This window comes from Roseibium sp. RP-7 (assembly GCF_053005225.1).
Map to the genome: position 1 here is coordinate 1,715,357 of NZ_JBRKQA010000002.1, position 57,671 is coordinate 1,773,027.

At 59.4% G+C, this 57,671-nt stretch carries 49 protein-coding genes (2 of these 49 running past the window's edge); 12 read left to right on the forward strand and 37 right to left on the reverse strand.

The annotated features are described in order from the left end of the window. From ACVDG9_RS22450 to ACVDG9_RS22470, 5 genes are all read right to left on the reverse strand, one after another. Window positions 1–789 carry the start of a trypsin-like serine peptidase gene (locus tag ACVDG9_RS22450; protein WP_447239001.1) on the reverse strand. It extends 945 nt beyond the left edge of the window, so only the first 789 of its 1,734 coding nucleotides appear in the window; the start codon lies at window positions 787–789; its stop codon lies beyond the left edge, outside the window. Window positions 790–1,087: 298 nt separating this feature from the next. Then, on the reverse strand, window positions 1,088–1,426 hold the full coding sequence (locus ACVDG9_RS22455; protein ID WP_447239002.1) for a cupin domain-containing protein: 339 nt from the start codon (window positions 1,424–1,426) through the stop codon (window positions 1,088–1,090). Continuing rightward, window positions 1,423–2,514, reverse strand: coding sequence for an alkene reductase (locus tag ACVDG9_RS22460; RefSeq protein ID WP_447239003.1), 1,092 nt, complete (start codon window positions 2,512–2,514; stop codon window positions 1,423–1,425). The genes ACVDG9_RS22455 and ACVDG9_RS22460 overlap by 4 nt, the downstream gene beginning before the upstream one ends. A gap of 20 nt (window positions 2,515–2,534) precedes the next feature. Next, window positions 2,535–3,206 carry an SDR family oxidoreductase gene (locus tag ACVDG9_RS22465; protein ID WP_447239004.1) on the reverse strand — a complete coding sequence of 224 codons (672 nt, stop codon included), beginning with the start codon at window positions 3,204–3,206 and terminating at the stop codon, window positions 2,535–2,537. A 1-nt stretch (window position 3,207) separates the two neighbouring features. Continuing rightward, a complete protein-coding gene (locus ACVDG9_RS22470; RefSeq protein WP_209171397.1) occupies window positions 3,208–3,597 on the reverse strand; it encodes a VOC family protein in 390 nt (129 codons plus the stop codon). Window positions 3,598–3,714: 117 nt separating this feature from the next. Here ACVDG9_RS22470 and ACVDG9_RS22475 point away from each other — a divergent pair, with 117 nt between their 5' ends. After that, a complete protein-coding gene (locus ACVDG9_RS22475; RefSeq protein WP_208992410.1) occupies window positions 3,715–4,593 on the forward strand; it encodes a LysR family transcriptional regulator in 879 nt (292 codons plus the stop codon). Window positions 4,594–4,618: 25 nt separating this feature from the next. Here ACVDG9_RS22475 and ACVDG9_RS22480 read toward each other — a convergent pair whose 3' ends face one another. The 6 genes from ACVDG9_RS22480 to ACVDG9_RS22505 form a co-directional block, all read right to left on the reverse strand. Beyond that, the gene (locus tag ACVDG9_RS22480; protein ID WP_447239005.1) at window positions 4,619–5,599 is read right to left on the reverse strand and encodes a hypothetical protein; all 981 of its coding nucleotides are present in this window, start codon (window positions 5,597–5,599) and stop codon (window positions 4,619–4,621) included. A 256-nt stretch (window positions 5,600–5,855) separates the two neighbouring features. Beyond that, window positions 5,856–6,095 carry a hypothetical protein gene (locus ACVDG9_RS22485; RefSeq protein WP_447239006.1) on the reverse strand — a complete coding sequence of 80 codons (240 nt, stop codon included), beginning with the start codon at window positions 6,093–6,095 and terminating at the stop codon, window positions 5,856–5,858. 149 nt (window positions 6,096–6,244) lie between these two features. Further along, window positions 6,245–6,787 (reverse strand): MarR family winged helix-turn-helix transcriptional regulator, encoded by a 543-nt coding sequence (locus ACVDG9_RS22490; RefSeq protein WP_062486938.1) that lies wholly within the window; start codon window positions 6,785–6,787, stop codon window positions 6,245–6,247. A 227-nt stretch (window positions 6,788–7,014) separates the two neighbouring features. Continuing rightward, window positions 7,015–7,803: an ABC transporter ATP-binding protein gene (locus ACVDG9_RS22495; RefSeq protein WP_447239007.1), complete on the reverse strand. Its 789-nt coding sequence runs from the start codon at window positions 7,801–7,803 to the stop codon at window positions 7,015–7,017. 49 nt (window positions 7,804–7,852) lie between these two features. After that, entirely contained in the window at window positions 7,853–9,013 is a 1,161-nt protein-coding gene (locus ACVDG9_RS22500; protein ID WP_077291705.1) for an MFS transporter, read from the reverse strand. A 178-nt stretch (window positions 9,014–9,191) separates the two neighbouring features. Then, entirely contained in the window at window positions 9,192–10,187 is a 996-nt protein-coding gene (locus ACVDG9_RS22505) for a putative metalloprotease CJM1_0395 family protein (RefSeq protein WP_447239008.1), read from the reverse strand. A 172-nt stretch (window positions 10,188–10,359) separates the two neighbouring features. Between ACVDG9_RS22505 and ACVDG9_RS22510 the strand changes: the two genes are divergently transcribed. Both ACVDG9_RS22510 and ACVDG9_RS22515 read left to right on the forward strand, forming a co-directional pair. Next, a complete protein-coding gene (locus tag ACVDG9_RS22510; protein ID WP_447239009.1) occupies window positions 10,360–11,163 on the forward strand; it encodes a creatininase family protein in 804 nt (267 codons plus the stop codon). A 228-nt stretch (window positions 11,164–11,391) separates the two neighbouring features. Further along, window positions 11,392–12,330, forward strand: coding sequence for a LysR substrate-binding domain-containing protein (locus ACVDG9_RS22515; protein WP_031270575.1), 939 nt, complete (start codon window positions 11,392–11,394; stop codon window positions 12,328–12,330). Between the two features lie 276 nt (window positions 12,331–12,606). Here the strand turns inward: ACVDG9_RS22515 and ACVDG9_RS22520 are convergent, their stop codons facing one another. Beyond that, on the reverse strand, window positions 12,607–12,909 hold the full coding sequence (locus ACVDG9_RS22520; protein ID WP_447239010.1) for a helix-turn-helix domain-containing protein: 303 nt from the start codon (window positions 12,907–12,909) through the stop codon (window positions 12,607–12,609). 122 nt (window positions 12,910–13,031) lie between these two features. Here ACVDG9_RS22520 and ACVDG9_RS22525 point away from each other — a divergent pair, with 122 nt between their 5' ends. Next, a complete protein-coding gene (locus ACVDG9_RS22525) occupies window positions 13,032–14,480 on the forward strand; it encodes a helix-turn-helix domain-containing protein (RefSeq protein WP_447239011.1) in 1,449 nt (482 codons plus the stop codon). A gap of 274 nt (window positions 14,481–14,754) precedes the next feature. Here the strand turns inward: ACVDG9_RS22525 and ACVDG9_RS22530 are convergent, their stop codons facing one another. The 15 genes from ACVDG9_RS22530 to ACVDG9_RS22600 form a co-directional block, all read right to left on the reverse strand. Further along, window positions 14,755–16,374 carry a GMC family oxidoreductase gene (locus ACVDG9_RS22530; RefSeq protein WP_447239012.1) on the reverse strand — a complete coding sequence of 540 codons (1,620 nt, stop codon included), beginning with the start codon at window positions 16,372–16,374 and terminating at the stop codon, window positions 14,755–14,757. A 258-nt stretch (window positions 16,375–16,632) separates the two neighbouring features. After that, window positions 16,633–18,144, reverse strand: coding sequence for an FGGY-family carbohydrate kinase (locus tag ACVDG9_RS22535; RefSeq protein ID WP_447239013.1), 1,512 nt, complete (start codon window positions 18,142–18,144; stop codon window positions 16,633–16,635). After that, a complete protein-coding gene (locus ACVDG9_RS22540) occupies window positions 18,137–18,979 on the reverse strand; it encodes a class I fructose-bisphosphate aldolase (RefSeq protein ID WP_031270580.1) in 843 nt (280 codons plus the stop codon). Before ACVDG9_RS22540 ends, ACVDG9_RS22535 begins: the two co-directional genes overlap by 8 nt. Further along, entirely contained in the window at window positions 18,970–20,697 is a 1,728-nt protein-coding gene (locus ACVDG9_RS22545) for a glycerol-3-phosphate dehydrogenase/oxidase (protein WP_447239051.1), read from the reverse strand. The genes ACVDG9_RS22540 and ACVDG9_RS22545 overlap by 10 nt, the downstream gene beginning before the upstream one ends. A gap of 60 nt (window positions 20,698–20,757) precedes the next feature. Continuing rightward, window positions 20,758–21,753 (reverse strand): aldo/keto reductase, encoded by a 996-nt coding sequence (locus ACVDG9_RS22550; RefSeq protein ID WP_055661136.1) that lies wholly within the window; start codon window positions 21,751–21,753, stop codon window positions 20,758–20,760. Continuing rightward, the gene (locus ACVDG9_RS22555; RefSeq protein WP_055661135.1) at window positions 21,743–22,723 is read right to left on the reverse strand and encodes a sugar-binding transcriptional regulator; all 981 of its coding nucleotides are present in this window, start codon (window positions 22,721–22,723) and stop codon (window positions 21,743–21,745) included. Before ACVDG9_RS22555 ends, ACVDG9_RS22550 begins: the two co-directional genes overlap by 11 nt. A 26-nt stretch (window positions 22,724–22,749) precedes the next feature. After that, window positions 22,750–23,694 carry an ABC transporter permease gene (locus ACVDG9_RS22560; RefSeq protein ID WP_051990117.1) on the reverse strand — a complete coding sequence of 315 codons (945 nt, stop codon included), beginning with the start codon at window positions 23,692–23,694 and terminating at the stop codon, window positions 22,750–22,752. A gap of 71 nt (window positions 23,695–23,765) precedes the next feature. After that, window positions 23,766–25,283 carry a sugar ABC transporter ATP-binding protein gene (locus tag ACVDG9_RS22565; RefSeq protein ID WP_447239014.1) on the reverse strand — a complete coding sequence of 506 codons (1,518 nt, stop codon included), beginning with the start codon at window positions 25,281–25,283 and terminating at the stop codon, window positions 23,766–23,768. 115 nt (window positions 25,284–25,398) lie between these two features. After that, complete coding sequence (locus tag ACVDG9_RS22570) at window positions 25,399–26,415, reverse strand: substrate-binding domain-containing protein (RefSeq protein ID WP_023003716.1); 1,017 nt, start codon at window positions 26,413–26,415, stop codon at window positions 25,399–25,401. Window positions 26,416–26,954: 539 nt separating this feature from the next. Continuing rightward, window positions 26,955–28,694 (reverse strand): OFA family MFS transporter, encoded by a 1,740-nt coding sequence (locus ACVDG9_RS22575; protein WP_055661252.1) that lies wholly within the window; start codon window positions 28,692–28,694, stop codon window positions 26,955–26,957. A 403-nt stretch (window positions 28,695–29,097) separates the two neighbouring features. Then, window positions 29,098–31,119, reverse strand: a complete 2,022-nt coding sequence (locus ACVDG9_RS22580) for a sensor histidine kinase (protein ID WP_447239015.1) — start codon at window positions 31,117–31,119, stop codon at window positions 29,098–29,100. Further along, on the reverse strand, window positions 31,112–32,500 hold the full coding sequence (locus tag ACVDG9_RS22585; RefSeq protein ID WP_023003722.1) for a sigma-54-dependent transcriptional regulator: 1,389 nt from the start codon (window positions 32,498–32,500) through the stop codon (window positions 31,112–31,114). Before ACVDG9_RS22585 ends, ACVDG9_RS22580 begins: the two co-directional genes overlap by 8 nt. Before the next feature lie 290 nt (window positions 32,501–32,790). Then, a complete protein-coding gene (locus ACVDG9_RS22590) occupies window positions 32,791–34,353 on the reverse strand; it encodes a serine hydrolase domain-containing protein (protein WP_447239016.1) in 1,563 nt (520 codons plus the stop codon). Window positions 34,354–34,446: 93 nt separating this feature from the next. Further along, complete coding sequence (locus tag ACVDG9_RS22595) at window positions 34,447–36,168, reverse strand: ShlB/FhaC/HecB family hemolysin secretion/activation protein (protein WP_447239017.1); 1,722 nt, start codon at window positions 36,166–36,168, stop codon at window positions 34,447–34,449. Window positions 36,169–36,182: 14 nt separating this feature from the next. Beyond that, the gene (locus ACVDG9_RS22600; protein ID WP_447239018.1) at window positions 36,183–37,325 is read right to left on the reverse strand and encodes a serine hydrolase domain-containing protein; all 1,143 of its coding nucleotides are present in this window, start codon (window positions 37,323–37,325) and stop codon (window positions 36,183–36,185) included. A gap of 350 nt (window positions 37,326–37,675) precedes the next feature. Between ACVDG9_RS22600 and ACVDG9_RS22605 the strand changes: the two genes are divergently transcribed. Both ACVDG9_RS22605 and ACVDG9_RS22610 read left to right on the forward strand, forming a co-directional pair. Then, window positions 37,676–40,435: an AAA family ATPase gene (locus ACVDG9_RS22605; RefSeq protein ID WP_447239019.1), complete on the forward strand. Its 2,760-nt coding sequence runs from the start codon at window positions 37,676–37,678 to the stop codon at window positions 40,433–40,435. A 257-nt stretch (window positions 40,436–40,692) separates the two neighbouring features. Then, window positions 40,693–41,463, forward strand: a complete 771-nt coding sequence (locus ACVDG9_RS22610; RefSeq protein ID WP_447239020.1) for an IclR family transcriptional regulator — start codon at window positions 40,693–40,695, stop codon at window positions 41,461–41,463. Between the two features lie 31 nt (window positions 41,464–41,494). Here the strand turns inward: ACVDG9_RS22610 and ACVDG9_RS22615 are convergent, their stop codons facing one another. The 10 genes from ACVDG9_RS22615 to ACVDG9_RS22660 form a co-directional block, all read right to left on the reverse strand. Next, entirely contained in the window at window positions 41,495–43,000 is a 1,506-nt protein-coding gene (locus ACVDG9_RS22615) for a tripartite tricarboxylate transporter permease (protein WP_145903903.1), read from the reverse strand. Between the two features lie 2 nt (window positions 43,001–43,002). Then, window positions 43,003–43,443: a tripartite tricarboxylate transporter TctB family protein gene (locus ACVDG9_RS22620; protein WP_075284051.1), complete on the reverse strand. Its 441-nt coding sequence runs from the start codon at window positions 43,441–43,443 to the stop codon at window positions 43,003–43,005. Window positions 43,444–43,462: 19 nt separating this feature from the next. Further along, window positions 43,463–43,849: a 5-carboxymethyl-2-hydroxymuconate isomerase gene (locus ACVDG9_RS22625; protein WP_447239021.1), complete on the reverse strand. Its 387-nt coding sequence runs from the start codon at window positions 43,847–43,849 to the stop codon at window positions 43,463–43,465. 76 nt (window positions 43,850–43,925) lie between these two features. Next, complete coding sequence (locus ACVDG9_RS22630; RefSeq protein WP_023003742.1) at window positions 43,926–44,897, reverse strand: Bug family tripartite tricarboxylate transporter substrate binding protein; 972 nt, start codon at window positions 44,895–44,897, stop codon at window positions 43,926–43,928. A 20-nt stretch (window positions 44,898–44,917) separates the two neighbouring features. Further along, window positions 44,918–45,805 carry a methylisocitrate lyase gene (gene prpB, locus ACVDG9_RS22635; RefSeq protein WP_023003744.1) on the reverse strand — a complete coding sequence of 296 codons (888 nt, stop codon included), beginning with the start codon at window positions 45,803–45,805 and terminating at the stop codon, window positions 44,918–44,920. A gap of 223 nt (window positions 45,806–46,028) precedes the next feature. Next, window positions 46,029–46,790, reverse strand: coding sequence for an aldolase/citrate lyase family protein (locus ACVDG9_RS22640; protein ID WP_447239022.1), 762 nt, complete (start codon window positions 46,788–46,790; stop codon window positions 46,029–46,031). 5 nt (window positions 46,791–46,795) lie between these two features. Beyond that, entirely contained in the window at window positions 46,796–47,596 is an 801-nt protein-coding gene (hpaH, locus tag ACVDG9_RS22645; protein WP_296598398.1) for a 2-oxo-hept-4-ene-1,7-dioate hydratase, read from the reverse strand. Further along, window positions 47,590–48,468 carry a fumarylacetoacetate hydrolase family protein gene (locus ACVDG9_RS22650; RefSeq protein WP_077293353.1) on the reverse strand — a complete coding sequence of 293 codons (879 nt, stop codon included), beginning with the start codon at window positions 48,466–48,468 and terminating at the stop codon, window positions 47,590–47,592. The genes hpaH and ACVDG9_RS22650 overlap by 7 nt, the downstream gene beginning before the upstream one ends. A 1-nt stretch (window position 48,469) precedes the next feature. Then, window positions 48,470–49,927 (reverse strand): NAD-dependent succinate-semialdehyde dehydrogenase, encoded by a 1,458-nt coding sequence (locus tag ACVDG9_RS22655; protein WP_447239023.1) that lies wholly within the window; start codon window positions 49,925–49,927, stop codon window positions 48,470–48,472. A 629-nt stretch (window positions 49,928–50,556) separates the two neighbouring features. Then, window positions 50,557–51,588, reverse strand: a complete 1,032-nt coding sequence (locus tag ACVDG9_RS22660; RefSeq protein ID WP_447239024.1) for a LacI family DNA-binding transcriptional regulator — start codon at window positions 51,586–51,588, stop codon at window positions 50,557–50,559. Between the two features lie 579 nt (window positions 51,589–52,167). Between ACVDG9_RS22660 and ACVDG9_RS22665 the strand changes: the two genes are divergently transcribed. From ACVDG9_RS22665 to ACVDG9_RS22690, 6 genes are all read left to right on the forward strand, one after another. Next, window positions 52,168–53,460: an amino acid ABC transporter substrate-binding protein gene (locus ACVDG9_RS22665; protein WP_023003759.1), complete on the forward strand. Its 1,293-nt coding sequence runs from the start codon at window positions 52,168–52,170 to the stop codon at window positions 53,458–53,460. 72 nt (window positions 53,461–53,532) lie between these two features. Beyond that, on the forward strand, window positions 53,533–54,276 hold the full coding sequence (locus tag ACVDG9_RS22670) for an ABC transporter ATP-binding protein (RefSeq protein ID WP_023003760.1): 744 nt from the start codon (window positions 53,533–53,535) through the stop codon (window positions 54,274–54,276). Beyond that, window positions 54,276–55,004 (forward strand): ABC transporter ATP-binding protein, encoded by a 729-nt coding sequence (locus ACVDG9_RS22675; protein WP_055661121.1) that lies wholly within the window; start codon window positions 54,276–54,278, stop codon window positions 55,002–55,004. The genes ACVDG9_RS22670 and ACVDG9_RS22675 overlap by 1 nt, the downstream gene beginning before the upstream one ends. A gap of 11 nt (window positions 55,005–55,015) precedes the next feature. Then, the gene (locus ACVDG9_RS22680; protein ID WP_023003762.1) at window positions 55,016–55,894 is read left to right on the forward strand and encodes a branched-chain amino acid ABC transporter permease; all 879 of its coding nucleotides are present in this window, start codon (window positions 55,016–55,018) and stop codon (window positions 55,892–55,894) included. Then, window positions 55,894–56,931 (forward strand): branched-chain amino acid ABC transporter permease, encoded by a 1,038-nt coding sequence (locus tag ACVDG9_RS22685; protein ID WP_447239026.1) that lies wholly within the window; start codon window positions 55,894–55,896, stop codon window positions 56,929–56,931. Before ACVDG9_RS22680 ends, ACVDG9_RS22685 begins: the two co-directional genes overlap by 1 nt. A 17-nt stretch (window positions 56,932–56,948) precedes the next feature. Further along, on the forward strand, window positions 56,949–57,671 hold the 5' portion of the coding sequence (locus ACVDG9_RS22690) for a glutathione S-transferase family protein (protein ID WP_447239027.1). 72 nt of this gene lie beyond the right edge of the window; 723 of the gene's 795 nt are visible here — the first part of the coding sequence; it begins with the start codon at window positions 56,949–56,951; its stop codon lies off the right edge, out of view.

A 57,671-nucleotide genomic window follows, 5' to 3' on the forward strand; every position in this document is an offset into this window, starting at 1 on the left:
TGCAAGATCCGTGTCGAAAACCGACCCGCCTGACGACCCGGGTCTGGTGACACCGTCCTCCCATTCCAGTTGGATACGAGGCGGATCATCGATCGTCGCACGACCGGTAACGAAGGTGACGCCCCTGCCGTTGTCGTCCTGTCTGTGGCTCAGGCAAAGCTTTCTCCGCCCGGTGATCCACGCCGGAGGTTTCGCCGGCAATTCGTAATACGTTGTCATCGGTTGCTCGATGGCGAGCAAGGCGACATCCGGGTTGGCACGCAGGATATCCCCGTCCTGCAGACCGGCATCCCATTGGTCGTCATGACAAGGCATCTCGAAACGCACACCAAGCACGCGCAGCGACTTGTTCCCTTCTTGCGTGCGAACTGTGAGGCCGGACCGGCGCTCTTTCCGCTTGTCCTTGACTGTCACATGCCAGGCGGTCAGAGCGAGCCGGTGAGACACGAGTGTCGCGATACCGCAAAACCCTATTTCGTCGAAAACATACAGCTTGAAGCCCAGCATCTTGTGCGCGAAATCACCGAGATCCTCGAGGTCGAAATTGGCGGCGTTGATCGGCTCGATTGGTTGGGTGAGGTGGAACATGAACTCCCAGCCAAGATTTTCCTCGTTCAGATAATCAGCCAGCAGTTCTTCAAGAGGCTGCCCGGTGATGCCCGCCGTACTGCGCAAGGCATCCAGCGTCATCAGGGAATCCGTGAACCCCTGAACCCGGCGCAACACCCTGTCGACAGCCGCTTCGTTCTGCTCCAGATGCTGCTTCAGCTCTGCACTGGTTACCGGCATGACCAACACCGTATCGAGAATCGTTAAATCAATCGAGCCTGTCTCTTCGAGCCGACACGTCAGTCAACCGCCGACGGTCGGATGAGAATATGCGTCTTGTCGGTCAAAATACGGCCAACCGCACGTTCTCCCAGGCTTCGGAACCCAAGGACACAATTATAGCGTCATTCAAGCTGAAAATAAACGCACAAGTATACGCCGCCTGATGCTGCCGCAGACGCTGAAAAGGACGATCCTGTGCTCGCAGCAAAGCAACAGGTATCGTCCTCATTCCACTCGTCCTGACGCCGAAACCCGTTTACCGAACGAATTCGACGGTCACGAAAACAAGTTCCGCTTCGCCCGTGTTGGTGAGATCGTGCACGAAGGTCGTATCCGGCGACAGATCTGACATATGCCGGGTATCACCCGCCCTGTAGGTCACGTCCAGAATGCGGCCATCCGCCTGACGAGAAGTCGCCTTGCCATCGGTCAGGACGCTCCAGAAATAAGGCCGCTCGTGCCGGTGGGCGGGCAGCGTCTCTCCCGGCGCCAGTCGAAGATGCCAGACTTTCACGCCGTTTTCTTCCGACACCAGATGCGTCCCGACCCTGTCGGTAGCCATTGCGATCTCTGCCTTGCTCATTGGGTTGGTCATGCTGCCACCGGATAGCTTGTGTAACCTGCGGCATCTCCACCGAAGAGCGTCGACCCATCGAAATCGGCAAGCGGCAATCCGTCCGCCAGGCGGCGCGGAAAGTCCGGGTTCGCGATGAAAGGACGACCGAAGGCAACGAGGTCCGCATATCCATCTGCAAGGATCCGGTCTGCCTTCACCTTGGTATAGCCGCCGGCAACAATGACGGTACCGGAGTAGGCCTCTCGCAAAGCAGCCCGGAAGCTTTCGGGCGTTTCAGGCGCGTCGTCCCAATCGGCTTCGGCAAGATGAACATAGGCAAGACCAATCTTGTCCAGTTCCCCGGCGAGCTTCAGGATCGTCTGCGGTGCGGCCGGATCGTCCATGCCACGCTGGGTGATGAAGGGTGAAAAGCGAATGCCGGTCCGCTCCGCCCCGATGACTTTTGAAACGGCTTCGGCCACTTCCCGCGCAAACCGGATGCGGTTTTCCTGACTGCCGCCATAAGCATCCGTCCGCCGATTGGAGGTCGATCGCAGGAATTCGTCGATCAGATACCCATTGGCGGCATGGATCTCGACACCGTCAAACCCGGCTGCCCTGGCATTGGCTGCAGCTGTCCGGTAGTCCTCGACGATGGCAGAAACCTCTTCAGCAGTGAGTGCTCGCGGAACGGGACATTCGATCATGCCACCCTGCCCCGTCTCCGGATCAACCGCCCAGATGGACGCACCCGGGGCAATGGCCGAGGGAGCAACCGGCTGACCTCCACCCTGGAACCGGGCATGGCTCATGCGGCCGACATGCCAGAGCTGCAACACCATGCGTCCGCCTTTTTGGTGAACGGCGTCCGTCACCTTGCGCCAGCCATCGACCTGTTCCGCCGAATGGATGCCGGGAGTGAAGCTGTAACCCTGGCCCTGCGGTGAGATCTGCGTGGCCTCGCTGACAATCATCCCGGCGCTTGCCCGTTGGGCGTAATAATCCGCCATCATGTCATTGGGCACATTGCCCGGTTGCGTACTGCGCGAGCGCGTCATGGGAGCCATCACGATACGTGACGGCAGGGCAAGGGGACCGAGGTCATATCGGCCGAACAGGCTGGCCATGGAAAGTCCTTTCACAAACGTCAGTTGATCAGGGCGCCGCCGTCGACATCGATCACGGCACCGGTCATGGAAGGGTTGTCGATCAGAAGGAGATAGGCTGCCGCCACATCCGCCGGTCTTGCGAACCGCCCGGCGGGGAGGGTCTCTGCAGCCTTGTTCAGCATGGCTGTCCGGGCGGCCGGATCCATTGCGGCGTAAGCGGATGTATCGGTAAGGCCCGGGCTGACGACGTTGACCCGGACGGGAGCAAGCTCCTTCGCCAGCACCTTGGCACCTGCCTCCAGCGCCGCATTCATTGCGGTTTTCACAAAGGTACCGGGAACCGTTCGCCGCGCCAGAAAACCGCTGGTGAATGTTACGGTACCGCCCGGTCGAACATGCTTGGCCGCAGCCTGTGCCACCGCGACCGCACCCCAGAATTTCGTGTCGAAAGCGGTTTTGGCTGCCTCGAGATCAAGACCGGACACGGGTCCACCCGGCGCCTGGCTGCCGGCCGTGAAAACCACATGATCAACCGGACCGATCGCGGTGAAATAGACAGCAACCTCTTTCGGGTCTTCAACGTCCAGTCCATTGGAGCGCCCTGCGCGCAAGACCTCTCCCGGCCGGCTTTCCAGCGCATCGGCCACAGCACTTCCGATGCCGGATGTGCCGCCAATGACGACGGTTCTTGTTTCCTGGGTAAATGCCATCTCACGCACTCCTTTGGTCGGTTTCCCGAAAGACGGTTTCAATCAGCTGACCGGTGGGCGTGCGGAAGAACAGACGACGCTCGCCCAGTTCCGGCAGCTCCATGGGAGAATAGGCAATGCCAAGCCGTTCCAGCTTTGCCCGGAAAGCCCCGTAACCTTCGAGGCGGAAACCGATATGGTCCCAGCCGTCCGCCTGCCGATCCTCTTCTGCGTGTGGAGGAATTCCGATCAGATGAATGAGCGGTTCATTTCCGAAGTAGAGCCAGTGCCCCGGAATTTGGCGGATGGGGCGTGGACGCGGACGCTCTTCCAGATCGTCGAAGACCCGAAGGAAGAAGGCACGTGTTGTCACCAGATCGTGGGTTCTAATGGTGATATGATCGAGCAGCATCCCGTTTCCTTTCCGGCAGCAATCATCGGACTACCGTTGTTGCCCACGAACCTAATGCTTGCGACAGAGCCAGATAATTGAGACAATTCCGAAACTAAAATTCGGAATTCTCGAATAATGATGGACAATCTCGCACTGTTCGTGCGCATTGCGGAAACGGGAGGCATTGCCTCCGCGGGCAGGGAGATGGGCTATTCCCCCGCTACGACGTCCGAGCGGCTGGCAGCACTTGAGGCTCACTATGGCGTCAGGTTACTGACACGGAGCACGCGCGCCCTCAGTCTGACCGAAGAAGGACGTTTGCTGCTGGACGGCGCCCGCCGCCTGCTTGCCGAGGCGGAAGAGTTGGATGTCCGTATCCGGTTAGGCGCGGAAAGACTGGCTGGACCCATTCGCCTGTCGGCACCGCTTGACCTAGGCAGAACACGCCTTCGGGCTGTGCTGGATCGGTTTCTGGAAACTCATCCGGACGTGACGATCGATCTTCACCTGAGTGACGGTTTCGTGGACGTTGCCTCGCAGGGGTACGACGTTGCGATCCGGTATGGCGAGTTGAAGGATTCAACACTTATCGTCCGCAAGCTTGCGGCCAACGCCCGGATTGTCTGTGCCGCTCCGTCCTACGTGGAACGCCATGGCCGTCCGCACCATCCCCGGGACCTTGCCCGGCACGATTGCCTGCTGATGCGTTTTGGCTCCGAGCCCGACAATTCCTGGCAGTTCCTGATCGACGGCAAGATAGTGCGCTGCCCGGTCAGTGGACGGCGCACGGCAAATGACGGCGGGCTGGTGCGCGACTGGTGTCTCGCCGGGTTCGGGATTGCCCGCAAGTCCCAATGGGATGTTGCTGAAGACCTGGCAGCGGGCAAACTCGTCCCATTGCTGCGGGAATTCGAGCTGCCCCCCGCCGGGCTACAGGCTGTTTATCCAAAAGGCCGGTCAGGGGTGCGGCGGATCAAGGCCTTGCTGGAGGAACTGGAAACTGCATTCAAATGAACGCAGTCCAGCCGACAGCGATTGGTCAGTCGTATTCGGGCCAGACTGCGTCCCCTGCCCCGTCCGGCCGGTACTCCAGCCGTCCCTTTTGAATCTGCCATTCGATGAAATATTCGCCCGTACTCTCGACGACGGGTTCAGCGCCCCGGACCACCGGGTCGAACAGGGTCAGACGCTGGGAATGTGCGCCCTTGTGGCAAACCGCGACAAAAAGCGGACGTTCCGGGTCTTCGCGCATGGTGTAGATACCGTCCTGCTCGCAATTGTCCGCATCACCCGAACAAAACGAGCAGCCAGAGATATCGAGTGGAACGACCTCTCCGGACACACTGTCCGACACGACGATCCGGGCGTCTGGCGTGGGCTCGAATGTCCACGACAGGGAGCTGCCCACAATCTCGACTGCTTCGCCCGGCACCGGCTCGCCCTTCCGGCTAGCGTCTTCGACCAGTTCGTAGGAAGGGCACCACGGATTGGCAAAATCCTCCAGTAACGCCAACGCCTCGCTGTGCTGAAGTGCCAGCGTCATCTCGCAGGACGCCATGTTGATATAGGACGCGGTATTTCCCGGGAGCTTGCCAAGCAATCCGCATTCGCTCTGGCGCAGCGCCTCCCAGGTTTTTCCACCTTCAAACAGCTGTTTCGTATGCGCGGGATTGCAGAGCCGTTCAGCGAGTTTTTCGCGTCTGCGGTCCAGTTCCGCCCGCCGTTCCGCTGCCCGGTCCTCCAGGCACTCGCCAATCGCGGCGCCGCCGATCCGGTTCGCTGGATCCGCCTTGCAAGACGCAATCTCGGCTTCAAGACCCGCCGGCAATTTCGGTTCGGGATCAGGCGTCTGCGCGGTTGCCGCTGAACCTGTTCCGGCAAGGAGGACAATGAATGCCAGGAAAGGCCGGAGGTTTTTGCCGTGATCCAGCGCCCCAGAGAACCGGGCAGCTTTGCCGCGCCTGACGGCTGTGGATTGCCCGAACCAATTCTTTCTCCCCCCAGTCACCTTGGCACTCATGGCATTCCCCCAGTTGCTGTTGACGACAGCGGTTGCTTGCGACGTCCTCGACAATCTTCATAAGCCGGATCAACCGTTTGTGAAACGCGAATGCTCTAGCGCCGGAGAGCAGAGCCCTGCATCCCCCAGATGGGCCATGGCCGGTAGACACAAAAAAGCGGCGAACGGTCCAGCCGTTCGCCGCGTGTTCATCTCGTGCCGGTGCTGCTTTGTCCGAAGCGTCACCGGTCGGTTTCAGCCAGGATGGCAGCGATGTCTAGAGTATCATCAATCCGATGAAGACCATCACCACCGCCAGCACACTCCAGGCCATGAGCTCCTGAAATTGAGACTGACGGGATTTGACCTCGCTCCATGTGCGGGCTTGCGCACCGTGTCTCAAACCGAATTGCGGGTGGTTGATGGAAGCATCCGACACGTGCCGGAACCGGTCTCGCAGCTCTGCTGCCCGGCGGGCACCGCGGTCCTCGTTTATCGTCCGATACCTCAGTTGCATGTGTGCATCCTCCGTATGTGCCAGTCTGGCTGCGACGGAGGTAAGAAGCACAAAGCCCCTTTTCAAATGACGGATTTGTAATCTTTCCCGGCCGCCCTGCACATGGTGCCACCTGGCTGCTGACGGGAGTTTCGGCAGCCAGACGCGGATCAGGCCACTGAAAGTTCCTTCTCCTTGGCCTTGTCTTTTTCCTTGGCTTCAGCTTCCGCGACTTCATCGCCGTCTGTGTCGAAATCGGCCTCGTGTTCCGGGTCGTCGTCGACGGAAATCGACAGGTTCTTCTCGACCTGCCGCAGCAGCTTCCGCAGTTTCTTGCGGTCCTTGTCCTCCAGACCGGACATGGCTTCCCGTTCCAGACGCTTCCAGGCCTTGTCCACCGACAGCACCAGTTCACGGCCGACATCGGTCAGATAAACCCGGGCAAGTCGGCCGTCCGTGTCGGAAACCTGGCGGCGAACATATCCCTGACTGGAAAGCCGGGTCACCATCTTGGTGACGGTGGGCGGCTGCACACCAAGCGCGAGAGCCAGCTGGCTCATTGTGCGCCCGTCCGTATCTGCCAGGACCTTCAGCACCAGTTCCTGGCCGGGGTGCAGCCCGATTCGCATGAGATGCGCCCCGGACCGGGCCCGCTGCGCCTTCGCCGCCTGAACCAGCCGAAACGTTATGCTTTTCTTGTAATTAAAAGCCATCGCAGCAACCCCGTCTTCCAATCAACTCGAATCACGTTCATCAATGATGCGGCGGAACCCTAGCGGGAGTATTTAACCGTCAAATGACACTCGCCCGGGAAAAGTCGATTTTACTGAGACTGCGCAGACTTGGCGCCTGTTATCCAGCTAACTTTTGATGTACCGACCGCTGACGTGCCTCTGTCGAACGGTGATACAGACCATTACCATGGACATCCGGCACCTTTTTAAAGCGCGTCAGCCGGCTCCAGTGCGCCATGCAGCGCATCGGAAACCTCGCGGCAATATTGACTGTATTCGGCGGAAGTCCGGAAACTGTCTTCTCGCGGGTAAGGCGCGTCGATTTCCATCTCGCGTATCACCCGGCCTGGCCGGGCGGCCATCACCACGATGCGACTGGAGAGATAGACGGATTCGAATACCGAATGCGTCACAAAAAGCACGGTCCAGCCAAAGGTCTTCTGCAGGTGCAGCAGGTCGTTGTTAAGCTTGAACCGGGTGATTTCATCAAGCGCGGCAAAGGGTTCGTCCATCAGAAGAACTTTTGGCCGGGTGACAAGCGCCCGGGCAATCGAGACCCGCATCTTCATGCCGCCGGATAACTGACGGGGAAAGTCTTCTGCAAAGTCGGCCAGTCCGACGGTCGCAAGTGCTTCCATCACCCTGTCCCGGGCAGCCTGGCGAGATACGCCCTTTAACCGCAGTGGCAACCAGACATTGGCAAAAACCGTTGCCCACGGCATCAGGGTCGGCTCCTGGAACACGAACCCGAGCTCATGTTCCTCCTGCCCGCTTCGCTCCGCCGGCCAGGAAACGGTGCCCGTGCTGGGATCGGACAATCCGGCGATGATCCTGAGCGCACTCGACTTGCCGCACCCGGATGGCCCAAGCAGGGACACGAATTCACCTTCACGCACATCCAGGGAGAAATCGTCGAGCGCGGTTGTGCCGTTTTCGAAAACCTTGCCGATACCGTTCAGGGATACGACGACGGGGACCTTCTTGTGTGACGTCATGTGATCGCTTCCAGCGTTCCCGTTATGTGAACCGTCTCCACAGTGCCCGTCAGTCCTTGACCTTGAGCGCCCCTGCAAGCAGCGGAATGGCAACCGTCAGCACCGCAACGGTGATGAACGACGCTCTCAGCGAGAGATAGTCGCCAACAAAGCCCAGCAGCGGCGGACCGAACAGAAAAGCTCCATAGCCAAGTGTCGCAACGGCCGCAAGGGCAGCCCCTTTCGACATGTGCGGGTCACTGGCTGCCCGCGACATGGCAAGCGGAAACAGCACCGCATACCCAAGGCCCATCACGAAACAGCCGGCCCACACAGACCACAGACCTGCGCCGGAGACCAGCAGGATGCACCCGAGCAGCGCGACGATACCGCTGACCCGCGCGGTCGGCACCGGCCCGAAGCGGGCGATCACCTTGTCACCGGACAGGCGCATGATCACCATGGCGATAGAGAAAATCGTGAAAGCGGCAGGTGCGATCGACTCGGCAATGCCAAGATCCTCGATCTGATAGAGCGCGGCCCAATCAGTAACTGCGCCTTCGCCCAGCGCTGCCACCAGCGCCATCAGCCCGACCAGCACCAGAGCCCCCTTGGGCAGCGCAAAAAGCGGTGCCTTGCTGCCATCTTCGTTTTCCGTCTTGGTCTGCGGCCAGGATTGGCGCCAATACCAGACAAGGAATGGCGCCGCGACGATGCCCCACAGGACAAAATGCGACAGCACGCTGAGATCCGCCATGATCGCAAGCCCGCCGGCCAGGGCAGCAACACCCGCACCCAGGCTGTACAGCCCGTGGTAGGAGGACATGATCGGACGCTCCAGCGCTTTTTCCACTTCAGCACCCCAGCCGTTCATGGAAATATCCAGCGCACCAATGCTCAGCCCTGCCAGGAACAATGCCGCTGTCAGCAAGGCCACGTTGGGCGAAAGACCGATCAGAACGAAACTGATGATGTTGGCGACCGCCAGCAGCTTTGTCATGGGGGCCGCGCCCAGGCGGTCGATCAGCATTCCGGTTATGGGAAAGGCGACAAACGCACCGCAAGCCATGACAAGCAGAAGAATGCCGAAGCCGCTTTCATCGAGACCGGTTGCAGACTTGATATTGGGAATTCGTGATGCCCACGTACCGATACTGGTTCCGCACATGAAGAAGATCGCCGAAACGACACGACGCGCGGCAATGGCTTGGCGCTGAATTGAAACTGACATGGAGCTAACATTTTCTGGGAGGGCGAGCGCCCGAAAGGGAGCCGTCTTTCTGTCACGCGAGTGCCGGCCTGACAAGCATCATTCCGGGTGAAATGAGCAGCGCCTTAAACCAGCTTCCGCGATAGGAAAAAATGCCTGCAGCCAGCCCTCGATTCTACGCAGGACCAGGATTGCCGGCTCAAGTGGCCAGCCCGGACAGACGGAACTGGATTTCATTGGTCCGCTCCACTGCGGACTGATAGGCGGAAATGGCTGCAGCGGTTTCCGCCCGGGCCCTGTCCCCGCTCGTTCCGCCAACAGTCTCGGCACTATCCGAGCCGCCAGAATTGTTCCGGCCAGTCGTGCTGTCCGCACCGACAGTCTCAGGATCGGGACCGGAGGCGGAATTGACATTCCCGTCGTCATCATCCCCGGACAGTTCTTCCGACTTCTTCTGCCGGACTTCTGCCTGCGCTTCGGAAATCTGGGCCCTTGCCTGCTGCGCCACCTTCAGATCCTGAGAAGACGGATCGGCAGGTGCGGTCGCAGCGCGAATGACAACCTGCATCTTGCGGATCGTGGCTTCCGGTGTGCGTTCCTTGGAGGTATCGATCTGGACCTCGCCCCCTATGGCATACCGCTTGCCGTCCGGTCCCTGCTGAAAGGTGTAGCTGGGCGCCCCGGCATAAGCACCGCCAACACGGGCATGTGCCTGCTCATGGGCACGGACTTCCTGGTCCCGCTGTTTCAATTTGTCGACCTGCTTTTCCTCGGCCTGGTCAAGGCCGTCGCCATCAGGATCTTCGTCCTTTGCAGCATCATCCTGCGCCTGGCCAGCTCCACCGCTGGCGGCTTCGGCCTCCGCATCAGCACTGTCGCCAGCAGGCGCCGCATTTGCGGGCGTTCCGGTCTCGGTCTCTTCGCTTTCGGGAGTTCCAGATGCAGTTGCCTGGCGGGATCTACCCGGCGCATCGGCAGAACCGTTGGCTTCCTGCAGGGCGATCACGGCTTGTGCGGTCAAGATCGGCGTATTGCCGGCACGGGCAGAGATTGCCTGGGCACTTGCCTGGCTTGCACGCGCAGAAGCCTGGTCCCGGCCCTGGGTATTTTCCCCAGAACCAGGATCGCGTTCAGCCGCGACACCGCTTCCTCTCAGGATCGTTGCCGGCGTATTTGACAGGATTGCGCCGATCATGGCGCGGATTGTCCCAAAAAGGCGTCAGCAAATTCTAAACACCGGTTAAGAATCCGGCATCATAAGTTCGTGAAGACCCACTCGCTCAATGGCCGTTCTGCTACCGCCTCTTGCCTGCCCGGACACGCTATGCAAAGGAGAAAGTGACGTATCTTCAAAGCGGAACGGATCCATGCTGCCCAAGCCGTATTGGCAATACATGACAACCCTCGACTTTCAGTCGCAAGGAGTTGAAGACTGGATCGCGGTTCTTCCCGTTGCGGCCATCGAACAGCACGGCCCGCATTTGCCACTGTCAACGGACACGACGATCGCAGAAGGTCAGGTCAAGCGGGTACTGGAGCTTCTGCCCACTGGTCTGCCTGTCACTTTCCTACCCGTACAGGCCGTCGGCAAATCGGACGAACACATCTCTTCACCCGGCACATTGACCCTGGCCTGGGACACGGTCACACGTGCCTGGCTAGAGCTGGGCGAAAGCGTCGCTCGTGCCGGAATTCGCAAACTTGTGCTGATCAACTCCCACGGCGGCAACGTTCCTGTTCTGGATATCGTGGCGCGGGAGCTACGCGTGAAACACGACATGTTCGTCACCGCCACCAACTGGCTGCGGTTCGGTCAGCCCGACGGGCTGTATGCCGACGCGGAATTCACCTACGGCATACATGGCGGCGACATCGAAACATCACTGATGTTACATCTGCGTCCTGATCTTGTCCGCATGGAGCTTGCCACCGATTTTCCGTCGGAACAGCAAACCTACCTGCAGGAATTCAAGCATCTACGTGGCCACGGCAAAGCCCAATACGGCTGGAAGGCGCAGGACCTAAACGAAACGGGCGCGCTCGGCAACGCCTCGCTGGCCACGGCTGAAAAGGGTCGGCAATCGCTCGATCACGCGGCACGCGGCTTTATCGAGCTGCTTGAGGACGTCAACAACTTCGATCTTGCAAGGCTCTGGTCACCGGCACCTTGAGACCGGCCGGAAATCGTCCCGAGCTTGTCGGGACGGCTTGAGCTTACGCGAAGGGAAGCATTCGATTTCGTAATATAGCAATATTACGGAATTAAAGCAGGTATTATTCGCGTTTATTCAGCTAAACCCACAAGAATACACGACAATTCTCTGTATGTGTTGACCTGCACCTGTTTAGGCGACACATTAATAAATGTGGAGATTTGAGAGGGCGGTTCTCGCAGAACCATGAATCTTTCTATTCGGCAACTGGCGACCTTTCGAGAGGTCATGCGAAGTGGCTCGATTTCTGAAGCCGCGCGTACGCTTGGCCGGACGCAACCTGCAGTCAGCTCGACAATCGCGGGTCTTGAAACCGAACTGGAATTGAAACTGTTCGTTCGCGAGCAAGGCCGTCTGGTTCCGACACCGGAAGCGGAATTCTTCCTGGAAGAAGCGGAAGCCATTCTCAAGCGGCTGGAAATTTCCAAGCGCACCCTGCGCGGTCTCGCCAACCGGGAACACGGCCAACTGCGGGTCGCTGGCATACCGGAAGCGACGGCCGATTTCCTGCCCAACAGCCTGTCGAAGTTCATTGCCGACAAGCCGAGCGTCAAGGTTGCCCTGGCCAGCAGAACCTCAGCCGAAATCGAGGAACTGATCGCCGCGCAGCAATTCGATATCGGATTTGCAGAAACACCGAGAGCCCGAAATTCCTTCGACCAGATCGACTTCGACCTGGAATGCATGTGCGCGATCCCCGCGACCGATCCCCTGGCCTCGAAGGAAGTCATTACCCCTACTGAACTGGATGGATATCCGCTGGCGCTGCTTCATTCAGAACATCGCAGCCACCGGCAGACACTCGCCCGTTTTCGCGATGCCGGAGTTCGTTTCAACCAGCGCTTTGAACTTCAGACGGCCTGGCTTGGGCTCCGCTTCGTCGAAGCAGGCCTCTGCGCCCTGATGTGCGACATGATCACGGCCTACAATGCGCAGGAAAAAGGTCGGCTCGGCATGGGCCCGCCCATGATCGTCTTTCGTCCGTTCCGGCCGCGCATACAGAACAGCCTGTCGATACTCACACCGACCCACCGGCCGATTTCCATTGTCGCCAAGGACTTTTGCGACTTCCTCGCCGCGGAAGTGGAAAGCATCCGCACATCCATGATCAAGCGGACAGCCTGATACTTTGCCGGAAACGCCCGGCTCGTAAGTTCATCGATGTCGGGGAGCAGGTTTTCGACGAAATGCGAGCGACTGACGGCGGTCTCGCCGTCAGACTGGCTGCGGTTCGCATTTATTTTTTCGCGATATTCCGCAGTCGATGGGGCTTGCACAATCTGTCAGACGCACGCCTGAGCAAACAAAATAAAGCTGGCTGCACCGGTATTTCAGTTTGACCCACCTCCGGACACCCACAGGTTTCTGACTGGATGTCCGGAAGGCTGGTCTGTCACCAGATCAGGCGGCTGCGTTCTGGAAAATCGCGCTGTTGGCAGCGACGATGGCAACCGCATTGGTGCGATTTTTCGCCCCGAGACGGGTGATGGCATTGCGGATATGCGCTTTGACGGTCGCAATCGATACGTCCAGCTCATAGGCAATCTGCTTGTTCACCTTGCCTTCGCACAGCTTCACCATGATTTCCAGCTGGCGCGGCGTCACCAGGTCGGTGAGGTTGATCGGCCAACGGATGCCTGCGGCGAACGTGCCGGCGCTACCATTGACTGCGGAACTTGTCGGCAAGGCGAAATGAGCGGTCATCACTATGTTCCTTGGGTTTGTATTCCTCCGTGGTGGCAGGACTTTTCATGATTATCCGGCTATTGTAAAATGTTAAAATGCGTACTGCATAATGTTAAAGTTTTGCAATTTGATCCTGAAGGATGCCAAGCGTGAGCAAAAAACTCTATTCCGGCCACACGTTGAGGCAAATCCGCTCGGATTTCGGCCTGTCCCAGGTGGAGTTTGCAAAGAAAATCGGCCTGTCCACCGCCTATGTAAACCAGATCGAAAACAACAACCGCCCGGTCACCGCCTCGGTGTTGCTAACGATTAACAGGATCTTTGGCGTCGATCTGTCGGCTTTCGAGCAGAACGACCTCGACCGGGTGGTGCAGGATCTTCAGGAAATTTTCGCCGACACCCAGTTTCTGACAGCCTCCGTCGGCCGGCAGGAAGTGCATGAGCTGGTCACTCGGGCACCAGGCGTCACCAAGGCGATCATGGATCTTTACGGCGCGCTGCGGACCTATCACGACCGGGAAGCGAACGAGGACGATCTGGTCCAGCTCGGCGGTAGTCCGGAAAGCGGTCCCGGACCTCGGAAATCCGCTTATGAAGAGGTCCGCGACTATTTCCACTACATGGACAATTACGTCGACAGCATCGACCGGGCCGCGGAGAAGCTCTCTCTGGAGATCGGACTTTCGAAAGCCCCTTCGAAGTTCACCGCCCTGACCACCTGGCTTCAGGAACGCTTCGGCATTTCAGTCACGGAATTTCCGGACTATCGAGGCACGTTGATCCGTCAGGACGATTTCGCCCGCACCATCGCGCTCTACAGTGCCATTCCGCAATCGACCAAGAGCTTCCTGCTTGGGTCAGTCGTCGCCGAACTGTGTGTCCGGGACCTCATTTCAGAAGAGGTCACCAAGGCAAGGTTCAAGACCAAGTCGGCGGAAAGCATCGCGCGGCTGGCCTTGCGGAACTATTTCGCGGGCGCCTTGATCCTGGCCTATGACGACTTCCTGAAAACCGCTGCGGAAACCCGGCACGACATCCAGCTTCTGTCCAACCGGCTGGACGCCAGTATCGAGACCGTCTGCCACCGTCTGTCGACCCTGCAACGCCCCGGCGCCAAAGGTCTGCCGTTCTACTTCGTGAAGATCGACCGGGCCGGCAACGTCGTCAAACGCCACAGTGCAACCCGGTTCCAGTTCGCCCGCTTCGGTGGCTCCTGCCCGCGCTGGAACGTCCATCAGGCCTTTGAACAGAACTCCAACAAGTTCACCTCGCAGGTCGCCCAGATGCCTGACGGAGTACGCTATCTTTGCGTGGCGACCAGCATCACCAAACACCAGCCGGACTACCGCAGCGGCGAGCGCCGCTACGCGCTTGGTATCGGCTGCGAGGTGCAATATGCCGATGCGGTCGTCTATGCCGACGGGCTTGCGGTCGACGAGATCTCCTCGCCCGAGCCCATTGGCGTCAACTGCCGCATCTGCCCGAGGGACAATTGCGACCAGCGCGCCTTCCCGGCCGTCGACAAGGAACCTTTCATCGATTCAGGCCAGCGCGGCATTGTGCCATATCGGGTGAAGGCGGCGGATTAGGTGTGAAATTTCAGAGGCTTACCGGACACGCTGCAAGCAGCTCAATTCAGGTTTGCTCAGCTTAAGTTAGCTCGACTCAGTTCAACCCAACCAACTTCCCCCTCATCCTGAGGAGGACCGTCAGGTCCGTCTCGAAGGATGGGCCGCTTGCCCAGAATATGCCGCCCATCCTTCGAGACAGCGCTGACACGCTTCCTCAGGATGAGGCAGTGGGTGGGCAATGTTCAGAGAGGCTCACAAGGGCCGCCGTCGATTTATTCCAACCCAAAAAAGCTCAGCCCCGTTGCTCCATCCGGATCATGTCCGCCGCCTTTTCCGCGATCATCACCACGGGCGAAGCCGTGTTGCCGGAAACGATCTTCGGCATGATCGAGGCATCGATAACCCGAAGGCCATCGAGACCGCGAACTTTCAGCTGAGGATCGACAACCGACTGTTCGTCCGGACCCATCCGGCAAGTTCCGACCGGGTGGAAGATCGTGGTGGCGATATCGCCGACCTTTTTCAGAAGGTCTTCGTCGCTGTCGACCTGTGGCCCCGGCAGGATTTCCACCGGCTGGTAGGCCTGCAAGGCCTTGGCCGTCATGATCTCCCGCGCCTGACGTACGGACTTGAGGGCAATGAGCTTGTCCTTTTCCGCCGACAGGTAATTCAGCTTTATGTCGGGTTGCTGCCCACTATCACCGCTCTGAATATGTGACGCACCAACGCTTTCCGGACGAAGGTTGCACACCGAAACCGTGATTGCCGGGAACGGATGCAACGGGTCGCCGAGCTTGTCGGTCGAGAGAGGCTGGACGTGATATTCAAGATCCGGCGTTTCAAGCGACGGATCTGACTTGGTGAACATGCCGAACTGGCTGGGTGCCATCGACATGGGCCCGGATCGCATCAACCCGTATTGAAGCGCAATCGAGGCTTTTCCGAAAAGACTGTTGGCCATGGTGTTCAGGGTCTTGGCGTTCTTGACCTTGTAGACCGTTCGGATCTGAAGGTGATCCTGCAGGTTCTCGCCAACGCCAGCACGTTCATGCTTCACCTCGATGCCGTGCTGCGACAGCACCGCGCCATTGCCGATGCCGGAAAGCTCCAGGATCTTGGGTGAATTGATCGCCCCCGCAGCCAGTAGAACTTCGCGCTCCGCCCGCGCGGTCCGTTCCTGCCCCTTCACGGTGAAGGTAACACCGGCTGCGCGCTTGCCTTCCAGCAGGATCGACCTGGTTTCGGCATGGGTGATCAAGCGCAGGTTCGGCCGTTTCAGTGCCGGGCGAAGGAAACCTTTCGCCGTGTTCCAGCGAACGCCGCCATTCTGGTTGACCTCGAAGAAACCGCTGCCTTCGTTGCTGCCGTCATTGAAATCCGCACGCGGTTCGACACCGAACTCCCGTGCGCCTTTCTGAACGGCTTCGAGGATTTCCCATTTCAGGCGCTGCTTGGAGACTTTCCACTCACCGCCACCACCATGCAAACCTGACTTCCCGGCATGATGGTCTTCCGACTTCAGGAAATAGGGCAGCACATCATCCCAGGACCAGCCGACGTTGCCAAGCTGACGCCAATGGTCGTAATCCGCCGCCTGGCCGCGCATGTAGATCATGCCGTTGACGGACGTACAGCCGCCCAGAACCTTGCCACGCGGATAAACCAGGCTGCGTCCGTTGAGACCCGGCTCGCTGGCTGTCTTCATCATCCAGTCGGTGCGCGGATTGCCGATGCAAAAGAGATATCCGACCGGGATATGCACCCAGTGATAATTGTCCGAACCGCCGGCTTCCAGAAGCAGCACCTTGACCGAAGGATCCTCGGTCAGCCGGTTTGCCAGAACACAGCCGGCCGTTCCGGCCCCGACGATCACATAATCGTAGGTTCCATCGAGTGAAGTCGGACCGCTCATGTCGTTTCCCGTTTCCTGCCCATTTCCTGTCCGCAGTCTTTCCTGCTGCGGTCCAAACTTCGATGATCTGCATCATGCCGGACCAGGCAATCTTCCGCCGGCACTGATGAGACCCTTTAACACCCTCATCCTGATCAGGTTTTCTGTTTCTTCGCAAACTCGAAAAAAGACATATGTGGGCGCTCGCCGATGCGAATTCGCCCGGCTGTTTCCCTCACACTAGAAGATCCTGACGTTTCGGCAATTCCTCCAAGAGGACTATTCGTACATGACATGCATATCGGCCCAGAAGGACCGAAGAGCATCTGTCAGCTTGCAATAGGTCCGGTAGCGCCGGTCGTAGTGCGATTTCATCGTAGTTACCGGCAGGTATTCCTTCTGCGCCCTCGTCATGGCAGCAACAGCCGTCTCGTAGTCGGCGAAGAGCCCGACACCAACACCGCCTCCAATGGCCGCGCCCAGCGCACCCGTCTCACGAGCTTCCGCAACGGTGATCGGAACGCCCAGGCAATCGGCGAACATCTGCGGCCAGACCGGGCTGCGTGACCCGCCTCCGGAGAGCACTGCCCGGTCGAACGTGACACCGGTTCTCCCGAGCACCTCGATATGGCGGCGATGTTCAAAGAGAACCCCTTCGAACAAGGCCCGCAGCAAATGCCCTTCCGAATGCCAGCCGGCGAGACCATAGAACCCGGCGCGGAAGTCCGCCCCAAGCCGCGAGCCGTAAAGGAACGGATGAAAGAACGGGTCGTCTGCCGCGGGCGTGACTTCCGCGATCCTAGCGTTGCAATAGCCGAACGGATCGTCGTGATGTTTCCCGCGCTCCACCAGCTCCCGCACATACCATTCCAGGTTGGCAGCCGATGTTGCGCTCGATTCGATATTGACGAACCGGCCGGGGGCAAAACCCGAGGCCATGAACATCGCCTTGTCGACGATCGGGGCCTTCGAAAAGACTTGATTGATGCTCCAGGTGCCTGCAATGATCGAGGCTTCGCCGGGATGGACAACGCCCGACCCGAGCGCGCTGGCAATCACGTCAAAATAGCCGCCGACAACCGGCGTCCCTTCCTTCAGTCCGGTCGCAGCCGCGGCTTCTGCCGTGACATGCCCGGCAACATCCGCCGGTTCGACCAGATGCGGCAGCATCGGCACTGCCTCGCCGAGGCCATAAAGTTCCAGCAGCTCCCTGTCGTAGAGATTGTCCGGCAACCTCAGCAGACCGCACCCCGACATGTCGGAGATCTCGCTGACGCGTTCTCCGGTCAACTTGAAGGTGATGAAGTCCTTGCACAGGAGCACGGTTCCGGTCCGGGCATAAAGATCCGGCCGGTTGTCCTTGATCCAGGCAAGCAGCGTCGGGGTCTGGGACGGCCAGGGTTCCTGCAGACACAGGGCGTGCAGCCTGTCGCCATGTGCCTCACGCAGCTTGCCTGCATGATCCGCGGCGCGCGTATCCAGCGACTGGATGCCGAGCAGTGGCTCATGGTCCTTGTCCAGCAGGTAAAGGCCGTTGCCGTGCCCGGCGCAACCAACTGCCGCGATCTGCAAAGGCTCGACACCGGCTTTGTCAAGGCACTCGCGGATAACCGTTTGCGCATTGCGCCACAACTCTCCGAGATCGCGTTCAACATGTCCGGGAGCAGGTGAAAACGATTGACCGTCCAGTGCGCTCATCGCCACCTGGTGGCCCGCCAGATCGAACAGGACAGCCTTGATCACCGTGTTGCCGGCATCAAGCCCCAGCAGATAAGTCCTGTCGTCAGCCACGGTTATAGATGTCCCATGCTTCGTCACCGTCGGCACCGTTGTGGATCATTGCCATGAGTGCCGCAACCACCGCTTTCGGGTTGTCGTGCTGATAGATGTTGCGTCCATAGACCATGCCCTTGGCACCCTGGCGCATCAGTGCAGCGGATTTCCTGAGCACGGTCTTCAGGTCTTCCTTGCCGCCACCACGCACCAGCACCGGAACGCGCGCCGCTTCGACCACCCGGTGGAAATCTTCCGCGTTATCGGTCGGGTCCGCCTTGATGATGTCGGCTCCCATCTCGCTTGCCAGCCGAACCAGTGTCACGATCTTGTCTGCGTCGCCATCAACCTGATAGCCACCCCGGATGTCGTTCGGCAGCATCACCAGCGGCTCGATCATCAGCGGCATGCCGTATTTGTGGCAGGCGGCGCGCACCCTGGAGATATTCTCCACGCATTGGCGGAACAGCTCAGGCTCATCCGGCAACATGAACAGGTTCACGACGACACAAGCCGCATCCATTTCCAGAGCCCCGATGATCGGCTCGTCTGCATTCTGCAGCAGCGACCACATCACCCGGTGGCGTTGGTCATTGTAGGGGTTGCCCATGTCGATGCGCATCACCAGCGCCGGCTTGTCCTTCTCCGGACGCGACTGCAACAGATCCGCCTGGCCATAGGCCATCTGGATCGCATCAGGCCCGGCCTTGACCAGGGTGTCGACAACCCCGGCCATGTCTTCCAGGCCAACCATGAAGCTCGGTTCGTTGCACACGCCATGATCAACGGCAACATCCAGGCAGCCGCCGTGGGTGAACATCCGGTTCATCCGGGCTTTGGGGCTCAAACGCATATTCTGCTCCTGCTTGTGTCTTGGTTCCGGCGATCTTCAAACGAAACGCCGTGATAGGTGGAAAGGTCTTCGATCAGCCGGTCGCGCTGAAGCCCGCGCTCTGCGTCGGACCAGCCGAGTTCTTCACCGGCGACAGCCGCCAGCTTGTCGAGCAGCTCTTCACTCATCAGTCCTTGGATGGCGAGTGTCGTCCGCCGCAACACGATGTCGGCAAGGGTCACCACGCTTTCGCGGGAGGCGAGGAACGCGATCTCCGCCGCTGTGATTTCTGTCTGCGGCGAAAGTGCCTCGTCGTCCGGCCTGCCCTGACAAAAGGCCAGCAGTTCCGTCGCTGTGGTGCCATAGGTCGCCACCAGGTGGGTTGCGCGCGCGGGACCAATGCCATGGTTCGAGATCAGGTCGCGCTCCAGGATCACGGCAGCATCAGGAAAATCCTTTCCGCCGCCGATCAGGCGCGACAGGGTTCCGACCTGCCTGGTCCGGCCAAGTTCGCTGAGCACTTCGTCCGTTGCCTGTTCGGCAAAGGCACGAAACGTTGTCCACTTGCCGCCGATCATGCAGATCTGCGGAACGGGTCCTTCGATACGCTTGGTAAAATGGCCCCTGGAAATCCGGCCTGTAAAATCATGATCGCTCTTCGGCAACGGCCGAATGCCGCTGTAACTGAAAACGACATCATCCGCATTGAAGTCGATCTCCGGAAAGACCAGCCGGAGCGAGCCCAGAATGTAGGCTTCTTCTTCCGGCTCACAGCGCACACGTTCGGCCGTCTTGACGCGGATATCCGTTGACCCGGCCAGCACCTTGCCGAAGAACGGAAAGACAATGCAGACCCGGCCATCCGAATTCTCGAAATAGACCATATGGCCGCCAAGCGCCTTCTCCAGCGCCGGATTGTCGAGAATGAGATGCGATCCCTTTGTACCCGACACCAGGCGTTCGTGGCTGGAATTGCCGGCAAGCTCATCAATGGCATCATCCAGCCAGGCGCCAGTGGCATTGACGAGGATCTTCGCCGAGATCTCTTCCGTTCGGCCGCTCACCTGATCTCGCACAACAAAACCGCTCCCGGCCGGCTCAAGACAGGCATAGTTGAGGGCGACACAGTCCGGAGCCACTTCTTCCGCTTCCCTGACCAGTTCCAGACCAAGCCGCTCCGGGTGGCTGATCCAAGCATCGTGATAAGTGGCCGAACACCGGATGGCACCGGTCAGTCCAGGCCAGGTATCCCGGGTCGCCTTCGCTCCGCGGAAACGGTGTTTCGGCAACAGTCGGCGTTTGCGTGTCACCCAGTCATAAAGCGTCAGTCCGAGCTTGATCGGGACCGCTCCCCGGCTGGAGGGCTGACCTGAAAAGCCGAAGAAACTTGCCGCGCTGTTCAAGAGCCCGGAAAAGAGCGAGCCGATGGGAATGACGGTCGGCAGCGGATGGACCAGATGGGGCGCATTGACCAGCAGTGCGTCGCGTTCGCGCAGGGATTCGCGCACCAGGTCGAACTCGCCGTTTTCCAGATAGCGCAATCCCCCATGGATCATGCGCGACAAGGCAGAACTGCACCCCGAACAAAAGTCGTTCCGTTCCACCAGCAGCACCCTGACACCCTGCAGCGCCAGATCCCGGTAGACCCCGATCCCGTTGATACCGCCGCCGACGACAACGGCGTCGAACGCGCCGTCACGCGCGATACGGTCCCATTTTCCTTGCCGTTGTTCGGACATGCCTTCCCCGTTCACCGGACGGATGCCCGGTGCCCTTTCCAATCTCAATTTCGAAGTCTCTTAAGCGGCGAGTTCGGTCAGATGGGTCGCGGCGGCATCGCCGATGAGCCCGATTTCTTCACTGGTCAACCTGAGGCGCCCCGCCTTGGCATTCTCCCGCGCCTGCTCCGGATCACGGGCTCCGCACAAGGAAAAGGTGATACCCGGCTGCTGCAGCGTCCAGGCGATCACCACCTGGGCCTTGGTGGCTCCATGGGCCTCCGCTATCGGCGCGATGGCATCCATCAGCCTGGCAACCTTGCGACGGTTTTCGACCGAGAACCGCGGATTGTCCTTGCGCTGATCATCACCTTCGAAGGTTCTGTCAGGACCGATCTTGCCCGTCAGAAGGCCCAGCGCCAGCGACGAATAGCTCAGCACCGAAACCTTTTCCTTGAGGCAGAGCGGCACCAGGGTCTCCTCGATGTCGCGCTTGATCATCGAATATTCTTCCTGGATCGCATCCAGCTGCCCTGCAGCCACATAGGCCTTCACATCGTCGGCAGTCGTGTTGCTGGCACCGATGGAGCGGATCTTGCCCTGGGTCTTCAAGGTTTCCAGCGCCTCCATGGTTTCCGCAATCGGCGTGGTCGGATCCTGCCAATGGGTGATGTAGTGGTCGATGTAATCGGTCCCAAGCCGCTTCAGGCTCTGCTCCACCTCATGGACGATCGCATCCTTGCCGAGATACCGGTGCACCGGCTTGCCGTCGTAATCAAAGAAGTGATTGCCCTTCTGGGTGTGCCAGACGAGACCGCATTTGGTTGCCAGCACCACCTTTTCGCGGCGGCCTGCAATCGCCTTGCCGACAATCTCCTCCGACAGCCCCTGGCCATACGCCGGAGCAGTGTCGATCAGGCTGATGCCTTCATCAATGGAAGCCTGAATTGCGGAAATCGACTTGGCTTCATCCGTGCCGCCCCACATCCAGCCGCCAATGGCCCATGTGCCGAGCCCGATAGCCGACGCCTCGATGCCTGAACGTCCGATCTCGCGTGTCAGCATTTCATGCAACATTCTGTTTGCCTTCCATGGTTGCAAGGACCGCTCCCGCGGTGTCCTCGTCCAAGATGAGTGAATTCAGATAGTTTCCATTGAGGACGGCCCGGATCGGCCAGATCTTTTCATCGCCCGAGGTCACCCCGATGACGCGCTTGAAGCGCCGCAGCTCCTCTGGCGCCAGTGCGACCAGCCGCGAATTGAGGGCGTAGTCGGCAACCGTCCCGTCCTGGCGCATCAGGTAGGCCAGGAATTCGGCGCTGACACCGCTGCCAACCAGCATCTTGCGGTCCGATTCAGGCATCGGATGCAGGTCGTAGTAGCTCGACCCGGGCGTCGCGATGGATCCGATGCCGACCAGAGCGATCGTTGCCTGCCGTGCCAGGTCCAGGACCTCGCGAATGGAGCCGACTTCCATCAGCATGTCGCGCTGTTCCCGGCTTTCGGCAAAGAGCGGCGCATGAAGCTGCAGCGCCTTGCCGCCCAGCTTCTCGGCCATCAGGCTGGCCTGATGATTGACATCCGTGTGGTACTTGCCCTGCACTCCACCGGTAAGCGGCACCACGGTGACGTCGAACTTCCGGTCGGTCTCGATGTTCTGCACCACCGCCCCAACGGCCTTGCCACCCGTGATGGCGATGATGTCGCCATCGCGGATGGTCTCCACCAGATGGTTGGCAGCGGCAAGCCCGACCTGCTTCAGCGTCGTGTTCGGGCTGCCTTCGACGGACGATGTAACCAGCGCCTTTGAAAGCGGCGTCGATTGTTCCAGCAGGTTTTCCAGATCCGTCAACCGCTGGAACGGGTTTTCGATATCGATCTTGATCATGCCCATCTTGCGGCCCTGGGTGATCAGACGGTTCACCTTGGACGTCGACAGGTTGAGCAGTTCGGCGATTTCCGACTGTTTCTTGCCTTCCAGGAAATGCAGCACGAGAACCGTGTGCATCTGGCGCATCAGCTCGATATCGTTTTTCTTGTCCGCCATCTGGTTGCCTCTTCGCTGGAGCCGGGTCAGGCGCGTTTCTTGACGAGATAGTGGTCGATGGAGACCGCCGCCAGCAGGATCGAGCCGCGGATGATGTCCTGCCAATAGACCGAGACATCCAGAAGCGCGAGCGAGCTGGAGACCACCGACAGCAACACCGCCCCCAGGATCGCTCCGAAAATGGTACCCGAACCACCCTTGAGGCTCGCCCCGCCGATAACGGCCGCCGCAATCACGTTCAGTTCCATGCCGATGCCGAAGGTCGGCTGGGCAGAACCGAAGCGGGCCATGTAGATGATGCCGGCCACACCACACAGAGCCGAGCAAAGGGTGGTCGTGAAGAACACCACGCGCTTGGTGCGGATGCCGGAATAGGCTGCGGCCTTCTCGTTGCTGCCGGTATAGAACACCTTGCGGAACATCGTCGTGCGGCGCAGCAGGAAGTCGAAGCCGATCACCACCACAAGGAAGATCAGGATGACGACCGGGATCGGTCCGATGGACCCCTGACCGATGAACTTGAACTCGGGCGGCAGCGTGAACAGACCGAGTGGACGCCCGCCCGTACCCAGAAGGCACGCCCCCCGGGCGATCACCATGATTGCCAGCGACACAATGAAATGATGAAGGCCGACGCGGGTGACAAAGAACCCCATGAACGCCCCGATGGCCGTGCAGGCGGCAATCGAAATCGCCGATGCGACCCAGGGGTCGACCCCGTTCAGAAACAGCCAGCCGGCAATCACCATGGCCAGCGCTGTCACCGAGCCGACCGAAAGATCGATCCCGCCGGAAATCAGCAGGATGGTCATGCCGACCACCACGATGCCTTCCACCGCAAAGGCCATGACCATGGCGCGCATGTTCACCCAGGTCAGAAAGTAGGGCGAGGCGAAGGACATCACGATGAACAGCACTAGGATGATCGCGATCAGTCCCGTTTCACGCATGCGCAACAGTTTGCGGATCATCGATACGTCTGCCGGTTTGCCGTTCGGCGCGTCTGTCAGGGAGACGGCGTCTTCCATGGTTTCCCCCACGATTAGTTTATGGTTGCCTGGGCGCCCACGGACGCCAGGTGCATTATGTTTTCTTCGGTCATCTGATCGCCCGTGACTTCGCCGCTGATCTGTCCCTCCCGGACGACCAGCACACGGTCACAAACGCCGATCAGTTCCGGCAGCTCCGACGAGATCACCAGAATTCCGACCCCGCTGCCGGCGAGATTGCGCAGGATGCGATGGATCTCGGCCTTTGCGCCGACATCGACACCACGCGTCGGCTCATCCAGGAAGATCAGCTTCGGATTGACCGACAGCATTTTCGCGATCGCAACCTTCTGCTGGTTGCCTCCGGAAAGCGATGACACCGGGTCCGACAGCGAGCCACATTTGAGATTGAGACGCTTGCCAAGCGTGTCTGCCTGCGCTTCCTCCCGGCTTCCGGCAATCAGACCGAAAGAATTCGCGACCTGTTCCGGTTTCAGGGCGGAGACATTGGCGGCAATGGACATATCCAGAAAGATGCCGTCACCCTTGCGGTCTTCCGACAGATAGACGATGCCCTCGGAGATGCTGTCCCGATAGGTCTTCAGCGACAGCTTGCGACCATTGAGCGAAACCTCCCCGGTCACGTCGCCTTCAAGCCGGCAGATGCCCTTCACGATCTCGCTGCGCCCGGCACCGATCAGCCCGGCAATTCCGAGGATCTCGCCCTTGCGGAGCTGGAACGAGACATCCTTGAAACGCGTCCTTTCATTCAGGTTCTGAACGTCCAGAATGATATCGTCCGTCTTTTCGCTTTCGGACTGCTTGCGCGGGTAAAGCTCGTCGATCACACGACCGACCATGGCATTGACCACGTCATCGGGCTGGATCTCCGCAACATTGCGGGTAGTGATGTAGGTGCCGTCCCGGAAAACGGAGACCCGGTCGCAGTTGTCGAAGATCTCGACCATGCGATGGGAGATGTAGATGATCGAGATGCCCTTGTCGGCAAGACGGCGCATGATCTTGAAGAGGATCTGCGCTTCTTTCTCTGTCAGCGCCGCGGTCGGCTCATCCAGGATCAGCACCCGGCAATCGAGTGTCAGGGCTTTGGCGATCTCGACGAGCTGCTGGTGGGAAATCGACAGATCCCGCACGAGTGTCGTCGGATCGATGTCGCCAAGCTGGCCCAGTACTTCAGCGGCCTTCCTTTCAAGTGCACGATAGTTCATCAGGAATGAACTGCTGACGTTGGTCGTCGCCATGAAGATGTTTTCGGCAACCGTCACATCGGGACACAGGGCAATCTCCTGGTGAACGAAACCGATGCCGAGCTTCTGCGCCATCGCCGGAGATGAAATGACCACCGGTTCGCCATCGAAGCGGATTTCTCCGCTGTCCGGCTGCAGGATGCCGTCGATGATATTCATCAGCGTCGATTTGCCGGCGCCGTTTTCCCCGGCAAGCGCATGGATCTCGCCCTTGCGCAATTCGAAACTTACCCCCTTGAGCGCCTGAACCGGCCCGAAGGATTTCGAGAGGTTGGAGATCTTGAGGATCACATCGTCAGTCATGACAGGGCCGATTTGCTCGCAATTCCGGAGAAAGAACGGGCTGCCTGATCTGCTGCATCGATTGCAGGCAGCCCGCCGTATCACCCGGGGCTCCAAAGGAGCCCCGGTCTGTTCATCAGCTCGGGTCGCGGCCTTCCATGTAGGCGTTGAGGTCGAAGCTGTCGGCGTTTTCCTTGGTGATCACGGCAAAGCCGTTGTCGACGTAAGGGATCTGAACCGGGTTGTAGCCGGACACCTTGTAGTCGTTGAACGGATCGAACACGTCGGAGTGCGCGGCGAGGAACACGGCCATGAAGCCCATGAACCCCTGCATGCCCTGGTTCGGATTAAGCGCCATGTGGATGTTGCCCGCCTTGATGTGCTCAAGAGTGGTCGGCGTCACATCGGCATGCATGATCAGCACTTTCGCTTCCGCTTCCAGCACCGCTGCGACAGCTCCTTCCGCAGAGCCTGCTTCCGGGATCCAGAGAGCGGCAAGGTTCGGGTTGGCCTGAAGGATAGAGGCCGTTGCCCGGTAGGCGGCATTGCTGTCCTGGTTGGTCGCCTGGCGGCCGACCAGTTTCATGTTCGGGTAGTGCTCTCCCATGTAGTCGAGCAGCGCGGTCACGCGCAGATCGTGGTTCGACTGACCCGGGTTTTCAAGAACCGCATATTCCGCGCTGTCGCCAACCTGCTTGACGATTTCTTCGGCGGCAAACTTGGCTTCGGCAAGGTTGTCGGAGGTGATATAGGCGCTGCGCTTGGACTTCGGAGAATCCGCTGCGAAGGTCACGACCTGCGTGCCGTTGTCGACGGCCCGGTCGATCGGCTCGATAAACGGATCGGACTGCATCGGGTGCAGCAAGACGCCAGCCGGCTGCTTGACCATGTCCTGCTCGAAAGAAGCGATCTGCTTGGTGATGTCATAGTCCGGCGTGCCGGAGAAGATCGTCTCGCAGCCGAATGCGGACGCAGCCTGCTTGAAGCCCTGATAGACCGGCACCCAGTAGGGATGGCCGGAAACCATCACGTTCATGATGTAGGTTTCGCCCGGCTCGCATTTCAAACCGTCTGCCGCGGCCGGAGCTGCGGTCAGAACTGCAGCCGACAGCATGGTCGACGCGAGAATTCCCTTGAAGATAGAAGTGCCCATGGTTTCCTCCCTGGACCAACGGGTTGCCAACCGCGAACGGTCGAATGCCCGATGGGTGATCGATTTCAGATTGTCAGGACATCCAGTCTGCGTTCCTCTCAACGCAGGGAGCCTGACGCTGCTCCTCCCGGTCTTGCAGGTCAGCCTGTCAAAGAGACCAGCTCACTGCAAGAAATTTCAAACACTGGTTTTTATCCCAGCGAGACCATGGATAAGGGCAGCCCCCGAAAGCCGTCAAACTGTTTTGGTATTTATTTCTTTTTCTGAAATTTATTTCAACCAGCGCCTCAAATAAGACATTGCCGAGTGAAGACCCGAGAGAGAACACAAGCCATTGAGAAAAAACATCTTTTCGTGGCAGGCATTGCATCTGGTCACTCGAAAACGCTCACCATGAACGTGCCGGGAAACTGACGAAATCCCCCTGACGGGGCCGAAATCCGGCCCCCAGTCCCTCAGCTTTGTGATGCATATGAACACAAAAAAGGCCCGGAAGCGGATGCTTCCGGGCCGGTTGATCGTGATGGCAGAAGCCTTGATCAGGCCTTCGCCGGCTCCGCACCTTCCGGAACCGGGCTGGTCCCGTCGGCGCCGGCTTCCATGTGATGCTTGTCGTGCACCGGCTTCACCAGCGAGTTCGCGATCAACGCGATCACGAGCAAGCCTGCCATGGCATACATGGTAGTGTTGTAGAGGCTCGGTGTGGGATCCACTGTGCCGGCCGGAGCGATTTCCATCAGCCGGGCAACAGTCACCGTCTTTGCGGCCACCAGCTGGTCGAGCTGATCGACACCCGCACCGAATTTCTCGGCAAAGGCACTCGGGTCCACCTTGGCGGCAAGATCCGTGATCGCATTGTTCAGGGACATGTTCCGCAGCTGGGTGATCGCCAGCGGCCCCAGAACGCCTGCCGTACTCCACGCCGTCAGCAGACGCCCATGGATACCACCGACATATTTCGTGCCGAAGATATCGGCGAGATACGCCGGGATGGTCGCAAAGCCGCCGCCATACATCGTGAAGATGATCATGGTGGCTGCATAGAACATCACGAGCCAGGTGACGGCCGGATTGACGCTCACCTGCTCTGCTGCAAACGGAATCGACAGGTAAAGAATGATCCCGAGCACGAAGAAGCAGTGGTAGGTGTTCTTGCGGCCTATGAAGTCAGATGTGGAAGCCCAGAAGAACCGTCCAACCATGTTGAAGACCGAGATCATGAACACATAGGTTGCCGCAAAGGCCGAATTCACGATCAGCGGCAACGTGGTGCCGAAGATTTCCGTCATCATGGTCTTGGCAACGCCGATCACGCCGATACCCGCCGTCACGTTGAAGCAGAGCACGATCCACAGCAGATAGAACTGCGGTGTCTTGAGCGCCTGATCGATGTGAACGTTGTTGTGGGTGATCATCTTGCGGGACGCAGCATCGGCAGTTGGCGGTGTCCAGCCGGCCGGACGCCAGCCTTCGCGCGGAACCCGGTAGGAGAAGGCCGCGATGATCATCACGACCAGATAGACGATGCCGAGCGTGAAGAAGGTCCCTGCAGCCCCGGTGTTACCGGTACCCACCACATAGATCCCCTCCTGAAGCGCAACGGGCGCTGCTGCCACCTGCTTGGCGCCTGCGATAACCACTTCCACCATCTGGCCGTTGACTTCCGCAAGGCGCTTGCCGCCTTCGGTGATCAGGGCAACAGACCCTTCAGGGCCCAGGTACTCCGGCGCCTTGTAGAACAGACCGAGCAGATATTCCTTGATCGGCGTTGCGATCATCGCTCCACCGCCAAAGCCCATGATGGCCATGCCGGTGGCCATGCCGCGCCGATCCGGGAACCACCGGATCAAGGTGGAAACGGGTGATACGTACCCAAGTCCCAGACCGCAGCCGCCGATCACGCCGTAACCGAGGTAAAGCAGCCAGAGCTGGTGCGTCATGATACCGAAGCCGCCGATAATGAATCCGCCGCCCCAGCAGATGGCGGCAACGACACCGACCATGCGAGGGCCGACTTCCTCAAGCCACTTGCCACCAAAGGCGGCCGCAAGCCCGAGAAACACGATGGCAACGGAAAAGATCCAGACGACCGAAGACAGGCTCCAGTCTTCCGGCGCTGCGGCAACCACCCCGAACTGTTTGATCAGAGGCGGGTTGAAGATGCTCCAGGCGTAGACGGAGCCGATACAAAGATGGATGGCGATGGATGCTGGCGGAACCTTCCAGCGGTTAAAACCGTCCTCTGCGACGATATGTTCCTTTTTCAACCGATCAAACATGCACTTATTTTCCTCCCATGCACGGTTGTCGGGCATTCCTCCGGGAAGGTGCCGGTCCCTTTGCGGCCGGCCTGTCATGTCTCCCCCGGTCCGGCAAGACAAAGCCGGATGCCCCGCTCCCGGCAGACGCGCACCTGTCGAAGCCTCCCGCTTCAGGTCCGCAACGCAGGAACGGTTGCACCGTCCCGCGCCTTCCGGCAGCTCCTTGCTGATGGCAAGTTCGGGGCCAGTTTCTTTTCTGTTGAATTTCAGACAGTTAGATTTTCAGGAAGAACGATGAGTGGACATTTTGTCCACATTCAAAAGTTGTTTTCCGGCCGTTTGGGACAATCTGTCCAGAAGCCCTTGATCGCCCAAACGGCCTAGATGCCGGGCGCAACTCAGGGGCAGCCCACCTGCAACGTCAAGCGCTTTCAGGCAACCAGATTGTGAAAACGGTCCCGGTCCCTTCGATGCTTTCCACCTTGATATCGCCGCCCTGACGGCTGACCAGCGTCTGGGTAATCGAAAGCCCCAATCCGGTGCCCTGCCGGCTTTTCGTCGTGTAGAAGGGGTCGAATATTCGCGCGATAACATCCGCGCTCATGCCGACACCGGTGTCCGAAATCTCGATCGACACTCCGGCGACATCTTCCTTGTTCATATCCCAGGTTTTCATCGTCAGCGTGCCGCCGCCGGGCATGGCATGGATGGCATTGACGATGAGGTTGATCAGCACCTGCTGCAGTTCCGTCCGGTTCATCAGCACCAGACGGGACGCAGTGGCCTCGCGGACAACCTCGATATCGGTCTTGCGCAAGAGATGGCGGACCAGCGGAAGACAGTCAGAAATCACCTCGTCCGGTGCGTGCCGATCGGCGTAGCCTGCATATTCGTCGGGCTTGGCGAACTGCAGCAGCTTCATGACGATCTGGTTGATCCGGTCCACCTGCTCGTCGATCAGGCGGATTTCCGTACTGGCAATCTTTGCATGGTCGCCGAGCAGCATGCGCAGCACTTCCAGATTGCCCTGGATCACTGCAATCGGATTGTTGATCTCGTGGGCAACACCGGCGGTGATCTCGCCGATGGCGGCAAGCTTCTCCGACATGATCAGTTGCTTGGTGGTGTCTTCCAACTGCCTGTTCGCCATCTTGAGATCGCGCGTGCGTTCCTCGACGCGGGTGTTCAGCTCCTCGTTCCAGGACCTGAGCTGCCGGTCGCTTTCCTGAACCAGGTCGAGCAGATGATCGAGATGCTGGGCGACACGCGCAATCTCGTCACCGCTGCCTTCGGACCGCGTGCGGGCGCCAAGGTTTCCCTTTTCGACGCTGGCAATGGTGTCCGTCATCTTTTCCAGTGGCTTGAAAACGCCGCGAGCCCACCTCAGGAACAGCGGCACGCTGCCAGCGGTCACGACAAGAAAGCCCAACAGCAGCGCGACCAGTGTCGCCAGCTTGGCTTCCCGGAACGGCGTTTCCAGAAAGCCGACATAAAGCATGCCCACCCGCTCGCCGAAACTGTCGGTGATCGGTTCATAGGCCGAGATGTACCAGTCGTTGACGACGAAGGCGCTGTCCAGCCAGACCTGCCCCTCGCCCAGCACCTTCTGGCGAACGGCGGCGGACACCCTCGTCCCAAGCGCGCGCTTGTCTTCGAACAGACGGACATTGGTGCTGACGCGGACATCTTCCAGAAACAGCGTCGCGGTGCCCTGGCTGCCTTCGGGAAGGCTCGCCTCGCGGTAGACGAGATCGTTTATCGTGTCGATAAAGACGAGGTTCTGGTTGAGCAGAATGCCACCGACCAGAGCTGCCACGGGCGCTCCCGGCACGGTGACCGGGCTTGCGGAGTGAACCACCATGCCGCGTGTTTCCGCGGCCCTCTCGGTCGGCACCGCATTGGGTGTCGGGACGAGATCCAGCCGGGCCCGATCTGCTAGTGCCGGAGAAATCGCCGTCAGATCACCGGCTTCGAAGATATCCACGCTTGTGGCGGCAGATCCTGCAAAGGCCTGTTCGATGACCGGCCAGTCCTTGGAGACCGGCGGTACGGCACTTGGCGGAGAGGCCGCCTCAACTGTCCTGTCCCTGCGCACGACATACAGAAAATCGAGACCCAGCTCCTCACGCCGACGCTCCAGCAGCCCTGCCAGAAGTGCAGCATCACCACTGTCTGCAACGTCGCGAAAGGAGGCCGACTGGCCCAGCGCATCGATCTTTTCACCCGAATTTTCCAGGATCCTCGAAAAGTACTGATGGGCAATGGTCAGGTCGCCATTGACCTTGGTGATCAACAGGGAATCGAACTTCGCGTTCCAGCGCACCATCGCCCAGCCGAGAAAGAGTGGCAGAACCACAAGTGTCGGCAACAGGGCGATGGCCAGTAGCCTGACCCTGACGGACAGGCGGCTTCCCGATTTCCGGCGTCGTCTCTCCTCAGCCATTCCAGTCCATCAGCTTCCTGTCGATGGTCTTGCGCGAGATACCGAGCCGCCGCGCTGCTTCGGCACGGTTTCCACCGGCTTCCTCGAGCACCATCAGGATATGACGCTTTTCCATGTCCTGCAGCGTTTCCCCGCCGGGCAGCAACAGGCTCTGCGTACTGTGGAACTCCGCCGGAAAGCGGCCAAGGATCAAGGTTCGTTCGATCGTGTTGCGCAGTTCGCGAACATTGCCCGGCCATTCATAAGCCAGCAGTCCGGAGACGACTTCATCGGTAAACGGTACCGGCGGCATTCCAAGCTGCACGGACAGCTTCTGCATGAACAGCGAGGCAAGTTCACGGATGTCGTCGCCACGCTCGCGCAGCGGCGGCATTTCGAGCTGAAGCACGTTGACCCGGTAGTAGAGATCCGCCCGGAACCGGCCCTCCTCCACGGCCTGCTCCAGATTTGCGTTGGTCGCGAACACGAACCGCAGATCGACAGGCACTTCACGCTCGGACCCGACCGGCCGAATTTTCCGGTCTTCGATTGCCCGCAACAACTTGCTCTGCAGTGCCATGGGCAGTTCGCCGATCTCGTCCAGAAACAGCGTGCCGCCATGCGCATGCATGAACAGGCCGTCGCGGCTGGACCCGGCGCCGGTGAAAGCGCCTTTGAGATGCCCGAACAATTCAGCTTCGATCATGTCTCCGGGAATGGCGGCGCAATTGACCGGAACGAAGGGCTTGTCCGCCCGATCGGAAAGATCGTGAAGCGACCTGGCAGCAACTTCCTTTCCGGTCCCGGATTCCCCCGTGATCAGCACGGATGTCGGCAGTGGCGCGACGCGGGAGATCGTTTCGCGGATCTCGCCGATCTGGCGCGAATGTCCGATCAGCTTGTCACGCAGAAGAAGATGGTCGGATGTTGCCTGCAACTGGTGGCGCAACAGCTGGTTTTCCCGAAGCAGCGTGACCCGGTCGAGACACCTGGCAACCGCGTTCAGCAGTTGGTTGGACCGGAAGGGCTTCAGGATGAAATCCACGGCACCTGCCCGCAAGGCCTGGATCGCGGTTTCCAGATCCGCATAGGCCGTCATCAGGATCGCATCGGCGAAAAACCCGATCCGCCGCTGTTCGCCAAGCCATTCCACGCCGGATTTGCCTGGCATGATATTGTCGAGGATCACCACGTCATAATGGTGGGTATCAAGAAGCGCCGAGGCCTCGACCGTGTCGGCGGCCTGCTCGATGCGTTTGCAATAAGGCTCGAGCGTGCGGACCAGAAAATTGCGCATGCCAGGCTCGTCGTCGACGATCAGGATCGACGCCTGCGGCAGCCAGGGACCGAATTCCGGCTGTGAATCTGCCTCTTCAGGACGTTTGGAAACACCGCTCTTCATAGCCCCTCCCCGGCAGTTTCATCCGTTCTTTTGTCATGGTCCATCCTCCGGCCCGGAGCATTGCATATTCCAGTATGCAATGTCTTCCGGAGACACACGTGCAATTGCAACTATCTGAAATCGCGCGACCAATTGCCCGGACAGGAAGTAGCCTCAGCACCGGAGCTCTCAAGTATCCCGACGTCTTCTGCTTGTTCTCTCTGCGGATCAGGTGCTGAGGGTGTGCGAAAGCAAAAACCCCGCAGGATGTCCCTGCGGGGTTTGAATGTGCGTCGCAGAATCAGCTCACTCTATTGCGCAAGCCTTTCGAACCGCGCAGGCCCGTTCAGCACGAAGAGCTCGATTTCCAGGGTGCTTGCTTCCTTGCCATCACCTGAGAAAGTCACGGTCGAGCGCGAACCCGCCACGGCATTTTCGTTGGCAATGTCAAACACCATCATCGACCCGTCCCAGTCATGCAGCGGCAGCTTTATTGGCTGGGGACCGGCAAGCAGGACGAGCCCGCCGTCTTCCTCTCGCACCTCGACCGTGCCGAAGTAGGGATGGCCGTAACGGCCCGTGCAATAGCCAGCCGCAGGAGCAGGTGCGGCAGCGGCAGGCGCAGGTTCACCGGCGGTGAAACCGGCAGGCGTATAGAAGGAAGCGAACAGGCCTTCGTATCCGGAGAACCAGTCTCGGGTCACACGCCCGAACTGAACCATGTCGGAGAAGGATGCGCCGATGGATTCAACGGCACCGACAGGAGCCGCATTCGACAGGACCACGATCCCTATGTCGAGCGAGGGGATCATCAGGAAATAGGTCGACGCACCAAGGATGAAAGCACCTGAATGGCTGAGGATTACCCGGCCGGACGGGTCAGTGCCGACATTGAAACCATAGCCGTAGAACCCGGCGCGTTCGTCAGGCGTATGGGGACGGCTGGAAAAGCTCTGCGGACTGATTGCAGGCTGCAAGGCTTCGGGAGAAATAAGCTCCTCACCATCGGCCAGAACCATCTTCATCCATCTGGCCATGTCGTTGATGGAGGAACTCACCCCGCCGGCGGGCGACTGGGCATCCGGCTGCCGCTGGTACAGCGCCTCGAAACCGTCGCCGCTTCTGGCATGCGGCACCGCGCGGTTTTCCCGTGCCATGAAATCATCGAACCGCGCACTGGTCCTGGTCATGCCAAGCGGCTGAAACAGGGCCTCGTCAGAAAGGTCGGCCCATTCGGCCCCGGATGCTTCGGCAACCGCCTCGGCGCCGGCGGTCAGGCCGAAATTCGTGTAGGCGTAGCTCGTGCGGAAGGCGCGCAGGGGCTGCAGGCGCAAACGTTCGAGGATCGTCTGCCTGTCAAAGCCGATGTCTTCCAGATCGTCACCAGCATGGTCCGGCAGGCCGGAACGGTGGCTATAGAGATCCCCCACTGTCAAACGTTCGGTAATATCGGGATCGGCAAGGCTGAACCATGGCAGCAGGTCGCGCATCCTGCTGTCCCACGAAACAACGCCCCGCGTGACCTGCCGGGCAACGACTGTTGCCCCGATCGACTTGGACACGGAAGCCATCTGGAAAACGGTGTCGGCGTCAATCGGTTGATCGCCCTCGCCGCCCCGCGTTCCGAAGCCTTTCGCGTAGACAGTCTCTCCCTTGTGTACGACGGCAACCGCTAGGCCCGGCACCTTGCTGCGCGCCTTGATGTCTTCAACGATCCCGTCAAGCCCGGCGATCGCCTTGTCGATCTGGCCAGGCGGAACATCGGTTCCCGCCGTTCTGGAAGGCGGCAGGTCCTCGGCAAGGGCTGGTGCTGCCAGAACCGCGAGAGACGCGGACGCCAGGAACCGGCGCCGTGTGAGCTGGAAGAACGACATGTGTAACCTCTCAATCAGTCTTGCTGTTCGCGCCTGCAGGTCATTGCAGATGGGTTTCGGCCGGTCCGGCCGGGGCGATACTTTCCTGTGTCGTCAAAGCGCCAGCCCCAGCCTGAAGAAAACCCGGGTCCCCGGATCCTCGGCGTTTTCCGGCCGATGCCAGGGTGTGGCGGTGAGAACCTGAAAATTCACCCGGTCGGCAACCATGCCACTGACACCGACACCGGCTGAACCGAGTTCGTCGCGGGCAAAGTCGGCGGCTTCATCCACGTTCCAGACGACGCCATAATCGGCAAAGGCCGTCAGGGTGAGACCGGGAAGCGCAGACCATCCGGTTTCGATGTCGTGACTGACTTCAAACGCCGACGCAAAGCCACTGTCACCGGAGAGGCTGCCGCCATCGAACGCCCAGCCGTAGGGGTCGCCGCCGAGAGCGAACCGGACCGCTCCGGGCAGTGGTGTCGGCGAATACTGGCTGGCCGTGCGCAGCTGAAGCCGAGCGATGGACGCCAGATCATATGAGACGCCGAAGTTGAACCGGCCAAAGCGATAGTCGTCCGGGTCAATTTCCATTTCACCTTTGTGGTTAAGGCTCTGACCCAGTTCGGCTCCAGCGGAAAATGAGGCAGGGCCTGCATCAAGGTCGTACCGGAGGGACACCGTCGCCCAACGCGCCTGTTCACGGGCAGCCCGCGCGCCCATCACGTCGATCCGGTCGTTCCGAAGATTGATTTCCACCTTGCCGTAAAGGCTCTGGTCGATGGTGCGAATGAGCGGATACTGGAGATGAGCCGAACCGATAACGGTTTCGATGTGGATGTCCTGCTCTTTCAGGTCTGCGCCGGGCTTCTGTGTCACATAGGTCAGGTCGTAGCCAGCGGAGAGCCCGTTGAACCCGATTGGAACCGACTGCGAAGCCTGCAGCAGCACCATTTCCTCGGGCGCGTCCGGAACGGTCACCCCTACCAGGCTTGTCGTTTCGAACAACCCGAAGATGTCGTTGACCGTGGCATTTCCGGAAAGTTCCAGCGGACCGACCGTATCTGTTCCAAGGTTGTCGAGACCGACGCCGGCGCTGTATCGGCTGAAATCAACCGCGAGCTTCAGCGTACCGCCACCTGTGGGCGTTTCCGGGCGCACAATTGTTCCCTCTATCTGCAGACCGGCGAGATCGCTCATCAGCAGCAGGACGCGTTCCGCTTCCTTGATCCGAATGGGCCGCATGGAGGTCAGGCGGTTGATATAGGGCGCCAGGCGCTCCCTGATGCGCGGGATGGAACTGGTGATCTCGACGGTTTCAACATAGCCTTCGTAGACCCGGAGCGAGACCGCACCGGACGCAAAGTCCTGCACCGGAACGACGGTCATCGAAAAATAGCCCGCTCTCAGATAGGCGGCATCAACCGCCTCGGCGATCCGGTAGAGATCCGCAAGAGACATGTCCTTGCCGATCTTGCCCTGCCAGATGGCCGACAGATCGGCGTCCGAAACCGAATGAGCGCCGGCAATCGATACCGAGCGGAGGGTGAAGCGTACCCTCTCGGCATCTTGTTCTGAAACACGCTTGCGCTGATCCTGCACCGTGATGTCGACCGTGCCCGGTCTTGTAGGCGGCGTGAACCGTTCGATAATGACGGTTTGCCCGGCGACGGCCTGATCCAGCGTTTGAGCCGGTGCAGAATGAGAAAACACCGCGGCCACGAAAGAGACGGCCAGAACCGAAGCAGCCCGAAGCCGAAAGGCAGATTTGGGATTAGCAGCGGCAGCACCGCGCAGGGTTTTTGTTGCCGGGGGAGGCAGCACCTGTCTTGTCACGGACGGCTCCGTTCTTATTCAGCGGTGTTCTGGGGAGCCGTTTCGCCGAGTAACGGAGCGACGGCGTTAAAAATGCGCATGGCAGGCAGCGAGCAGGGCAGACCCGAGGCTTCGTCGACGTCCTGCGTCTCCTTTGCCTCCTCGCAATCGCCGGAAGGCATGTCGCTGTTCGCCTGGACAACAAGGGTCGTGTCGGTCCGCGGGCTATGGAAAACGACCGTGGTGTATCCGGGCACTTCTCCCGTGTGGCCGACCCACTCTCCGTTGCACCGAAGCGCCAGGCCGTACCCATCAGGTGAACGGAAAGATCGCAGCCGCGCTTGCTGCATCTCGGTGCCGAGAAGCCCTTGGCCGGACCCAAGGGCTCGGCCATAGACGAGCAGATCGTCGAGGTTGGAAATCAGCTCCCCCGCTGTCCAGAGCGAAGCCGGGTTCCAGTGTGTGGCGACAAGAGGTGCTTCCGGCGTTGCATCGACGCCCTGAAGGGTAACGCCCTGCGCGTAGGGCTCCGGTAGTTCGGTCCTGCTTCCCGGCCAGACTGTTTTCTCAAGTCCGAGAGGCTCCTGGATCATCTTCCGCAATGACGTCTCGAAGGGCTGCCCGGTGGTCTTTTCAATGACCATGCCAAGGAGGATCGTGTTCGTGTTGGAATAATCGTATTGCGTTCCCGGTTCGAAGAGCGGGGAATTTTCGACGGCAAAGGTCAACAGGTCTTCGGGCGAAAACGCGACACCGGGTTGATCGAGAAACAACTCCACAAACCGTTCGGAAGCGGTGTAGCTCGCCACACCGCTGGTCATGTCCGCAAGCTGGCGCAGCGTGATCCTGTCTCCGTTGGGAATTCCCTCGACATAGGCGTCGATCGTGTCATCGAGAGAAAGCCGTCCGGCTTCTGCAAGCTGCAACAGCATTGTTCCGGTAAAGGTCTTGGTCACGGACCCGATGCGCGTGTGCATGCCCGGCTCCATCGGAGCTCCGGTTGCCGGGTCGGCAACGCCGTACCCTTTTTTCCATGTGCCGTCTGGTGTTTGGACACCAACAATGACGCCCGGCGTTTCGGCAAGTGGAAGCGCGGCCAGCACCGCATCATCCAGCTTTTGCGAGAGTGCTGCGGAGAGCGGCGTGCCGGGCCTGGCGTCCCTTGCAGCGGAGGTCATACCCCGGTCAAAATCCTCAACACATGTTACGGTCGCTGCGACGGGGTTAACGCTGCATACCGACACCAGCAGGACCGCAAGCAATTGCACGGCCCGTGCTGTCACCGGGCCTGTTGTGACCGATCTTGTCAAACTGGGCTGTCCTCTTTTCCGGTTGCAGACGGGAGATCGCGCTTGCGGCGGGGCATGCCGCAGGGGCGCGTCTCCATGAGGACTGGTGGTAGGGAAATCAGGATGGCAAACAAAGTCGGCAACGGTGCAAAAATGGTATAAGTAGTTCGTCAATCAGTGTAATTCTTCATCGGGGCACGGTCCTCGTGCCTCACCGGAACATCGGAATCTGCGTCCCAGTGCAAAAAGTCGAACTTGATGTTTCTCGCGGTGAACTGCTGCGTGACGGGGAAGTCGTTCGTTTGCGCCCCAAGACTCTCGCCGTGCTGGTCGAGCTGCACGTCCGCGAGGGAGAGGTCGTCAGCCAGCAAGAGCTGAGGCACCTGATCTGGGGACAGCAGCATGGACGCGAGACCGGTCCAAAGCAGTGTATCCGCGAGCTTAGACGCTTGCTTGGGGACAGCGCCGAAACACCCGGGTTCATCGAAACGGTCGGCAGGCAGGGCTACCGCCTTGTCGGCGAGATCACGGTTCTGAACTCCGGCACGGACACCACCGGAACGGCCCCTCTTTGCGTGGGCCGAACCGCGGAACTGCAGTCCCTTGCGGACTGCGCAGCGGCAGTGCGCGCTGGCAAGCGCATTGTGAGCCTTGTCGCCGGGGAAGCCGGATCGGGCAAATCAAGGCTGGTGGAGACATTCGCCGCCACGCTGCCACGCACGGCAGACTTCTGGTCTGCCCGGGGGCAGTGCATTCCCCATCCAGGTGCCCGGGAACCCTATGGCCCACTGATCGAGATCGTGACACAGCTTGCCGAAGGTGCGTCACGAAAACGGGTCTTGCGGCTTCTTGAGGATGTCGCACCGTCGTGGCGGGACCTGCTGCCTCAGCTTCGTTCTGGCCGGGAGCCCGCTCCCCTGCCCACAAGATTGACGGACACACACCCGGACTCAATGTTGCGGGAGCTGACCGCACTCATGGAGCGTCTCTCTCAGCAGCAGCCCGGTGTCATCATTCTGGAAGACCTGCACTGGGCCGATCAGAGCACGCTCGCATGGCTTCTTTCCTGGGCTCAGCGCCGCGCTCCTGCCAGAACCCTTGTGGTTGGAACCTACAGGTTTGATGAACTGGACAAGTCCGGAGATCTTCAAACGACATTGCATTACCTTCAACGTGTTCAGGACTTTAGCCCGATCACGCTGGACGGCCTCGACGAAACAGCCGTAGCGGACCTTCTCAAGCGACGCTTTCCGGACCACAGACTGCCTGCCTCCCTTGCGGGCCAGTTGAGGCGAAGAACGGAAGGGCATGCCATCCTGGTCGATGTGATCATCGACCAGTGGCATCGGGACGGGGTCCTGGAGAGTTCCGAAAATCGGCAAGCACCCGAGCAGGACATCACTGAAATCGTTTCGGCAATCTCACGCGGAGCCGGAAAATTCATCGCGGGCGAAATCGGCCGGCTGGACCCATATGAGCGGCAGTTACTCGACATTGCCAGCGTTGCCGGAATTCGATTTTCCGCAGCCATGTTGAGCGATGAACGGTTCGAGGTGGAAAAAGGCGAAGCGGTTCTCGACCGCCTTGCAAGCGTCAGGCGCTTTATTCAACGGGCCGGTGTCATGGCCTGGCCGGACGGGACGCAGGCAACACGCTACGTCTTCCGGCACGCGCTTTATCAGGAGGCCCTTTACGACGCTATTCCGGCCGCAAATCGGCAAGGACTTCACGAACGCATCGGCAGCCGGCTTGAAACCGCGTTCAAATCCCGCACTGGCGAAATCGCGTCCACACTAGCCGATCATTTCGAGCGTGCCGCCGATTGGAAACGTGCTGCCGTCCATCGAGGGCTTGCGGGCCTGACCGCGCTGGAACGCGGCGCAATCACCGATGCAGCCGCCCAGTTCCGGCAGGCGCTTGTCTCCTTTGCCGCCTGCGAGCCTGACCCCGAAACGCACACGGCGGAATGCCGCACGCTACTGGGCTTGGGAGCAGCACTTATCGTCGGGGATCACTTCACCACAGACGAACTTCGGGACGTTTACGAACGCGCCGCGACACTTGCAGGCCGAACCAATGACCCGACGACAATTGTGCCCGCACTTGCGGGGCTCTGGAACCACCACCTGACCAAGGCAGACCTTGCAGCCGCCGACGAACTTGCCAAGGGTCTCGATGACCTGGCAGAGGATGCACCAGCGCTTTATGCAATGGTGGCCCACAATGCTGTCGGGCAAACACGGTTCTTCCGTGGTGATCTTGCCGCCTGTCTGCCTCATATCAACTCTGTTTGCAGCGCCTACGACACGAACCACGGCGCAGAGGCATCGGTTCTGTTCGGCGAGGACCCCGGCATCGTCTGCCGCCAGTATGCCGCTTGCGTTCATCAGTTGCTCGGCCAAAGCGAACATGCCGAACGCCTTTATGCCGAAGGCATGACGTTGACGGACACATTGGAGCAGCCTTTCGGTCGAGCGCAGATGCTTTGGGCAGGAGCTCTGATCGCTCGTGAACGTGAAGACCCGGTGCGTGTGCTGGAACGGGCGACAGCCCTGATCGAAACCTGCGAAGCAGCCGCAATTCCATTCTGGCGCCCCTATGGCGACCTGCTGGCCGGGTGGGCGCAGGTCGTGCTTGGGAACGCTTCCGGCCTTCAGCAAATTCACGAAGGTCTGAACGCACAGGCGGCAATGAACGTGACGCTGACCCGTCCTTACGGATTGGCACTCTACGCAGAAGCGACCAGCCGCTGCGGTAACCCGGTCGAAGGGCTGAAGGCACTTGCGTCGGCGTTCAAGATCATCAGACGTACCGGCGAACGCTGGCACGAAGCGGAGCTCCATCGCCTTTGGGCCTTGCTCTCGGTTCAGACCGGACGAACCCGAAACGCTTCATCTGCACTTCGCCGTGCAATCAGGTTTGCACGAACCCAAAACGCCGTGACTTACGAAAAACGTGCGCAAGACCTTCTGGACCGGATTTCAGGTCAACTGACCTGAGAAGCACCCCGCCAACCCGCGTCCGGATAGGACTTCAGCCCGCGTCTCCAGCCGTTCAACAGGCTTCTAGGTCACCCCGTTCCGACTTGGAGACACAGTGGCAACATCGGATCCGGAAACGAGGCCTTTAGCCATGCCAATAAATTCCCGAATGCCCTTCATTTCAATGGACCCGTGTGCCCTCATGCAATACCACTCTACTAGGACATTCGGTCGAATTAGATATTAAACACATACGATTATAGAGACTTACGAGGATGACTGCAGGAACACAAAGCATCGACCGCGCAGCGATGCTGCTCGATCTTGTCGCGGGTGGGCATCCCGACGGTGTTCCCTTCGCGGACATACTCGCAAAGTCCGGCCTGACCCGGCCGACTGCCCGACGAGTGCTGCAAGCGCTTATCGAACATGGCTTCGTCGACCAGGATGCGGAAAACCGCCGCTTTTTCCTCGGCTCCAGAATTTACGAACTGGGTCTGCTGGTCTTCCCAGCCTATGACCTGCAAGATGTTTGCAAGCCGGAACTCGAACGTCTGGTCGAGGTAACGGGCGACACCGTTTTCCTCAATCGTGTCGTCGGTGACAAGATGACCTGCATTGCCCGGGAAAGCGGCGCGTTTCCCGTGAAGGCGTTTGTTCTGGACGTCGGGGTTCATCGCCCGATCGGGCTGGGCGCCGGTGGCATGGCTGTCCTTGCCGCCCTTCCGCCTGCAAAAGCCGAAGCGATCCTGGAAAGAAACACCGGCGACCTCAAGGAGTTCTCCGGTGGCGTCACGAAAATCCGTGAAATGGTCGAACTGGCAAGAGAGACCGGCTACATCGACAGGGTGTCGGACGTTGGCGTCAGGACCGTCGCCATGGCAATCCGCGACAGTGCCGGCACACCCTTTGCGTCAATCAGCGTTTCCAGCATCATGGCGCGCATGACCGGCGAGCACCTGCAATCGGTACTCGCCATCATGGGGGAGGAAGTCGCGAAGATCAGCGCCAAGCTGTCGAAGATGCGGCCGATAGGAAGAGCCTGATCCGGCCGCGCCTTCCGCTTGACCGAGGCTGTTAATCGGCAACGGGATTTTCGGTTTTACGCTTGATCCGCGACCAGAGCAGGTTGAGCAGCGGCAGCACGATGATCAGGATCGTGATGCAGTGGATCGCGATGGCCGTGCTGGATCCGAGAAGATAACCGAAGTCTCCTCCTGAAATCATCAAGGCGCGGCGCAGGTGCTCCTCGAGCATCGGCCCCAGAACGAACCCGATGAGCAGCGGTGCGGGGGAATAGTCGTAAAATCGCAGGATCGCCCCGATAACCCCCATCAACAACACGGCCCAGACGTCGAAGGTGGAATTTGCCACGCCGAAGACGCCAGTGCAGATCAGTGCAATGATCACGGGAAACAGGAACCGTCTCGGCACGGCAACCAGTCGTGCCCAGACACCGATCAGCGGTACGTTCAAAACCAGCAGCAACACGTTGCCGATCCAGAAACTAGCGACCAGGCCCCAGAACAGGTCCGGGTGATCGACCACCAGCTGTGGTCCGGGTGCGATGCCGTGGATCATCAAGGCGCCCAGGATGATCGCCATCGTCGGCGTTCCGGGAATACCGAGCGTCATGGTCGGAATGAAGGCCGTCTGGGCGGCAGCGTTGTTGGCTGCCTCAGGTGCGGCAATCCCGTTGATCCGTCCAGTGCCGAATTCTTCCTTCTTGCCCCCCACGGACCGTTCCAGCGAATAGGCCAGGAAAGAGGAAATCGTGGGCCCTGCACCGGGCAAGGGCCCCAGGATGCCACCAACAGAGGCTCCGCGAAGGATCGAGAACTTGATGCTCTTGAGTTTGCCGAAAGCGAGAAACATGGAGCGGGCGGAAATGGCGATCGGTTTCCTGTCACCCTGGTCATCCCTCAGCTTGTTGATGACCTCCGGGATGCCGAACAGCCCCATGGCAACGGCGACGATCGACAGCCCGTCGAGAAGGTTTGCATAGCCCATGTCGAACCGGGCAACGCCGCTGTTGAGATCAAGGCCGATGCTGCCCAGCAGCATGCCGATGAAGACCATCGCAACACCCTTGAGCGCCGAGCCGCCAACCGCAACCGATCCGGCAACGAGCCCCAGCAGCAAGGTCGCGAAATACTCCGCCGGTCCGAAGGAGAGCGAGAACTTCACGATCAACGGCGACAGGAAGACCATGGCCAGAATGCCGAAAGTGCCGCCACTCAGCGAGGAGATCTGCGCTGTCAGCAGGGCAAGACCAGCCTCGCCCCTTTTCGCCATCGGGTAACCGTCCAGCGTTGTGATCGCATTGGAAGCCGTGCCCGGTAGATTGAGAAGGATCGATGCGATGGAGCCACCATATTCGGCCCCGTAATAGACACCGGCCAGCATGATGACCGCGGTCGTCGGCTCCAGATAGAAGGTGACCGGCAGCAGGATCGAGATCGCCGCGATCGCGCCGATACCTGGAAGAACACCGACGATATTGCCCAGCAGAACACCTGCGAAACAATAAAAGAGATTTACCGGATGCAGTGCGACCGTAAACCCTGAGAGGAAATCCATCATGATCAGAACCCGGGGAAAAGCCTGAGAGGCATGCCGAGGCCCAGAACGAATGTGAGCCACAGGAAGGCAGAAACGCCGATGGAGAGCAGCACCGTTTCCAGCCATTTCATGCGCGGAATGACGAGCGCCAGCACCGAAATCGCACACAAGGTGGTGAGTGCGATGCCGAGCCGTTCGATCAGCAGAGCGTAGAGTGCGATGGAGGCAACGACCCCGCAGAGGCCGAGCCAGGGGAATTGCCTTGGAAGGGTGACGTCACGAACGACGTTGACGACCGCGATCAGCAATCCGAAGACAATCGTCAAGGCACTCAAGACGACCGGGAACATTCCCGGCCCCATGTTGCGCGGCACGCCCATGTCGAGATCGCGGGAAGCGTAGAGGAAAATTGCACCTACGAGCGCGACCAGCAGCCCGTCCTGAGCCTTGAAGAGAGCCTTCATCCCATCCTCCAGAAAACCGTCAGCTGGCTTTCAAGTGTTTGTGCAGGTTGTTCATCTTGTAACTGTAAGCACTCGGGATCTCTTGCATTTCCATTGCGTATGCAAGCCGGGCACGGTCAGCGAGAGGCTTCAGATGCGACGAAGTCCGATCAAAGATCAAGTCTGCCGCCTCCTGTTTGGTTTGCGCATCCCTGCCTTCACCGATACGAAGGGACAAGTGGATGAACCCATTGTCCGGGTTCATGTCACCGACCAGGCAATCGTCAATGCGGGTGATGCGGATGCGGATACCCGCGATCGGGAAGATACCGGCTTCCGTCATGGCGGCGTGGACACAGCGACCGAAAGTTTCGACCTCGGTCTGATCTGCAATATTACCGGAATATTCGATCCAGGCGTGCGGCATGGTTCCATCCTTGAAAGGGCGAGCCGAAGCTCGCCCGGTAGGTTCAATTGTTGCGAAATGGAAGTTCAGGGAAAGGTTACTTCGGCTCGATGCCGGCGTCCTTGATTTCCTGGCCCCACAGGTCGACCTCGGAGGCGATGAATTCTGTCGTCGCCGCAGAATCCAGGCCACGCCGGGACGGCGTTACACCGATGCTTTCGAGTTTCGCCTGCACGTCCGGATTGGCAATGGTCTTGTTGAAGGCATCGCTCAGAACGTCCAGACGCTCCTGGGGGACACCGGCCGGAGCAACGACACTGTACCACCCAACCACGTTGAAACCGTCGAAGCCGAGTTCGTCTGCCGTTGGCGTGTCGGGCAGTGCGGCGTAACGGTCCGTGCTCGTGACGAGGATCGGCTTCAGGGCACCGCTCTCAACATGCGGCAGGACTGAAACAGGACTGCTGATCATCGCATTCACACGGCCGGCCAGGATATCGGAAATTGCATCTCCGGAACCTGAATAGGGAATATTGGTGAAGCTGAGATCCGCCTGCCGGGCCAGCAAACGCGCTGCCAGAAGCGCCGCGCTGCCTCCGTTTGCCATGGTCAGGTTTTCCGTGGCGGCCGCGGCAAAGCCTTCATAGTCGGAGATTTCGGAATCCCCCGGCACCGTGACCACATAGGGCGACTCGGAGATCACCGCGATCCCCGAGAAGTCTTCTTTCGAGTTGTAGGTCGCCGACTTGAAAAGCGACGGGTTCAGCGCAAGCGTCGCCTGGATACCGAACAGAATGGTATACCCGTCAGCCTCTGCCTGTTTCGCCAGAAGCGTGCCGACCGTACCGGACGCACCCGGACGATTTTCGACGACAACAGGCTGCCCCAGATACTCCTTCATGTTGTCGGCAACAATCCGGGCCGTAGTGTCTGTCCCCCCTCCAGGCGAATACGGCACAATCAGGCGGACCGGTTTCTCCGGAAACGCGTCCTGCGCGATAACCGGAGCCGCCACTGTGAGCGCCAAGGCGCCCGCTGCGATTGACAACAAAGTTCTCTTGGTGAGCATTCTTTCCTCCCTTTGCTCAATTACTTCCGACTTTGGAACAACTCGTCGATCTTCCTTTCGTAGTCGTGGTAGTTCAGGAAGTCGTAGAGTTCCTCGCGCTTCTGCATGATATCCAGCACACCGGTCGCCGATCCGACCTCACGAATATGCTTGTAAACCTTCAGGGCTGCCGCGTTCATTGCGCGATTCGCAGACAAGGGGTAGAGCGCCGCTGAAACACCGACGCTGCGCAGCTCGTCCAGAGTGAAGTTCGGCGTCTTGGAAAACTCGGTAATGTTGGCAAGAACCGGATACGGCGTGTCGAGTGCATCGACGAAAGCCTTGTACTGCGACAACTCCGTGCAGGCTTCTGCGAAGATCATGTCGGCGCCAGCCTCGACGTAGGCACAGGCCCGGTCGATCGCACCGTTCAGGCCCTCGATGGCCAGCGCATCCGTGCGGGCAACAATGAAGAACTGATCGTCGGTCTTTGCATCCACGGCCGCCTTGACGCGGTCAACCATCTCCTGCTTGGAAACGATCTCCTTGCCCGGACGGTGACCGCACCGCTTGAGCTGGACCTGATCTTCCATGTGCATGGCACCGGCGCCGTCCTTGATCAGGCCGCGCACAAGGCGCGCGATGGTGAAGGCACCGCCGAAGCCGGTATCGACATCAACCAGGACCGGCAGACTGCTTGCATCCGTAACGCGGCGGAGATCCGTCAGCACGTCGCTCAGGTTCGTGATGCCGAGATCGGGAAGCCCGTAGGATGCGTTCGCGACGCCTGCACCGGCAAGATAAAGAGCCTTGTAGCCCACGCGCTCTGCCATCATCGCCGTGTAGGCGTTGATCGACCCCATGACCTGAAGCGGATTTTCTTCCTTCAAGGCCTGCCGGAACCGTGCGCCTGCCGAAAGTGTCGTCATTATGAACCTCTCATTTTTGACTGATCATAATATGATCATTTTTTGAAGTCTTTATTTGATAAAGATCATATTATGGCTTTTTTCAAAGTCAATACGTTATTTCCCGATGATTTCGAGCCGCCTCAGCCGCAGAAAACAGCCAAAAACAAAGGCCCGCCGCGCTTTCGCGCAACGGGCCTACCTGTTCATAATATGGACACACCCGGCCGTAACCGGGAAATGATCAGGGAAACGCCTGCCTCAACTCCGCAAGACCGCGGGCAAAGACACCGACATCAGCCCCAACGGCCAGAAACTCGACACCCATGAGCGCATAACGATGAGCAAGTTCACGATTGGACGTCAGGATACCGGCAGGCTTTCCCGCGGCCCTGATCCGCGAAAGGGCCTCAACCACGACCGCTTGCACAGGAGCCGCTTCGGGCTTGCCGACATAGCCCATGTCCGCGGCCAGATCCGCTGGCCCGACAAAGACGCCATCGACACCTTCAACCGCCAGTATCTCGTCCAGCGCATCGATGCCCTTGCAGCTTTCGACCTGCACAAGCAGACACAGCTGCTTGTTTGCCGTGTGCAGATAGTCGGTTATGCGACCATAGTCCGATGCCCTTGCCAGGGCCGCGCCGACACCGCGCGCCCCCTCCGGCGGATAACGGACCGAACCCACGGCTTCCTGCGCCTCCGCTGCCGTTTCGATCATCGGCACCAGAATTGTCTGCGCCCCTATATCCAGCATCTGCTTGATCAGGGCACGGTCATTCTCACGGACGCGAACCACCGGATGGCTGCTGCCGGAGACAACCCGCAGCTGCGCCATGATTTCGGCAAGCCCGTTCGGCCCGTGTTCGGCATCGATGACGAGCCAGTCGAACCCGGCTCCTGCGCAAATTTCCGCGGCGCCGGGATGTGCCAGCGCCATCCATAGGCCAATCTGGGTCTCCGGCTTTGCAAGCCGCGCCTTGAAGAGGTTTTTCGCTAAGGTCATGACGATCACGCAAATCTGGTGGAGACGGCGCCGAACGGTCCGAAGTCGGCCCGGATCGCCGTGCCGGGTGGACATTCGATGGGGCCGATAAACGATCCCGTCAGGACGATCTGGCCGGGTTCGATGCGGTGGCCGTAGCTGGCCATCCGCCGGGCAAGCCAGACGAGCCCCATAACGGGGTCGTTCAAGACAGCCGCACCAAGACCGGTGGCCGTGACCTCACCATCCTGTTCGACGATAGCCCCAACCCAGCGAAGATCCACGTCGCCGGGGTCATGCCGTTGGGCTCCCAGAACCACGCCCGCATTGGCGGCATTGTCCGCCACGGTGTCGAAGATGCGCCTGCGCGTTCCCGTCTCCGGATCAGCACGCAAGATGCGGGTGTCCAGGATTTCAAGCGCGGGGCTGACATAATCCGTCGCCGCGATCACATCTTCACGGGAGACGTTGCCATCGATTGGTGCCTTCATCACAAACGCTATCTCGGCTTCCACGCGCGGTTCGATAAATCGGCCGCGTGGCACCTGCCCGCCATCCGGGAACAGCATGTCGTCATAAAGCACGCCCGAATCCGGCGTATCGATACCGAGTGCGTTCTGCATGACCTTGGATGTCAGGCCGATTTTCCACCCCAGGATGCGCCGCCCGGCTGCCAGTTTGGTCGCAAGTTGCGCCCCCTGTATGGCATAGGCATCATCCAGCGAGATGTCCGGGTAACGCACGCTGAGAAGGCCAGTCTGTTGCCGGGTCGCTTCCGCTTTCAGAAGTTCGGCCGCCACGTCCTGCACCTGCGCGGCACTCAGCATTTTTCGTCCTCAATGCCGTTGCGCAGGATACCGATGCCTTCGGCTTCGACTTCCACAATATCACCCGGCTTCAACCAGCAAGGGGGCTCCATCCTTGCGCCGGCACCTGTCGGAGTGCCACAGACCAGAATGTCGCCAGGCATCAGCTGTGCAAATGTCGAGACGTAATTGACGATATAGGGGAAGTCGAAAATCATTCTCGACGTCCGGTCCTGCTGGCGAACCTCACCGTTGACGCGGGTTACAAGGGCGACATCCTGCAATTGGGCCGGGGAATGCAGCGGGACGAGAGCCGGGCCGATGCTGCCGGTCCTTTCCCAGTTCTTGCCTTGCGTCACGTTGAATTTCGCATGGCGCGTCCAGTCGCGGATCGTTCCCTCGTTGCAAAGGGTAATCGCGGCAATATGGTCGAATGCCGTCTCGCGCGGAATGCGACGGCCGGCTTTTCCGATGACGATCGCAATCTCGCCTTCATAGTCCAGCTGATCGCTTTCCGGTGGCCGGATCAGTGGCTGGCCATGACCAGTAAACCCGCTCGCAAACCGCGGAAAAAGAGACGGCCGCATCTGTTGTGCCTGGCCGTCCTTGTACTCTGCGTTCCTGTCCGGGTAGTTCACCCCGACGCAGATGATCTTCTGCGGAGCGGCGATCGGAATCTGGAAGGCGACATCTGCCGCGCGATAGCTCACCGGACGCCCCTCGCCGGCCTTGACCAGTTCCGGCAGGGCGCCGGCGGCAACAACGTCCAGAAGATTGCTGAACCGGGCTTCCAGATTGTCGGTCACGTCGACCAGATCATCGCCTGTCAGGACGCCATAACGCAGGGCGCCTTCTGCCCGAAACGCTGCAATGGCTGGCTCATATGCCGTCATGTCAATTTCCTTCATCGATTCCGCCAACACACAGGTATTTGGCTTCCAGGTATTCATCCAGGCCGAGGCGGGATCCCTCCCGTCCCAGGCCGGATTGCTTGATGCCGCCGAACGGTGCTTCGGCAGTGGAGATCAGGCCCGTGTTTATGCCGACCATGCCGTACTCGAGACGCTCGCCGACCCGCCAACTGCGCGCGAGGTCGCGTGTAAAGAAGTAGGCTGCGAGCCCGTATTCGCTGTCGTTGGCAAGCGCGATCACTTCTTCTTCCGTGTCGAAACGGAAGACTGGCGCCACAGGCCCGAAGGTCTCTTCACGTGCGATGCGCATCTCATGGTGCACACCCGTCAGAACGGTCGGCTGAAAAAAGGTGCCACCAAGGGAATGATGCGTTCCACCCAGTTCAATCCTGGCACCATTGGCAATGGCATCCGAGATATGCGCCTGGACCTTGTCTATGGCTGAAACGTCAATCAGCGGACCAAGGTCCGTCTCATCAGCCTGCCCATCGCCGACCTTCATGGTCCGCATCCGCTTCACCAGGGCGGCAACGAATGCGTCGTGAACACCCGACTGCACATAGATGCGATTGGCGCAAACGCAGGTCTGGCCGCTGTTGCGGAATTTGGCCACCACAGCCCCTTCGACGGCGGCTTCCACATCGGCATCATCGAAGACGATGAAAGGCGCATTGCCGCCGAGTTCCAGCGAGATCTTCTTGACGGTGTCGGCGCACTGCCGCATCAGCAACTTGCCGACGTCCGTTGAGCCGGTAAAGGACAGCTTTCGCACGACGGGACTGGAGGTCATCGCCGCGCCAATCCTGCGCGCGTCCCCCGTGATCACCGTGAAGAGACCAGGCGGAACACCTGCACGCTCGGCGAGTGTCGCCAGCGCAAGGGCTGAAAAAGGCGTTTGCTCGGCAGGTTTGACGATGATTGCGCACCCGGCAGCCAATGCCGGTGCAACCTTTCTTGTTATCATCGCATTCGGAAAGTTCCAGGGGGTGATCGCCGCAACCACACCAACAGGCTGCCTGATCACCAGGAGGCGCTTGTCCCGGGACGTCGCAGGTATCGTCTCGCCGTATATGCGGCGCGCTTCCTCGGCATACCATTCGACATAGGAGGCACCATAGAGGACTTCCCCTTTCGCCTCTTTCAAAGGCTTGCCCTGTTCCAGGGTGATGATGCTCGCCAGATCGTCAGCGTTCTCGACAATCAACGCAAACCAGCGCTGAAGCACCTCGGCCCGTGCCTTCGCAGGCTGTGCGGCCCAATCGGCCTGTGCCTTTCTGGCATGTCTGATGGCCAACTCTGTCTCGGCGCACCCAAGGTTGGGAACATTGCCGAGGCAAGCGCTGGTCGCCGGGTTCGTGACGGTAAGGCCCTCAACACCCGCTTCATAGATGCCTTCACCAATACGGACGCTTTCGCAGAGAAGGCTCCTGTCTTTTAACACTGATGCATCTCCCCCTACTCAGACACCTAATTAAAAAAGTTCATATTGTGGATATATATTCAACAAATCTAATAATCACAATCACATTATGAACTAATTTGTTCGAGGGACGCTTGACTACAGTGTTGTTGGGAGGCCTTGTCGCCAAGAGCAGAAGCTGCGGCTGCCCAACCGCGGCTCGAACCCGCGCTTGAAAGAAGCACGACGAGCCAGCAACCATCAGCTTGCCGGGTCGGTCACTTTCGTAAGTATCTGAAAAGACGAATGAATAAGTACCACTAGCCGGCACTGAACGTTTACGCGGCTGTACGGTCTGGCAACAAAGGCGAAAGAACCGAAAGAACATCAACGGTCTGGCTCAGCGACCACATTCTGAACCCGTCGATCGGGCACGCTAAATGGAAGGAGCCAACAGTGAAATGCGGGCTCAAGCAAACCAGGCTCGCGATCAGGGCACCTCGATCGTCCAAACTGAAGCTAACAGCCGCTGTCACGAGTGTCGCCCCAAGGGAACGATGTGCCCTGGTTGTTGGTCTTTTGGGGTGACTGTTCTTCACCCCAGGGCCGGATGACGGCGCACTTGAGGCTGCTGAGCAAAAATCGCCCGGCCAGCAGAAGTCAGGCGCTCTCTAATGGTCGGTTTCTATCCGAAGGACGCTGTTTCGGCATTTCAGGCTGACCGGAAGAACTGTTTCCCTTGGAACCTTGCCGTCACAGCCGTCAATCATCTGAACCAGCAGCCGGGCAGCGGTGGCCCCTGCATCAAACTGTTCTATGCGCACTGTTGTGAGGCCAGGCGGAATGAGATCCAGGAACGGCATGTCGTTGAAGCCGGTGATGGAAATCTTGTCGGGACACGGATGCCCGTTTCTGGCGCAATAATCCATGGCCCCGAGGGCCAGCCTGTCATTGGCGCACAGAATTGCGGTTGTCTCCGGTGACTGGCTCAATATCTCTTTCGCACAACGGCGGCCTTCCTCCTCCTCGAAACGGGAGGCTTCCTCGATGACAAGTGCATCGGCTGAAAGTCCGTAGTCCCGGGCAACCGAGCAGAACGCTTCACGGCGCAGCAGCCCGGTCGACAGGTCCCGAGGCCCGGCAAGATGCGCAATTCGCCGGTGACCATGATCATGAAGATGATCAAAGATCATTCGTATCCCGGCTTCCTCGTCGTTGATCACATATGGGATCTCGGCTTCTTCGACCTTGCGGTTCAGCGTGACAACCGGAAGACCCTGGCGCGCCGCTTCCACGATATTGGGATCGCTGCGCAACACAGCCGTATGGATTATGCCATCCACGCCGCGCTCCTGAAGCGTCTCGGTCAATCGGCGCTCCCGGTCACTGTCACCATCGGTGTTGACGATGATGGAAGCATAACCCAGCGGCTCCATCACACTTTCGATGCCGCGAACGATCGGCGGGAAAATCATGTTGGTGATATCCGGGATCATCACCCCGACCGTCATCGACTTCTGCTTGCGCAAACTGAAGGCAATCCGGTTGGGCCGATACCCCAGCCTGTCGGCCGCTTGACGGATCTTCACGACAATTTCTTCGGTCAGCGAACTGCGCTTTTGCGGATCAAGCGCACGGGAAACCGTGGAAACATGAACACCTGTTTCCCGGGCTATATCCTTCAGTGTCGGCCGTCGGCTCATCTTTGCGTCCTCCCACCCTCCATATAGCCGGATGGAGCCCTCTTCGCAATCGATTGCATAAAACTGTTGACACCTCGTTTGTGATCGTGTTACCGATTATGCAATCGATTGCAGAGATTTGGATTTCGCGTTCTGCGACTTGCCTGTAATGGGCACCGCACTGGTACGTGTGGTTCCATCATTGTGGCGAGGACCGACCCGAAGCGGGTTGGACGAGCGAAAAATCTGTGCTTCGATTTGGGACAGTCAGCCTTGGGAGAGGCGTCGGCCCAACGCTCTGAAACACGACACGTGTTTCGGGTGCTATCGATGATTTGGGAGGGAGTCAGACTTTTCCTGTCCGGCACATCCGGATCAGAGCGTGACGATTTTCGTCGCGCATATTATTGCGAATATCTGTGCAATCGATTGCACGATTAAGTTCGATTGCTGAAATGCATGAGGTGATGTGAATGCCGCCCCGATCTCGAGCGTGAGCAAGGGGCACGACGAATGGCTACGGTATGGTGCAAGGGCTTGGGAGGGCTCCACCGCAGATCTACCGAAAAGGATCTGATCTCATCTTCAGGGAGGAAAAAGATGAAACGCATTAATTGGACGGTGGCAGCTCTTGTGTCTGCCAGCATGCTTGCATCTGGCTATACCGGCATGGCTCAGGCGGCTGATCCGCTCAAGATCGGCGCCAGCCTGCCCTTGACCGGTGGTTTTTCGATTGCCGGACAAAAACACCAGCAAGGCTATGAACTGTGTGTCGATCTCATTAACGAGCGCGGCGGCATCATGGGTCGCCAGGTAGAGCTGCTTGTTTCCGATAACAGATCCGACCCGGCAACCGCCATCAACCAGTACGAACGCTTCATCAATGTCGACGGCGTGGAGGCGGTGTACGGAACCTTTTCCTCGCGTCTGTCCTTCCCTGTCGCCAGCATTCTGGCAAAGAACAACATGGTTCACCCGTTGCCGGCCGGTGGCGCCCTGCGCATCTATACGCAGGGTCACAAGAACATCTTCTATTTCCAGCCGAATGCCGCCGAATATGTCGGCGCTTCCCTCGCAGGCATCATCAAGGACCTGATCCCCGAGGGTGAAACACCCAAGACTGCGGCGGTGATATCCGCGGACGACTTCTTCGCAAACGGTGTCTGGTCCGGTCTGATGGGCGAGAAGGTCATGGACCCGGCGGACGGTTCACTGGTGCGCGACCTCGCACCGGGATACCTTGCTGAAAACAACATCGAAGTCGTCTTTTCCGAGCGTTGGCCGGAAGAAGGTTTCAGCGACTGGCTCAACCTTGCCAATCAGGTGAAACGCTCCGGAGCGGAACTGATCATCGGATTGACAGCTTCCGCGGAAGAGGCGGTCCAGCTGACACGCGCACTCAAGACAGTCCGGGCGGAGCCGAAACTCGTCTATTTCAGCCAGGGAACACAGGCTGAATACCTGGAAGGCACCGGCTCAAGTGCAGAAGGCGTTCTGGTTCATACCTCCTGGCACAAGGATGCACCGTTTCAGTCGACACTGGCCGGCGAACCGTTTTCCAACAGTGACTTCGTCGCCTCCTATCAGGAAAAATTCGGGGCGGTTCCCGATGAAGACGCTGCCATTCCCTTCGCTGTATGCCAGGGCATCGAGCAGGCAATTCTCGGTGCCGGTTCAACCGACAATGAAGCCATGGGCAAATGGTTGTCGGAACGCACCAGGGACGAGCCGGTTCGCACGATCCTCGGTCGGTTCAACTGGGATGAACTGGGGCTGCCTGCAGACAAGCCATTCCTGATGACCCAGTGGAACGATGGCGAACTGCAGTTTGTCTATCCGACGGACGAGTTTGAAGGCGTCAGCGCCCTCACCTACCCGAAGGGTTCGTTCTGACGGATCGAACCGGTCCCGGGCGCGTGGCGCCCGGGAAGCTCTCCTGACATTCCAAGCGCAAAGCGAGTTCCCATGCTCGAAATAGATAACCTGTCCAAGCATTTTGGCGGGATCCGCGCAGTCGACGGCTGTTCGTTCACCGTTCCCAAAGGCAGCATCACGGCCCTGATCGGCCCGAATGGCGCGGGCAAGACCACCGCCTTCAACTGCATAAGCCGGACAACCGAACCCTCGGCCGGCAAGGTTCTTCTTGAGGGCCAACGCATCGAACATCTGCGGCCGCACAAGATCACCCGCATGGGCCTGAGCCGCACGTTCCAGATCAGCCGAAACCTGGCGGACATGACGGTTCTGGAAAACGTCATCTGCCAATCCAGGATCGGCGGCTGGCGGGATCTTTTCAAACCCGCCCTTGGTGCGGAAGAAGTCGAAAAGGCGATGGAAATCCTCGACTTCCTCGGCATTACGCGGATCGCCTACGAGGACGGCTCCAACCTGTCCTACGGCCAGAAGAAACTGATGGATCTGGCAGCGCTCCTGATGAGCGATCCCAAGATCATTCTGCTCGATGAACCTGCTGGCGGGGTTAATCCGACGCTGCTTGAGGAAATCATCGGCCACATACAAAAGCTGAACGAACAGGGCCTGACGGTGCTCATCGTGGAGCACAACATGGACCTCATCATGCGCCTGTCCCACAAGATCGTGGTGATGGCCCAGGGCAAGGTCATTGCTGATGGCAAGCCCGAGGAAGTCCGCGAAAATCCTGCTGTTCTCGACGCCTATCTTGGTGGCGTCCTGGAGGAGGCTGCGTGATGAGCGAACTTCTCCACGTTTCCAATGTGACTGCCGGTTACGGCGACGGCCCGGCAATTCTGGACGGAGCCGAGCTTCGTGTCGAACCCGGCAAGGTTCACTGCATCATCGGTCCGAACGGCGCCGGCAAGTCCACCTTGCTGAAGGCCATCTGCGGCATGCTCAAGGTGCGCAACGGCGACGTTCTCTACAAGGGCGAAAGCCTGAAGGGCCTTCGCCCGGACCAGGTGCTTCGAAAGGGGATTTGTTTCGTTCCCCAGGAGCGCGCGCTGTTCCCGAAAATGACCGTGCGGGAAAACATGCGCATGGGCGGCTTTTCCATGAGCGACAAATCCGGTCTGGAAAAACGCATCGACGAGATCGAGGAGCTCTTCCCGATCCTGAAGGAACGCCGCGACCAGCACGCAGGCACGATGTCTGGAGGTCAGCAACAGACCCTGGCCATGGCCCGCACCATGATCCTGAAGCCGGACATTGTCATGCTGGATGAACCGTCGCTCGGACTGGCGCCAAAGATCGTCCAGGAAATGTTTTCAATCATGAAGATGATGGCCGCAGAAGGCATCACGATCCTTCTTGTTGAGCAGAACGCCTTGATGGGATTGAAGAATTCCGACCAAGGCGTCGTTCTGGACCTGGGACGCACCCTGTTTTCCGGTCCTGCGGACGACGTCCTGCGAGACCCGCGGATACAGGACCTTTATCTCGGCGGCAAGAAGGCAGCCTGAGGAGGGCAACCATGGCTGATATTATTCAAACTCTCATTCTGGGCCTTGCACTTGGTGGTGTGTTCGCCCTCATGGGATCCGGGCTCAGTCTCGTATTCGGTGTCATGCGCATCGTAAACCTGGCGCATCCGGTGCTGATCATCGCCGGCGCTTACGTCGCCTACTGGGGTTTCCGGCTGTATGGCATCGACCCCTTGATGATGTTGCCCGTGGCGATCGTCATTCTGGCCGCCATAGGTGTGGTGCTTTACAAGCTGGTTTTCGAACGGGAAGCACGCTCGGCCAAATATTCGGAAATGACGGTCCTGCTCACCTTCGCAATCGCGATGGTTGTCGAAGGGGCACTGGGAGGGTTCTTCTCGAACACCCAGCGTGTGACGTCTCCGGACTACGCGACCGATGCGATCTTTATCGGTGATGTCTTCATTCCGACCGGCCAGCTTTATGCAGGCATTCTGTCGCTGATCATCATTTCCGTGCTGGCGCTTTTCCTGAAGTATTCCAGTTTCGGCTACGCCATCCGCGCAACCACCCAGAACCGCGAAGCGGCTGAACTGCTGGGGGTGAATGTCAACCGCGTTGCCCTCGTCAGCTTCGCAATCGGCATTGGTCTCGCCGGGGCTGCTGGCTGCCTTGTCTCCTTCGTCTTCTCGTTCTTTCCGGCAAAACACTGGGAGTGGATCGCGGTCCTCATGTCCCTGGTGGTTCTCGGCGGCATGGGCTCGCTGCTCGGCACGGTCGTCGCATCCTTCCTGTTGAGCGTGATTGCCGCCTTCGTCGGCACCTATGTCGGAGCGACATGGTCGACCATGACCTTCTTTCTCGCCCTGTTTCTCATCCTTCTCGTTCGGCCCCAGGGGCTGTTCGGTGAAAAACCGGAGCTTGCATAATGTCCCTTGCTTTCAACGAGACGTCCAACGTTCTGCAGGCCCGGGCCGAGCACAACGAAAAGCTCGCACGGCGCGCCGACAGGACACGCGCCACCTGGTTTCCGATCGTCCTTCTGGCCCTCTTGCTGGCGGTTCCGGCACTGCAATTTGTCGGCAACTTCAACTATGTGATCCACCTCATCCTGTTCACGGCCTGCTATGCGGTCATGGCATCGGGCTGGAACATTCTTGGCGGTTTCACCGGTTACATCTCGCTGGGACACAACGTCTTCTTCTGCATTGGCGGCTACTTTGCCGGAATGCTGCTGGCACGCTTCGGCATCTCGACGCTTTTGACGGCACCTCTGGCAGGCCTCGTTTGCGCTGCTGTAGGCTATCTGATCGGTCGCATCACACTCAAAACGCGCGGGCCGAGCTTCATCATTTCCTCGCTGGCGCTGGTGATGATTGCCCGCATCCTGTTTGACAACTGGCACTTTGTCGGTGGTGCCAATGGCGTCGCCTTGCCTGCCAACGACCTCAGTGTGGAATGGGCCAAGCTGCCGTATTACTACGCCTTCGTCGTTCTGGCGGCGCTGACCGTCTTCATCAGCTACAAGATCAAGCATTCGAAATTCGGCCTCGGGCTGCGCGCCATTTCGAAGGACGAGATCAAGGCCGAGAGCGCAGGGATCGATACCCGCACCTACAAGACGCTCGCCTTCGCCATCTCGGCAGCCTTTGTCGGCATGGCAGGCGCTATCTGGGGTGAATATCTCACCTACATCCGTCCGAACATCTTCCTGATCATTCTTGTCAGCGTGAACATGGTTCTGATGTGCATTCTCGGCGGCAAAGGCACGATCGCGGGCCCGGTCATCGGCGCCGTCCTGATTGTCGCCTTCAACGAAATCTTCGTCGCAACTCTTGGCTCTTCGGAATTCAACATCCTGGCAACCGGCCTGATCATGGCGATGGCGCTGATGTTCTTTCCGCTCGGCATCGTTGGAACCCTGGCAGCGAAACACCGCCTGCCCCGCTTCCTGAACTGGGACTGAGAGAAAGGGCTCAACCGATGGGTTTCGTACTTTACAACGCGCCTCAATCCACCTGCTCGCAGCGTGTGCGCTTCTCCCTTCACGCAAAGGGACAGGCATTTGAAGAAAGAAAGCTGGACCTCTTCAGTGGCGACCAGCTCAAGCCGGATTATCTGGCGATCAACCCCAATGGCGTGGTTCCGACCCTCGTGCATGACGGGGTCCCCGTGACCGATAGCGCCGTCATCATGGAGTATCTGGAAGACATATTGCCGGACACCTCCCCGATGCGGCCGTCTGTTCCTCATGACAGTGCAAGGATGCGGGCGATGTTGCGCTTCATCGATGAAGTGCCGACACCGGCGATCCGCGTGCCATCCTATAATCTTGCCTTCCTGCCGCATTTTCAGGCCATGAGCGCAGAAGAATTTCAGGCGCTTTGCGACAGCAAGCCCTTGCGCCGCGAGTTTCTCATGAAAATGGGCCGCACCGGTTTTCCGAAGGCTGACATGGACGAGGCGCTGGGACGCCTGGACAGGGGCGTGGACCGGATGAACCAGTGGCTTTTGGAAGGAGGTGGCCCCTGGATCATGGGACAGACCCTCACCTATGCCGATATCGCCATCATGCCGGTCATTGTGCGTATGGACGACATCAACCTGAGTGATGCCTGGGCAGACAAGCCCATGGTCGCGGCATGGCTGGATAACATTCGCAAGGAGCCCGCCTTCAGGGCCACCTATTACCACGGCTCCTTGCTC

Coding starts and splice junctions, on each gene's coding strand:
- ACVDG9_RS22590 (WP_447239016.1), bottom strand. CDS start 34,353: ATGTCGTTCTTCCAGCTCACACGGCGCCGGTTCCTGGCGTCCGCGTCT.
- ACVDG9_RS22490 (WP_062486938.1), bottom strand. CDS start 6,787: ATGGCTTTTAATTACAAGAAAAGCATAACGTTTCGGCTGGTTCAGGCG.
- prpB (WP_023003744.1), bottom strand. CDS start 45,805: ATGACGACACTTTCGGCAGGCGCACGGTTCCGGCAGGCCTTGAAGGAA.
- ACVDG9_RS22455 (WP_447239002.1), bottom strand. CDS start 1,426: ATGACCAACCCAATGAGCAAGGCAGAGATCGCAATGGCTACCGACAGG.
- ACVDG9_RS22680 (WP_023003762.1), top strand. CDS start 55,016: ATGGCTGATATTATTCAAACTCTCATTCTGGGCCTTGCACTTGGTGGT.
- ACVDG9_RS22565 (WP_447239014.1), bottom strand. CDS start 25,283: ATGACTGACGATGTGATCCTCAAGATCTCCAACCTCTCGAAATCCTTC.
- ACVDG9_RS22540 (WP_031270580.1), bottom strand. CDS start 18,979: ATGCGTTTGAGCCCCAAAGCCCGGATGAACCGGATGTTCACCCACGGC.
- ACVDG9_RS22475 (WP_208992410.1), top strand. CDS start 3,715: ATGATGGACAATCTCGCACTGTTCGTGCGCATTGCGGAAACGGGAGGC.
- ACVDG9_RS22530 (WP_447239012.1), bottom strand. CDS start 16,374: ATGAGCGGTCCGACTTCACTCGATGGAACCTACGATTATGTGATCGTC.
- ACVDG9_RS22485 (WP_447239006.1), bottom strand. CDS start 6,095: ATGCAACTGAGGTATCGGACGATAAACGAGGACCGCGGTGCCCGCCGG.
- ACVDG9_RS22520 (WP_447239010.1), bottom strand. CDS start 12,909: ATGACCGCTCATTTCGCCTTGCCGACAAGTTCCGCAGTCAATGGTAGC.
- ACVDG9_RS22610 (WP_447239020.1), top strand. CDS start 40,693: ATGACTGCAGGAACACAAAGCATCGACCGCGCAGCGATGCTGCTCGAT.
- ACVDG9_RS22555 (WP_055661135.1), bottom strand. CDS start 22,723: ATGGCGGACAAGAAAAACGATATCGAGCTGATGCGCCAGATGCACACG.
- ACVDG9_RS22570 (WP_023003716.1), bottom strand. CDS start 26,415: ATGGGCACTTCTATCTTCAAGGGAATTCTCGCGTCGACCATGCTGTCG.
- ACVDG9_RS22630 (WP_023003742.1), bottom strand. CDS start 44,897: ATGCTCACCAAGAGAACTTTGTTGTCAATCGCAGCGGGCGCCTTGGCG.
- ACVDG9_RS22495 (WP_447239007.1), bottom strand. CDS start 7,803: ATGACGTCACACAAGAAGGTCCCCGTCGTCGTATCCCTGAACGGTATC.
- ACVDG9_RS22525 (WP_447239011.1), top strand. CDS start 13,032: ATGCCAAGCGTGAGCAAAAAACTCTATTCCGGCCACACGTTGAGGCAA.
- ACVDG9_RS22465 (WP_447239004.1), bottom strand. CDS start 3,206: ATGGCATTTACCCAGGAAACAAGAACCGTCGTCATTGGCGGCACATCC.
- ACVDG9_RS22665 (WP_023003759.1), top strand. CDS start 52,168: ATGAAACGCATTAATTGGACGGTGGCAGCTCTTGTGTCTGCCAGCATG.
- ACVDG9_RS22545 (WP_447239051.1), bottom strand. CDS start 20,697: ATGTCCGAACAACGGCAAGGAAAATGGGACCGTATCGCGCGTGACGGC.
- ACVDG9_RS22600 (WP_447239018.1), bottom strand. CDS start 37,325: ATGACCTCCGCTGCAAGGGACGCCAGGCCCGGCACGCCGCTCTCCGCA.
- ACVDG9_RS22660 (WP_447239024.1), bottom strand. CDS start 51,588: ATGAGCCGACGGCCGACACTGAAGGATATAGCCCGGGAAACAGGTGTT.
- ACVDG9_RS22585 (WP_023003722.1), bottom strand. CDS start 32,500: ATGAAGAGCGGTGTTTCCAAACGTCCTGAAGAGGCAGATTCACAGCCG.
- ACVDG9_RS22510 (WP_447239009.1), top strand. CDS start 10,360: ATGCTGCCCAAGCCGTATTGGCAATACATGACAACCCTCGACTTTCAG.
- ACVDG9_RS22470 (WP_209171397.1), bottom strand. CDS start 3,597: ATGCTGCTCGATCATATCACCATTAGAACCCACGATCTGGTGACAACA.
- ACVDG9_RS22575 (WP_055661252.1), bottom strand. CDS start 28,694: ATGTTTGATCGGTTGAAAAAGGAACATATCGTCGCAGAGGACGGTTTT.
- ACVDG9_RS22640 (WP_447239022.1), bottom strand. CDS start 46,790: ATGACCTTAGCGAAAAACCTCTTCAAGGCGCGGCTTGCAAAGCCGGAG.
- ACVDG9_RS22550 (WP_055661136.1), bottom strand. CDS start 21,753: ATGTTGCATGAAATGCTGACACGCGAGATCGGACGTTCAGGCATCGAG.
- ACVDG9_RS22515 (WP_031270575.1), top strand. CDS start 11,392: ATGAATCTTTCTATTCGGCAACTGGCGACCTTTCGAGAGGTCATGCGA.
- ACVDG9_RS22620 (WP_075284051.1), bottom strand. CDS start 43,443: ATGAAGGCTCTCTTCAAGGCTCAGGACGGGCTGCTGGTCGCGCTCGTA.
- ACVDG9_RS22505 (WP_447239008.1), bottom strand. CDS start 10,187: ATGATCGGCGCAATCCTGTCAAATACGCCGGCAACGATCCTGAGAGGA.
- ACVDG9_RS22650 (WP_077293353.1), bottom strand. CDS start 48,468: ATGACGGCATATGAGCCAGCCATTGCAGCGTTTCGGGCAGAAGGCGCC.
- ACVDG9_RS22625 (WP_447239021.1), bottom strand. CDS start 43,849: ATGCCGCACGCCTGGATCGAATATTCCGGTAATATTGCAGATCAGACC.
- ACVDG9_RS22670 (WP_023003760.1), top strand. CDS start 53,533: ATGCTCGAAATAGATAACCTGTCCAAGCATTTTGGCGGGATCCGCGCA.
- ACVDG9_RS22685 (WP_447239026.1), top strand. CDS start 55,894: ATGTCCCTTGCTTTCAACGAGACGTCCAACGTTCTGCAGGCCCGGGCC.
- ACVDG9_RS22580 (WP_447239015.1), bottom strand. CDS start 31,119: ATGGCTGAGGAGAGACGACGCCGGAAATCGGGAAGCCGCCTGTCCGTC.
- hpaH (WP_296598398.1), bottom strand. CDS start 47,596: ATGCTGAGTGCCGCGCAGGTGCAGGACGTGGCGGCCGAACTTCTGAAA.
- ACVDG9_RS22560 (WP_051990117.1), bottom strand. CDS start 23,694: ATGATCCGCAAACTGTTGCGCATGCGTGAAACGGGACTGATCGCGATC.
- ACVDG9_RS22500 (WP_077291705.1), bottom strand. CDS start 9,013: ATGTCAGTTTCAATTCAGCGCCAAGCCATTGCCGCGCGTCGTGTCGTT.
- ACVDG9_RS22480 (WP_447239005.1), bottom strand. CDS start 5,599: ATGAGTGCCAAGGTGACTGGGGGGAGAAAGAATTGGTTCGGGCAATCC.
- ACVDG9_RS22615 (WP_145903903.1), bottom strand. CDS start 43,000: ATGATGGATTTCCTCTCAGGGTTTACGGTCGCACTGCATCCGGTAAAT.
- ACVDG9_RS22675 (WP_055661121.1), top strand. CDS start 54,276: ATGAGCGAACTTCTCCACGTTTCCAATGTGACTGCCGGTTACGGCGAC.
- ACVDG9_RS22460 (WP_447239003.1), bottom strand. CDS start 2,514: ATGGCCAGCCTGTTCGGCCGATATGACCTCGGTCCCCTTGCCCTGCCG.